Genomic DNA, 57,671 nt, shown 5'->3' on the forward strand with positions numbered 1-57,671 from the left:
TTCCTGTTGAGCTTTGCTCAAAACAGGACGGCCATTTTAGCGAGTTAAAGTTTAGTGTCAATCACTTTTTTCAAACTTTCTTCAAGCGTTTCCGCTTGGCTAATTTGGCTTGCTAACCTCGACTTCGTTTCTTTCGAAGCGTTGCCGTGTCAGCGAGGTGGCATTATAGAGATTGCGATCACATTGGCAAGCCCTTTTTCACGTTTTTTTTGATTTTTTTATCGTTTGGGTGTTTTTTATTCTAAAAGGCGAGTTTTCACTACTATTCTACCTCCATATCCCCAGTAATCGCCCCTAATAAGGAGAAAAGATGAGCTCAATTAGAAGCTACAAAGGTATAAAGCCCCAACTTGGTGAGCGTGTTTACGTTGACTCAACCTCAGTGTTAGTCGGAGATATCCGTATTGGGGACGATTCTAGCATTTGGCCATTAGTAGCGGCACGAGGCGATGTGAACCACATTCACATTGGTGATCGAACTAATATTCAAGATGGCAGTGTTTTGCATGTCACCCATAAGAACTCTGAAAACCCAAACGGCTATCCACTTATTATTGGCAATGACGTTACGATTGGCCACAAAGTGATGCTTCACGGTTGTGAGATCCACGATCGTGTTTTGGTTGGTATGGGAGCTATTGTTTTAGATGCTGTTGTAATTGAGTCAGAGGTGATGATTGGAGCGGGCAGTTTAGTGCCGCCAGGAAAGAGATTAGAAAGCGGCTATCTTTATGTCGGTAGCCCAGTAAAACAAGCTCGCCCTCTATCAGAGATAGAACGAGCTTTTTTGCAAAAGTCTGCCAATAACTATGTTCAAAACAAAAACGACTACTTACATGAAGTAGAGGACTTGAACTAAAGGTCTGTTAACCAATGATGATATGGCCTTCTTCATTGAAGGCTTCATCTTCTATTAACTCTTCTGCTATTTCTTCCAGATCAAATCGGTAGTCAATAAAAGCAGAGAGCACGACCTGCTCCGTATCTAACTCTGAGCCAGATAACTTTTCTAACTTTTGTTTCGTCACAAAGCATTCTATTAGCGCGCCTGATTGTTGCGCCGCAAAATTTACTGATTGTGATACTTCATCCCATGATTGCATGTCTGGGAATAAAATGGATTGATTCATCGCTTATTGACCTTCAAGGTTCTTTCTTAATTCACGCAAAATCTGTTTGGCTCCTGGACGAAGACCGCGCCATAACATAAAACTCTCAGCAGCTTGGCCAACTAACATACCTAAACCATCATAAGCATATGCCGCACCGTGTTGCTTAGCCCATTGGTTAAATGTGGTATCACCTTTGCCATACATCATGTCGTAGCTTGTACTATTGGTGGCGAATACCGAGGAAGAGATTGCAGGTAACTCACTACTCAATGATGCAGACGTAGAGTTGATTATGACATCGAACTCTTCAGCAATGGTATTCATCTCTTTTGCTGTAATAGGGCCATACGCAGAAAACAATTCTGCCAATTCTTCGGCTTTGGAAAATGTACGATTAGTTATCGTTAGAGATATTGGTTTTTGATCGAGCAATGGTTTAATCACTCCTCGAGCGGCACCACCAGCTCCTATGATCAGGATGCGTGCGCCTTCTAAAACGACTTGATGTTGCAACAAGTCCTGCACTAAGCCTGCACCATCAGTGTTATCACCAATGATTTCACCATCATCAAGCTTCTTAAGTGTATTCACTGCTCCAGCAAGCTGAGCACGCTCGGTCAAACGGCTAGCAAATTGATAGGCATCTTCTTTAAAAGGCAAGGTCACGTTACAGCCTTTGCCGCCGTCAGCAAAAAATGCTTTCGCCGCCTCGATAAATCCACCCACAGGCGCACACTCTGCGGTGTATGTTAGGGACTGATTAGTTTGACGAGCAAAGAGTGTATGGATAAATGGCGACTTGCTGTGCCCGATAGGGTTACCAAACACGGCGTAACGATCGATTTGCAGGGTCATTTCCTTACCTTTATTCCTTACTTAGATATAGAGAGAACAGGGCCATCTGATTACAGATGACCCTATCACTATCTATCTATATAGAAAAGGAGATTCCGTGCTTACCATTCGCGTGGTTTCAGGTATCGATCGTAAAGTTCGGCTTCAGGCGTTCCTGCTTCTGGTTCGTAGCGGTACTCCCATCGCGCTAACGGCGGCATCGACATCAGAATCGACTCGGTACGCCCACCACTTTGTAAACCGAATAAAGTGCCACGGTCGTACACTAAGTTGAACTCAACATAACGACCACGACGGTAAAGTTGGAATTCACGCTCGCGCTCGCCATATTCGATGTCTTTACGACGAGACACGATCGGCAAGTAAGCTTGGCAATAGCCTTCACCCACCGCTTTGATGTAATCGAAACACTTATCAAACTCCCAGTGGTTCAAATCATCAAAGAACAAACCACCGACACCACGAGTTTCGTTTCGATGTGGCAAGAAGAAGTACTTATCACACCACGCTTTGTGTTCTGCATATACTTCTTTACCAAATGGGGCACAGATTGCCTTAGCTGTATCGTGCCATGACTGACAATCTTCTTCGAAAGGATAGAAAGGAGTCAGGTCGAAACCACCACCAAACCACCAAATTGGTTCTTCGCCCTCTTTCTCAGCGATAAAGAAACGCACATTAGCATGAGAAGTTGGGACGTAAGGGTTTTTGGGATGGATAACCAAAGAGACCCCCATCGCTTCAAAACGGCGACCCGCTAGCTCCGGACGATGTGCCGTCGCAGATGCTGGCATTTCTTTCCCTTCTACATGCGAGAAGTTCACCCCACCTTGCTCGAAAACAAGGCCATCACGCATAACACGTGAGCGCCCACCGCCACCAAGACGTTCGCCCGGTTCACGATGCCATGCATCCTCGACAAAGACGGCCTCTCCATCTTCTTGTTCTAACTGCTGACAAATGGAGTCCTGAAGTGACATCAGGAACTGCTTTACGGCGTGCTTATCGATTGCTGACATACGTTATTACCTATTACGTGATACCGGTTGATGGCTGGCAAGCAGGGTTAGCCCTGTCTTAATATTTGTGAAGTCTTGGCGTCACGAATCTCGCTGGGTTTATCACGACCGCTGGTTTCACCACGAAGAATGGCCACCAACTTGTCACCCAATTGCTCTTCGACTTCTTCCGTGGTCATACACGGTGGCAAGCCGGAAAGATTCGCGCTGGTAGAGGTTAACGGCTTTCCGAATGCATTACACATCTTTTGAACCAAAGGATGATCAGTCACACGAACTGCAATTGAATCAAACTGCCCTGAAACCCAGTTGGAGACTTTATCGCTCGCAGGCATGATCCAAGTGTATGGACCAGGCCAAGTTGCATGAACGGTCGCTAATTGTGCTTGAGTCAGTTGAGATTCATCAATATACGGCAAGAGCTGCTCATAACTTGCGGCGATCAGAATCAACCCTTTTTCCACCGGACGCTGCTTGAGCTCCAGCAGTTTTTGAATTGCTTCTGGGTTATCTGGATCGCATCCGACACCAAAAACCCCTTCTGTTGGGTAGGCAATCACTTCGCCTTGTTGTAGTGCGTTGAGCACTTGTTCAAAGTTATCCACCGATTACTTCCTGATTGTCTGACTGTATTATTTTCACTAAGTGTACAAATATTCATTCTCAGACACTAAAGCAATTTTTTTATAAAATGTATCAATAGCGTCAACAACAAGACGCAAACGTTTGCTTGAGATAAAAATCCCCGTATAATGCGCACAAATTTATCAGCTCACCTAATTTTGCAGCTTGAAGGAGTTTGAGATGAAAGTCGGTATCATCATGGGTTCTAAATCCGATTGGCCAACCATGAAACTAGCAGCGGACATGCTAGACCAATTTGGCGTACCTTACGAAACAAAAGTCGTGTCAGCACACCGAACTCCTCAATTACTGGCGGACTACGCCAGCAGCGCAAAAGAACGCGGCATCAAAGTTATCATCGCAGGCGCAGGTGGTGCAGCCCACCTACCAGGTATGGCTGCTGCGTTTACTAGTTTGCCAGTGCTTGGTGTTCCCGTTCAGTCTCGCGCACTAAAAGGCATGGACTCTCTGCTATCTATTGTACAAATGCCAAAAGGCATTGCCGTCGGTACGTTAGCGATTGGCGAAGCGGGCGCAGCAAACGCCGGTATCCTAGCGGCGCAAATACTAGGCACTCATGACGAAAACATCATGGCGAAGGTAGAAGCATTCCGTAATGAGCAAACGGAAACAGTACTCGCAAATCCAAACCCTGCAGAGGATTAATCAGATGCATGTACTGGTTCTTGGTGCGGGTCAGTTGGCTCGCATGATGTCTCTGGCTGGTGCGCCACTGAATATTCAAATTTCAGCTTACGATGTCAGCAGCGGTGATGTCGTTCACCCTTTAACTCAACAGGTACTTGGCCATGGCTTGGAAAATGCGATTACGCAAGTTGATGTGATTACTGCCGAGTTCGAGCATATTCCACATGACGTGCTCAAGGTTTGCGAAGCGAGCGGCAAGTTCCTACCAAGTACGCAAGCCATCAAAGCAGGTGGTGATCGCCGTATTGAAAAAGCACTGCTTGATGATGCTAGCGTGCGCAACGCGAAATACTACGTGATTGAAACTCGTGAAGACTTTGAGCGCGCAATTGAACACGTTGGTATGCCAATGGTTCTGAAAAGTGCATTGGGTGGTTACGATGGTAAAGGTCAATGGCGCTTAAAAGACGCTTCTCAAGTCGACGACATTTGGACTGAGATGGCAGAGTGCATCGCGGCAACACCTACTCAAGCGATTGTTGCTGAAGAGTTTGTTCCTTTTAACCGCGAAGTATCACTTGTAGGTGCTCGCGGTAAAGATGGCAGCGTTGAAGTGTACCCTCTAGCAGAAAACGTTCACATCAATGGCGTACTGAGCTTATCCACCGCAATTGATGCGCCAGAACTGCAAGCCCAAGCCAAGCAGATGCTCACGGCCGTCGCAGATAGCCTAGATTACGTTGGTGTATTGGCGCTCGAATTCTTTGATGTCGATGGCACACTGTTAGTGAATGAGATTGCCCCACGAGTGCACAACTCCGGTCACTGGACACAGCAAGGTGCAGAAACCTGTCAGTTCGAGAACCACCTGCGCGCCGTATGCGGCTTGCCGTTAGGCAGCACCAAACTGATTCGCGAAACCTCGATGGTGAATATTCTTGGTGAAGATACGTTGCCAGAAGCGCTTCTCGCCATGGATGGTTGTCACATCCATTGGTACGGCAAAGAGAAGCGTGAAGGGCGAAAAATGGGTCACATCAACGTATGTGGTGACTACCCAGGAGAATTGCACCGTAGGTTGTGCGCTCTCGCGGATGCCTTAGATCCAATGGCATTCCCAGCCGTACACGAGTTTGCGAAACAAGCATAACTCTAAAATCTAGCCCCAAAAACCACAAAGGGTCGCACGATGCGACCCTTTTTAATTCCTTTGATGTATTTACCCTTGCTGAGTGTGCTGGCACTTACGGTTGGCACATTGCAATTTCACACCTCTGGCGAGTTTCTTCTCCACCAACAGAGTAAAACCACATTCTTCGCACCTCCCCTTTACCGGAGGGAGATTCACTGCAAATTTACATTTAGGGTAGTTATCACATGCGTAGAAAGTTTTACCAAAACGCGTCTTACGTTCAACTAAATGACCTTTACCGCATTCAGGACACGCGTGGTGCTCTTGCGACTGCTTTTCTGGCTCTGGTTGATTAATCGACTCAATATGATGGCACGCCGGATAGTTACTGCAACCAACAAACATCCCATAACGCCCTTGGCGTAATACCAACTCGTTACCACAATCTGGACAAGGAACGCCAAGCTCTTTGACGATGTGTCCATCATTGTTGTGCAGGGCTTTGATGTAATCACAGCTTGGGTAGTGGCTACAGCCAAGAAAGGGACCGTGTTTGCCATGTTTGAGGATCAATTCACTGCCACATTTAGGACACGGCTCGTGTTCCAATGCGTGTTCATGGACAGAGAAAAGGGTGTTGTCTATTTTACTACTCATACTTACCGTTTCGTGAAAAACACACCAAAAGACAAGCTCGCGTTCTTACTAGCTAAACTCGAACTTGCCTAGATTGGGTTAGTGAATAATCCCTTGTTCCTTGGTGTACAACAGCTCTTCCATTAGCGTGTAAGCGTTTTCGTTGCCAGGCACATTAAACAACACCATCAAAATGATCCATTTGAGGTCTTCAAGCTCAAACTCACTCGTTTCTAGACCCATCACTCGGTCAATCACCATTTCGCGAGTTTCTGTGGTTAACACATTGATTTGCTCGAGAAACAATAAAAACCCTCGGCATTCCAAATCTAAACGCTGCATCTCTTTCGCTGTGTAGATACGAGTTGATGACGAAGCCATGCAAGTCGAGATTGCAGAAGAGGTGTCACTTTGCTGCAATGCGGCAAGCTCTTCTAACCAGACAAGGGCTTTGTAGATATCTTTTTGTTGGAAGCCTGCACGGAGCAGCTCTTCTTCCAACTCGTCTTGTTCGACCTGTAACTCTGCATCGCTATGGATGTAGGTTTCGAATAGATACATCAGTATATCCATCATCATAGCTAGCCCCTCCCCTTTCGAATATAGCCACCTGAAACCGCAACGACATGCCCAGAGAGTTCTAACTCTAAGAGCTGCATCATGACTTCCTGGACAGGTATATTGGTCCTGTTTGCAAGAATATCAACCGGTGTAGCTTCTCTTCCTACGTTAGCTAACAGCTGAGGAAATGGCAATTCTTCTTCATCATTTAACGTAGAAAATAAATCGGTACTCTGATTAATAGACCAATCAAGCAAAGACTGTATTTCATCTAAGACATCTTTCGTCTTTTCTACGAGGCAAGCACCATGACGTATCAACTGGTTGCCACCGCTGGCATTAGGGGCATTTATCGAAGCTGGCAGCGCAAACACTTCTCGACCTTGCTCAAGCGCGTAACGAGCAGTAATTAACGAGCCACTCCTTTCCGCCGCTTCCACAACTAACACACCTAGCGATAATCCGCTAATAATGCGGTTTCGACGCGGGAAGTTTTCCGGGCGCGGCTTGGCGTTGGGACGAAATTCAGACACCAAAGCCCCATGTTCAATAACACGTTGCGCTAAACCACGATGACGTGCCGGATAAATATTTTCTAAGCCAGATCCCAGCACCGCAATCGTCTTACCTTTTGCTTGCAACGCACCATCATGCGCATGGCCATCAATGCCTAAAGCGAGACCACTGGTGACAATAAAGTCGTGCTGAACAAATTCGGCGGCAAAGTGGCGTGCATGCTGTAAGCCATCAATACTCGCATTTCGGCTGCCAACCATTGCTATTTGTGGCTGCGAAAGACAAGTAGAACTTCCTTGCACAAAAAGCAGAGGTGGCGGCGCAACGATTTGTTTGAGTTGAGGTGGATAAAGCGGGTCAGTCAGTGTCAGGATATGATGATTTGTAGAAGCCTCAAGCCAACTTAAACAGGCTTCAACTTCTTTATCTGTTGAAGCCCAAGCTTGAATTTGCTTAGTTGTTAACCCAAGTTGTTGTAGCTGTTCGGGAGAGAAGTTTACGATGTTACGCGGCGTGTCTCTTGCCAGTAGCTTATTCATTTTGACCCCGCCAATGCCTGGTAAACAACTCAGTTTTAACCAGGCAGCGAGATCATCGTTATTTCGTCGATTCATCGATGGTTAATTCGTTCGCCAACGGTGACACCACCGAAACATCTTGGTTAATGGGTTTCGTACTGTTAGTGATCAGTGCCAAGCTAAAGTACTGATACGGACGAATCACAAGCAATTCGCCAACTTTACTCTGTGGCAGAGTAATTTTCTTATCAAGCACGCCAAACTCTTTCTTGAACTCATCGCCGTCTTTGTAAACTGGGTGCGCGTCTTCTTTTAAATCAAACACACTGCCTTGTTTCAGATTGTCTGACGTGCCTTTATCAATCACCACGACTTGGTTAGTTGAACTAAAGCGAATACCTTCGATATTGCCCAACAACTTTGCAGAGCTGCCTCGTGGCGACGGCAGCGGGTAGAACGTTGTTGTGAAGTCAGTGTTCTCAACCGATTGATTTGGCAATGCGATATCGTTACGCAGGATTTCTTGCAATTGAGACGTGATCTTCAAACCAGAATAATCGCTCGAAGCTTCAACGAGTTCGCCTTTGGCAATCAAACGCAGCGCAGTGATCTCTTTAGACACATCGTCACGCGAAAAGGTTTCTACCGGTCGGTAAATAGCCCAGCCTGTAGCGGTCTGCTTGCCATCGATGTAAAGCACATCTTCTGCCGTCAGATACTTACTGCCTTTGCTGCTACCCATCACTTTTGCTGCACTGTTCAACGCATCTTTATCTAGCAACCGATCCGATTTGAGGTACGGCATCACCAAACCTTCCGCGACCGTTGGTACTGCTTTCTTTTCCGTGATGCGTGCTTTCGGGCTAAGCTTCTTAACTGGTTTTAGGCTCAATACGGGCTGACCGTTAATCCACACCAAAGACAGCTTGTCACCGGGATAAATTAAATGAGGGTTGTCGATTTCCGGGTTTACTTGCCATAAACGAGGCCACAACCACGGGCTATCCAAGTACATGGCCGAAATATCCCATAGCGTATCGCCCTTCACGACTACATATGTTTGTGGCGCATCATCTTTAACAGTCAGTGGTTTCGCATCCACATTTGCTACAGCGTTGAAAGAGAAAAGTAACGGCAACGTAACACTGGCAACGTTGCGGAAAATTCGATTCATGACCCTCGTCCTTGGTCTATTAAGCAGGAACCAGAATGGAAATTGGTGCAAGGATGCTGTCATTTAGGCTATAAAATGTCTAGAATTGAGCCAACAAGGTTTGTGCTGTTTCGGCACAGTTCAATATTTCGAGTGAATATGTCTGTATTACAAGTATTAACATTCCCGGATGATCGCCTGCGCACAGTCGCAAAGCCTGTTGAAGCGGTGACGCCTGAGATTCAAAAAATCGTCGATGACATGATTGAAACCATGTACGACGAAGAAGGTATTGGCCTTGCTGCAACGCAGGTTGATATCCACAAACGTATCGTAGTGATTGATATTTCAGAAACTCGTGATGAGCCGATGGTGCTAATCAACCCTGAGATTCTGGAAAAGCGTGGCGAAGATGGCATCGAAGAAGGCTGCCTGTCGGTACCAGGTGCACGCGCACTTGTGCCTCGCGCTGCAGAAGTTACCGTTAAAGCACTGGATCGTGATGGCAAAGAGTTCACCTTTGAAGCCGACGACCTGCTAGCGATTTGTGTTCAACACGAGCTTGATCACTTACAAGGTAAGCTATTCGTGGATTACCTATCTCCACTGAAACGCAAACGCATTCAGGACAAGCTAGCAAAAATCAAACGCTTTAACGAGAAGCAGCAAAACGCTTAATCTCGACCCATACCAATTAGAAGGAAGTCTACCTTGAGTCAGTCTTTACGTATTGTCTTTGCAGGTACTCCGGATTTCGCCGCCCGTCACTTGGCGGCGTTGTTGTCTTCGGAGCATGAAGTCATCGCGGTTTATACAAACCCAGATCGTCCAGCGGGTCGTGGCAAGAAATTGGCTGCGCCACCGGTAAAACAACTGGCGCTAGAACACAACATCCCGGTTTACCAACCTGAAAGCTTTAAGTCCGACGAAGCGAAACAAGAACTTGCCGATCTGAACGCCGATCTCATGGTTGTCGTGGCGTACGGTATGCTACTGCCACAAGCGGTTCTTGATACCCCTAAGCTGGGTTGTATCAACGTACATGGTTCTATCCTACCTCGTTGGCGTGGTGCGGCTCCAATCCAACGCTCTATTTGGGCGGGCGATGCAGAAACTGGCGTGACCATCATGCAGATGGACATCGGTCTCGACACTGGTGATATGCTGAAGATTGCAACTCTGCCAATCGAAGCAACAGATACCAGCGCTTCAATGTACGAAAAATTGGCTGAGCTTGGTCCAGAAGCCCTGATTGACTGCCTAGCAGACATTGCTGCGGGTAAAGCTGTGCCAGTGAAGCAAGACGATGAACTCGCGAACTATGCGAAAAAGCTCAGCAAAGAAGAAGCACGCATCAATTGGAACGACGATGCGGCTCACATTGAGCGCTGCGTTCGTGCCTTTAACCCATGGCCAATGAGCCACTTTGAGGCGGCAGAAAACAGCATCAAAGTATGGCAAAGCCGTGTGGCAGAGCAAACCAGTGACAAGCCAGCCGGCACCATCGTGCAAGCAGATAAAACCGGTATCTATGTTGCGACAGGCAACGGCGTACTGGTGCTAGAGCAACTGCAAGTTCCTGGCAAAAAAGCCATGTCAGTTCAGGATATTCTGAACTCACGTGCAGCTTGGTTTGAAGTCGGCACTCTGCTGGTTTAAGCCATACTAGGGGTAATCATCCCCAATAATACGAACTTTTAGAGGGCAGAGATGCCCTCCTTTACTTTAAGGTACTCATCATGAATGTTCGCGCTGCGGCTGCTAACGTCCTGTATCTTGTCGTCGACAAGGGCCACTCACTTTCAAGCGCTCTTCCAGCGGCTCAACAAACGGTACGACCTCGTGACCACGCTCTGCTACAAGAGATCTGTTACGGTGCGCTACGTTACCTACCTCGCCTAGAAATGATCGCAAACCAGTTGATGGATAAGCCGCTCAAAGGCAAACAACGTGTATTCCATCACCTAATTCTGGTTGGCATTTACCAACTGAGCTTCATGCGTATTCCTGCGCACGCAGCAGTCGGTGAAACGGTTGAAGGCACTAAAGAGCTGAAAGGTCCTCGTCTGCGTGGTTTGATTAACGCTGTATTGCGTAACTACCAACGCAACCAAGAAGAACTCGACCAAATGGCTGTCAGCAACAACGCTGGCAAGTACGGTCACCCAAGCTGGTTACTAAAACTGCTGCAAGAGGCCTACCCACAGCAATGGGAAAGCATTGTTGAAGCGAATAACCAAAAGCACCAATGTGGCTGCGTGTGAACCATCAACACCACACTCGTGATGAATACCTTGCGCTGCTCAAAAATGAAAACATTGATAGCACGCCACACACAGAAGCAATGGACGCCATAAAATTGGCCGCACCATGTGACGTGATGAAGCTACCTGGCTTTGATAAAGGTTGGGTTTCGGTACAAGATGCGGCAGCGCAGCTCTCGATCAACTATCTAAAACCACAAGACGGCGAGCTGATTTTAGATTGCTGTGCTGCGCCAGGTGGCAAGACGGCGCACATTCTAGAGCGCACGTCGGGCAGTGAAGTGGTCGCGATTGACTGCGACGACACACGCTTGAAACGTGTGCATGAAAACCTGAAGCGTCTCAACCTTCAGGCAAAAGTGGTTTGCGGTGATGCGCGTAATCCACAAGAATGGTGGCAAGGCGAGCAATTTGATCGCATTTTGCTGGATGCCCCATGTTCTGCGACTGGCGTGATTCGTCGTCACCCAGACATCAAATGGCTACGTCGTGCAGACGACATCGCCGCATTAGCAGAGCTACAAAGTGAAATTTTTGATGCCATGTGGACGCAACTGAAACCCGGCGGCACAATGGTTTACGCGACTTGTTCAATCACACCGCAAGAAAACGTGGAGCAAGTAAAAGCGTTTTTAGCACGTACCGCGGATGCGCAACTGCTGGATTCTGATCCCGACCAGCCTGGTCGTCAAATTCTACCAGGCGAAGAAGACATGGATGGTTTCTACTACGCAGTGCTAACTAAAACACACGCGTAACAGCATGCTAAATAGGGCGATTGGAGTGATTTCAATCGCCTTTTTCAGATAACGAGAAAAGAGTATGAAGATCATTATTCTTGGTGCAGGTCAGGTTGGCGGCACACTGGCAGAAAACCTAGTGGGTGAAAACAACGACATCACCATCGTCGATAACAATGCCGATCGACTGCGTGAATTGCAGGACAAATACGACCTGCGTGTGGTCAATGGCCATGCGAGCCACCCCGACGTGCTGCACGAAGCTGGTGCGCAAGACGCCGATATGCTCGTCGCAGTAACCAACACTGATGAAACCAACATGGCCGCCTGTCAGGTCGCGTTCACTCTATTCAACACCCCAAACCGCGTTGCACGTATTCGCTCTCCAGAATACTTGGCAGAAAAAGAAGCCCTGTTTAAATCTGGCGCTATTCCTGTTGATCACCTTATCGCCCCAGAAGAACTCGTTACGAGCTACATCGAACGCCTGATCCAATACCCGGGCGCGCTGCAAGTGGTGAGCTTTGCTGAACAGAAAGTCAGCCTAGTGGCGGTGAAAGCCTACTATGGTGGCCCGCTGGTGGGTAATGCGCTGTCTGCTTTGCGTGAGCACATGCCGCACATCGATACCCGTGTGGCAGCTATTTTCCGCCAGGGTCGCCCGATTCGCCCACAAGGCACCACGATTATTGAAGCCGACGATGAAGTGTTCTTCGTTGCAGCAAGTAATCATATTCGCTCAGTGATGAGTGAGCTTCAGCGCCTAGAAAAACCGTACCGCCGCATCATGATTGTTGGCGGGGGTAACATCGGTGCCAGTCTCGCAAAGCGCTTAGAACAAAACTACAGCGTGAAGCTGATTGAACGTAACTACCAACGTGCAGAAAAACTGTCAGAAGAGCTAGAAAACACCATCGTGTTCTGCGGCGACGCGGCAGACCAAGAGCTTCTCTCGGAAGAGAACATCGACCAAGTCGACGTCTTCATCGCGCTGACCAACGAAGATGAAACCAACATCATGTCTGCGATGTTGGCAAAACGCATGGGCGCGAAAAAAGTAATGGTGCTGATCCAACGTGGCGCTTATGTAGATCTGGTACAAGGCGGCGTAATTGATGTGGCGATCTCACCACAACAAGCGACCATTTCCGCCTTGCTGACGCACGTTCGTCGCGCTGATATCGTGAACGTATCCTCACTTCGCCGCGGCGCTGCGGAAGCAATTGAAGCCGTCGCTCACGGTGATGAAAGTACATCCAAAGTGGTTGGACGTGCGATTGGAGATATTAAGCTCCCACCTGGGACCACCATTGGTGCTATCGTTCGTGGCGAAGAAGTCCTTATTGCCCACGACCGTACGGTCATCGAGCAGGATGACCATGTGGTGATGTTCCTGGTCAACAAAAAATACGTATCAGACGTCGAAGCGCTATTCCAGCCGAGTCCATTCTTCCTCTAGGATTTTCCTATGGTCAACTTACGTCCCGTACTGTTTGTTATCGGGCTGGTTTTATCCAAACTGGCCCTGTTTATGTACGTGCCGACTTTGGTCGCTTTCTTTACCGGTACGGGGGATTCCTCGATTTCGCCCAAGCCGTTGTGATCACGCACCTTGCCGCCTTCATTTGCCTAACGATCGGTCGAACCGCCAAGTTCAAACTCAGCGTACGCGATATGTTCCTCATCACCAGTTTGGTTTGGACCATCGCCAGTGCGTTTGCCGCCTTGCCGTTTGTGTTTATCAACCACATCAGCTTCACTGACGCCTACTTCGAAACGATGTCGGGTATCACCACGACGGGCTCAACGGTGCTCAGTGGCCTGGACAACATGGCGCCGAGCATCTTGCTGTGGCGCTCTATTTTGCAGTGGCTTGGGGGGATTGGTTTTATCGTAATGGCGGTGGCGGTGCTACCTATGCTCAATGTCGGTGGTATGAAGCTATTCCAAACCGAATCATCCGATTGGTCGGATAAAAGTAGCCCGAGAGCAAAAACGGTCGCCAAAAACATCGTAGCGGTTTATTTGATGCTTACTGGCTTATGCATTGTGGGCTACTTGGTCACCGGCATGAACCTGTTTGAAGCGATCAATCACGCCTTTACCACGCTATCAACGGGCGGATACTCTACATCCGACGGGTCGATGAACCACTTCTCTAATGGCGCACACTGGGTGGCCACTACCTTTATGTTCTTAGGTGGCTTGCCATTTTTGCTCTTCATCGCCGCGTTACGTAAACGCCGTATTGATGTGTTAGTTAACGACGCTCAAGTTCGAGGATTCGCGTACCTGTTCGTGTTCTCAAGCTTAGTGATTTCAGCCTGGTTAGTGATTCGAGACGGATACACCATTTTGGATGCGCTACGAGTGTCGATGTTTAATATCGTCTCTGTCGTCACCACAACCGGCTTTGGCTTAGAGGACTTCACCGCGTGGGGCGCATTACCCACAACTCTTTTTGCCTTCTTAATGATGGCGGGGGCATGCTCAGGATCAACGTCTGGTGGGATCAAAATCTTCCGTTTCCAAATCGCAATGACACTGCTGAACAAACAGATGATGAAATTGATTCACCCTTCAGGTGTGTTTGTACAGCGCTACAATCAACGCCCAGTGAATGATGACATTGTTCGCTCGGTGGTCGCGTTTGGCTTGATGTTCTTTATCACCATCATCTTTATCGCGGGTTGCTTGAGTGCGCTGGGTTTAGACCCCATCACTAGCATCTCTGGTGCCATCACTGCGGTAGCCAACGTCGGCCCGGGTATGGGAAGCATGATTGGACCGACGGGTAACTTCGCGCCTTTGCCAGATACCGCCAAGTGGCTTCTGAGCTTTGGCATGTTGATGGGCCGCTTGGAAATTCTGACTATTCTTGTACTGTTCTTCCCTGCGTTTTGGCGCCGTTAAGCAGACACAAATAAAAGGTATAACAATGAAAACATGGATCACTCTGGCGCCCCTACTTGCCGCCTCATCCACATACGCCGCTGAAGTCATCACTTTAGCCGATGGTCGAGAAGTGAAGTTAAACGATGACTTTACTTGGGAATACGTCATGAAAAAACCTGCGCAGCAAGCAACAGAGACACAAGCGACAATAGGCGCGGTTGAAACGATCGCAGCTCCCGCAATTGCGACAATTCCAGTTGTGACGAAAACTGTTGGCACTACCGTGGTGGTAAACGCCAAAAAGCCAACCATGCAGCTGTCTGACTCTGGTGTCGACGTACTGATTGGCTCCGCGAGCTATCAAGATGGTGAGCTCGTACTGCCAACGTCCATTACCAATCAAAGCTCACAATCGGTGATTCAAGTTGAAGTGGAAGTTCTGGTATTTGATATGTCTGGAAAGCAGCTGACCAAGGAAAACGTGACGGTTTGGCAATCCATCAAGCGAATGGCGGATACTTACCTGCGACCAAAGCGGGCAGAACAGGGTAAAAGCATCAAACTGGCAGTGCCGCAGTCTCAGCAATACCAGTTTTCAGCCAAAGTGTTAGAAGTGAAAACTCGTTAATGTGATAACACATGTTTTGTCGAGTTTATCTCTATCCGTTAGATAGGCTCGACAAAATAATAAATCGCGAAGAAATGGCACACACAACCCGCCAAAACGAAGCCATGCCAAATCGCATGATTGAATGGAATACGCTTCGCAACGTAGAAAATCACCCCCAGTGAATACACTATCCCACCAGCTGCGAGTAATGTCAGTCCGCCAATATCCAAGTTGATCGCCAACTGATAAATCACAATCAACGACAGCCAGCCCATGACCAAATACGTCATTAAGGAAAGCTTTTTAAATCGGTAAACAAACGCTACTTTCATAATGATGCCGAGTAGAGCAATGGTCCAGATGACAATCATCAAACCAAACGCGAGCGGCGTACGTAAACTCACCAACAAAAAAGGCGTATAACTGCCAGCAATGAGCAGATAAATGGCGCAGTGATCGAAAGTTTTTAGCCAGCGTTTGGCATTGGGGTGCGGAATTGCGTGATACAGCGTCGAAGCCAAAAATAGCACGATAATACTCGCACCATAGACAGCCATACTGGCCAGCGTCAGCGTATCAGCTTGCTGGTCTATGGCTTTGATTAGCAGCAGTATCAAGCCAACAATACCAAAAATCATCCCAATGCCATGAGTGATGGTATTAGCCAGTTCTTCGCGTTGACTGTATTGAGGTTTCTGCAGTTCAGACATCAATGCGCCTATACTAGAGTTTGAAATTTGCTCTAGTATGGCACATTAGGCTTACACGTGTAAGCTTAAATTAAGACTCATGAACGGCCGTGGTTTGATCGAGATAATTAAGTACAAGTTCACCCACTTGATCAAGCTTAGTCGTGGCTGGAATGGTCAACTCTCGTTTGAGTTTTCCGCTACCCAGTAAGCTTGCGAGCATGCCACCCTCGCCCTTGCGTGTGCGGTCAACTTCAAACCATAATTTGAGTTCTTGCTCGCTACGATGAGCGACAAATTCTAACTCACGCCACACACCATGGTATGGCCCGTCAGTCGGCACCATCTCAAATTCTTGCACAAATGGTAGGTCGAACCCTTTTACTTCCTCACACTCCACTTGGCGAATACGCAAACCTTGCGCTTCAAATGCGGATAACACCGCATCCATTAGTGGATCAGGTCGAACGGTGAGGATGTCTTTATCGGTCGGGTCTAAAGCAGCAGCAACGTCCAAGCCGGTTTCGAGCCACACTTTGGTGTCACCAATGGTGACAGGCGTATTCCAAGGCACATCGAGCTGAACATCGAAGGTACGCTCTTCGCCGGAATGGATGGTAAACGCATAAGGGAGGCTCCACTTAGCAAGCACATGAGTCTGAGGTACTCGGCGCATGCTGTGTCCTTCTCGCGCACCACGGTCATCAGGAGCTTCCGCGATATAGCGACAACACAGTTTTAAATCGATGTTGTCGATCGCTTGTTCAGTGGCACCACCATAAACGTGGATAGACACATCCACACTTTGACCAGGATATAGCACGTCTTGATTTAGGATTGAGTCGACCTTAGCGCTCCCAATCCCAAAACTGGCAAGTGTCTTCTTCAAAAATGACATAGGCACCTCCTTCGTCGAGATCTCATACTACTACTGCTGATCGAGGGATCAAACAAAAATTGCCTCGATCATCGCGACAAAATGACAAAATCTAAACAATTCAATTGCTCAACTATCGACCAATTATTACAAGGATGCTAATCTTATACGTGATATGCATGCATATCGGTATTCCTGATTCATTAACTGGATTGGCGAGAGCCAGAAGAGTGATTCTTCAATCTTGTTGGAGCCTAGCTCATAATGATTCAGGCCATTACATCGGCAATGGATATGCCTGACAGTTAGGTAAATTAATGCGCCCAACAACAGTCAGGTTCGCACACACTAATACTAGTGCAATGCGCCGCCGCAGTGGCTTTACTACTGCACCAAAGGCAAAGCAAGTTGCGCCAGCAATGACATTGGTTGAGAAGACAGCAATGATGTCGAGTGTTCCGGCCAAAGTTATCAAAGCAGCTTAATCAAAAGCGCGGCGCCAGCTGCGCTTTTTTCTTTGCACGCGACTCAAACCACCTCAACGACTTAGAACAAAACACAGTGAAATAGATAGTTTTTCCTATTTGGTCTTCGTAAAGCAATTTGGTACCTTTACAGCTAATTACACCTATAAATTCTGTGGAGAAAGAAATGAAGTGTCATCGCATTGAAGAGCTGCTTGAGCTACTAGAGCCTGAATGGCATAAAGACCAAGAAATGAACCTAATACAGTTCATCGTGAAGCTAGCGAAAGAAGCAGGCTACGAAGGCAAGCTAGAAGATCTGACCGACGACGTGCTGATCTACCACCTTAAAATGCGTAACAGCAGCAAAGACGAAATGATCCCAGGTCTTAAGAAAGACCAAGAAGATGATTTTAAAACTGCGATTCTGCGCGCTCGTGGCATCATCAAATAACCGGTTCAACAGCCCAGTATTCTTTAAGCGACTCCCTCAAATGAGTCGCTTTTTTATAACTAAAATTTTTAGTCCCACAGTTGGTTATAACTGTTCAGCCAATTATCAGGTTAACTGTACTGACTTTTGTTGTTAAACGTTGACTGCGTTAAAGAAAAGGAATTGTTATTGATTGTATAATCGCCGTTCATCAGTATTTACTAAAATAATTATGTCCGGTCATGATTTATGATAAGGACGAAGTAGCAATGTCATCGAGCGACATCAATAGAAATGACGCCGTACATTATAAAAGCCTAAGAAGGATGAGTGCATGAGTCAGGATAAGATCGATATCAAAGATGTGACTCCTAAAACCTACAACCCTAAGACTCATAAAGGGAATGGGGATCGGTTCAACCCAAGTAATCGCATCTATGTACGCGAAAGCAAAGGGACTTACCAGAAACTGCGTCGTTACGGTGGTTGGTTCTTACTGCTTCTCTTCGCTTTGATACCGTGGATTCCTTACGGTGAACGTCAAGCGATCTTGCTCGATATTGGCAACCAGCAGTTCAACTTTTTCGGTACCACGTTGTATCCGCAAGATCTTACCCTACTCGCCTTGCTATTTGTGATCGCGGCGTTTGGGTTGTTCTTTATTACCACCTTCTTAGGTCGAGTTTGGTGTGGCTATCTCTGCCCACAAACCGTCTGGACCTTCATGTATATCTGGTTTGAAGAGAAGCTAGAAGGCAGCGCCAATAAGCGTCGTAAGCAGGACTCCAATAAGCTGACGGCAAATTTAGCGATGCGCAAAACCGTCAAACATATCGCTTGGTTTGCCATTGCGCTCGCCACTGGTTTTACTTTTGTTGGCTACTTCGTACCAATGAAGCAATTGGTTATCGACTTTTTCACCTTTAACGCCAACTTCTGGCCCGTCTTTTGGATCATGTTCTTTGCCATTTGTACTTATGGTAATGCTGGTTGGATGCGTTCCATCATGTGTATCCACATGTGTCCTTATGCGCGCTTCCAGTCTGCCATGTTTGATAAAGACACCTTCATCGTTGGCTATGATGCCAAACGTGGTGAAAAACGTGGTCCACGTCCGCGCAAAGCCGATCCAAAGCAACTTGGTTTGGGTGATTGTATTGATTGTGATTTGTGTGTACAGGTGTGCCCAACAGGTATCGATATTCGTGACGGCTTACAATATGAATGTATTAACTGTGGTGCCTGTATTGATGCGTGTGACAACACCATGGATCGCATGGGTTACGAAAAAGGCCTAATCAGCTACACCACAGAGCATCGCTTATCGGGTAAGAGTACCAAAGTCATGCGTCCGAAGCTGCTGGGCTATGGAGCTGTGCTACTGGTCATGATTGGTCTGTTCTTTGCCCAAATCGCAGCGGTAGACCCAGCAGGCATGAGTGTTATTCGCGACCGTAACCAACTGTTCCGCGTTAATAGCTCGGGCGAAGTAGAAAACACCTACACCCTCAAAGTGATCAACAAAACCCAGCAAGTGCAAGAGTACTCGTTGGATGTTGAAGGGCTATCCGATGTAAGCTGGTACGGTAAGCAGACAATTCAGGTACAGCCAGGTGAAGTATTGAACTTACCAATGAGCCTTGGCGCCGATCCTGACAAGCTAAACTCTGCGATTACGACAATTCAGTTTATACTCACCGATAAGAGCAACGAATTCACCATTGAAGTGGAAAGCCGCTTTATAAAAAAACTATAGCGTCTACTTCAGTGACTAATGGAAAAAGGCTCAGCAATGAGCCTTTTTGTTTATATGTCCCAAAGTATGTTTAACTTTGACGCCCTTACCCCAGATTTTATGTGGTACGCGTTAGAAAGCATCGGCGTTCGCGCAGAATCAGGCTTTCTTCCCCTCAATAGCTACGAAAACCGTGTTTATCAATTCACTGACGAAGAGCGTCGTCGTTATGTCGTCAAGTTCTACCGCCCTGAACGTTGGAGCAACGAACAGATCCAAGAGGAGCACGACTTCACTTTAGAACTGATTGGCAACGAAATCCCCATCGCACCACCTGTGCGCATCAACGGTGAAACCCTTCATCACTATCAAGGCTATGCATTTGCGCTGTTTGAGAGCGTAGGTGGTCGCCAGTACGAGGTTGACAACTTAGATCAGCTCGAAGGTGTAGGGCGTTTCCTTGGCCGAATCCATAAAGTCGGCAGCCGCCAAGCCTTCCAACATCGCCCAACGATTGGCTTGCAAGAATACCTGTATCAACCAAGAGAGATTCTGCAAAACGCCAACATGATTCCAATGCACTTGGAGAACAGCTTCTTCAATGACTTGGATATGCTGATCAAATCGATTGAAAGCCACTGGCAAGAAAGTTTCAATATCATTCGTTTGCATGGCGATTGCCACCCAGGCAATATTTTGTGGCGAGATGGCCCTATGTTTGTTGATTTGGATGACGCTCGTAACGGCCCTGCTGTGCAGGACTTATGGATGCTACTGAACGGTGAACGCCAAGACAAACTTATGCAGCTGGATATTGTTTTAGAAGCTTATCAAGAGTTTTGCGACTTTAACCCCGCAGAATTGAAACTAATTGAGCCACTTCGCGGTCTACGAATGGTGCACTATATGGCATGGCTAGCAAAACGTTGGCATGACCCTGCGTTTCCTCTCGCTTTTCCATGGTTTAATGAGCCAAAATACTGGGAAGGTCAGGTCCTTGCATTTAAAGAGCAGATCGCCGCTTTAGAAGAAGCACCGCTGTCTTTAATGCCTCAATGGTAAGTCAGGCCACAAATTCAAAAATGGAGATATTTCGATGAAAAAACTGTTCGCACTGTTTTCTATGCTGATGCTAAGCCTGTCGGCACATGCAGCGCAATTCAAAGAAGGTGAACATTACAAAGTATTGGATCTTGAGGCATCAAAAAAACCTCTTGTGACGGAGTTTTTCTCTTTCTACTGCCCGCACTGTAATAGCTTTGAACCTGTTATCCAGCAACTGAAAAAGCAGTTGCCAGAAGGCACTAAACTACTAAAAAACCACGTTTCTTTCATGGGTGGCAACATGGGCCCATCAATGAGCAAAGCCTACGCGACCATGGTTGCACTAAAAGTGGAAGACAAAATGGTGCCAGTGATGTTTAACCGCATCCACAATCTAAAGAAGGCGCCACGTAACGATGAAGAGCTTCGCCAAATCTTCCTTGATGAAGGTGTAGACGCGAAGAAATTCGACTCTGCATTCAAAGGCTTTGCGGTTGATTCCATGGTTCGCCGTATGGACAAGCAATTTGAAAACAGCGGTCTAACCGGCGTTCCTGCGGTTATCGTTAACAACAAATACCTAGTTCAAGCACAAAGCATCAAGACAATGGATGAGTACTTCTCTCTGGTGAACTACTTGCTGACACTAAAATAAGCGCATCGATATCAATCAAAAGGGAGCTCATCGCTCCCCTTTTGTTTATTTGTAAATCTCTTGTAGCAACCGATCTTTTTCTTGCCACACATCACCCAACCATTGCTGAAATTGTCGCTTATAGGGCTTATCGTTAAAGTAATCACCAAGCACTCGTTCATCGACGGGCAACACATTCACACGCACAACAACTTTGCCCATTCGGCCCATTAATAAATCCTTGAATGGCTTATTTGTATTTTCTGGGTACGCCAGCGTCACATCGATAATGTTCTCGAACTGCTCCCCCATTGCCGCTAACGTGTATGCGATCCCGCCCGATTTTGGTTGCAGCAAATATTGGTAGCTCGTCTTGCTCTTACGCTGTTTTTCTTCGGTAAATCGAGTGCCTTCGACATAATTAACCACTGTGGTTGGTGCATGTTTGAACTTGGCGCACGAGCGACGTGTCGTCTCTAAATCTTGACCTCGTTTGTGCGGGTTGCGGATCAGATACTCTCGCGAATAACGACGCATAAATGGCATGTCGAGCGCCCAACACGCCATCCCAATGAAAGGCACATACAACAGTTGTTGTTTGAGGAAAAACTTCGGCATAGGAATGCGGTCTTTAAACACGCAGCAAAGCACCACAATATCGGTCCAACTGAGATGATTACTGATCAACAGATACCACCCGTCTTTTTTCAGCGCCTCACCGCCCTGAACATCCCAGTCAACACGGTTAGAAACCGCCAGAATGCCCGCATTAACGGTAGCCCATAACCACATCACCTTGTTGGCACAAGCGGTCGCTTTCGCTTTTAGCTCCACGCTTGGAAGCACTACTTTAAACACAGCGATAATACAAATTGCGAGTGAACACAGCGCAGAATTGAGAATCACAAAAGAAGCGTTAAAAAAAATAACAAATATGCCAACATGATAGTCAAACAACAGTGATAATGTGTGAAGAATAAAACAGCGTGTAATTATACTGCGCCTTTGCCACATTGGAATATGCGTGGGAATGGTCAGATTTGTTACCTCAACCAATATTTGCACCACTCATTCGACAATAAGGAGATAACGAATGAAACCAAGGCTAATTCTCTTGCCTTTGGCCTTTGTCGTCAGTTCTGCTCAGGCTCAACTCGCTGAAACCGCAGGTTTTGGCGGTGAAATTTCGCTGAATGCCGGATTTGTATCATCAGAATCCAACTTCAATACGGAAAATACTAACACCATCGATTCTCTCGATAAGCGCGCCGATAGTGACAGTTCCGTTATCGCTGCGCCGCTAGGAAGCATTACTTACACTTTTGGTAACCGACTCAATCACCAAGTGTACGCGGGTACCACACGTTCCGATGTCGCGGTTGGTACACTCGCTTTTCAGTTGGGCTATCAACACGAGTTGCCATCCGGCACCGTGCTCGATATTTCCTATCTACCGACCGTGCTCAAAAGCGAAACTTGGCGTAACCCATATCAAGTCGGAATCGCCCGTCAAGAAACGGATGTGGACGGCAATGCCTATCGCTTTCAAATCAAGGGATTGATTGATAAAAACTTCAACCTTGATCTCGCTTATGCTGATAAAGACATTGAGCAAGAAGAAGTAACGGACCGTTCACTCGCTCGCGATGCGAGCCTTTACTACGTTAAAGGTGACTATCGGATTTCACTTAATCAAACATCCATGTTGCAACCGGCGTTTACCTACATTAATCAAGATGCCGACGGTAAGGCGGAATCATTTGATTCGTACGGGTTTGACATCAGTTGGTTTAAATTTATCAACCGCCATCGGTTGGCCCTCACCGCAGGTTATGCATGGAAAGACTATCAAGCCGCTAGCCAAACTTTTGCTAAAACACGAAATGACGACACCGTCAGCCTATTTGCAGCCTATGAATATCAAAACGTATTTGACTGGCAAAACTGGTCGTTCATCTCTTTAGCTGGCTACAGCCAAACGGACTCAAATATCACGTTCTATGATGAGAAAGAGTACCTGTTGTCTCTTGGTCTCAACTACACCTTCTAACGTCCTTCATCGCAACAAGGCACTTACAACACTTGTTGCGGTGATATTTACACGTCTCTATACCGCTTGCGCCGTGAGTTGTTTCAGTAAGCGATCCATCGCTCGATACCCAAGCGCCTCGGCTAAGTGCGCTCGTTCAATCTGCTCCACCCCATCAAGATCGGCGATCGTTCGTGCTACTTTGATAATGCGATGATACGCGCGAATCGAAAGCCCCAAACGATGTAAAGCGGTTTCAAGAAACTCCGCATCACTTTTGTGTAAGGGGCAAAACGCCTCGATTTCTCGACTGCCTAACAGTGCATTTACCTTACCGCTGCGGTTCAACATATTGGTACGCGCATGATTCACACGTTCTTTAACGATAGCGGTCGGCTCACCGCGATCACCACCTTCTGCTAATGTCCCTTTGGGCAAAGCTGGGATTTCTAAAGACATATCAAAGCGATCTAACAGTGGTCCGGATAATCGACCAAGGTAACGCAAAATGGCTTGTGGATTGGTGCGGGCTTGATTGCCTTCGTAATATCCTGTCGGACTTGGGTTCAGTGCACCAACTAATTGGAAGCGAGCCGGAAAACGTGTTTTACCTTGCGCCCGAGAGATAATGATCTCACCAGATTCGAGCGGTTCGCGTAACGAGTCCAGCACCTTTCGGTCAAATTCGGGCATTTCGTCGAGAAACAACAAGCCGTTGTGGGCTAAAGAGATCTCCCGGGTCTGGGTACCGAGCCACCGCCAACTAATGCCGCCATTGAACTTGAATGATGCGGCGAACGAAACGGACGCGACTTCCAATTATGCTCATTAATTTCACTTTGTGTCAGCGATGCCACCGAAGCGGTTTCCATTGCTTCTTCGTCACTCATTTCCGGTAATAAGTCACACAAACGCGAAGCCAACATGGTTTTCCCGGTACCTGGCGGGCCAAGGAAAAGTAAGTTGTGGTTTCCAGCGGCAGCAATCTCCAGTGCGCGCTTGCCTTGTTGTTGGCCAATAATATCTTGTAAGTCTCGACCATGTTTTTCGACTATTTTGCGCTTAGGCGTTTGAAAAAGATTCAGCCGATGTTGGCCACAAAGCTCGGCACATACTTCCAGTAGAGATTGAGCCGATTTATGTTGTTCTTTCCCCACCAGCGCCGCTTGATCGCCATTCACATGTGGGACCACTAAATGACGCAGAATCTTACTGGCTTCCAGCGCAGCAGGCAGCACACCTTTTACCGGTCTCAGACCACCAGATAGCGCTAACTCACCCACAAATTCGTAGTTTTTAAGCTTATCTGTCGCGATTTGCTCCGAAGCGGCCAAAATTCCCAATGCAATAGGAAGATCAAAACGCCCTCCCTCCTTGGGTAGATCTGCCGGAGCCAAGTTCACGGTGATCCGCTTAGCTGGAAACTGAAAATTAGAATTAATGATCGCGCTACGAACGCGATCTTTGGACTCTTTTACCGTCGTCTCTGGTAGCCCTACCAAGGTAAACCCGGGCATACCATTGCTAATATGAACTTCTACACTAACCGATGGCGCTTGCACCCCGACGCTTGCTCGACTATGAATGATTGCCAGCCCCATACGTTCCTCAATTTATTGAACACTCTGTAAACAAATGTTTTATCTAGTTGGTTATGTTATATACCGCGTCCCAATTGAGAGTTAATGTGAAAAAAGAATGACTTTTTGCTTGTCATGCAGCGGAATTGTGTGATACCACTAATGACGCAAACAATTTCGTAGAACATTACACAACATTTTTTAACGAAAAAAGAACGACAGACAGATGAACCTTTTCGCTCATATCAACGCACTGCTAGCCCTGATTATCGTGGTCATTATTGGCACCGCGCGGGGTATTGTGGGCGAAAGGTAACCACAAATTACAAAAAACCCCCGCACTGAAAAGTCCGGGGGTTTTTTTACAACTACAAGTTGTCATCTGTCTAACCCTCGGACAGTTTAACGGGAAGAATGGGAGTGCACATGAAGTGCAATAAATATGGCAATCGCTACGAGCCACAACGTAGCAAAGGAGGTTTACGATGACTGGTGCACAACTTGTCGTAGCCGCTTTAAGACAGCAAGGCATCGAAACCGTTTTTGGCTACCCTGGCGGGGCCATCATGCCAATCTACGATGCTTTGTATGACGGAGGGGTGGAACACATCCTATGCCGTCATGAGCAAGGGGCCGCCATGGCCGCCATTGGTATGGCTCGTTCCACTCAAGACGTTGCTGTATGCATGGCAACTTCCGGCCCAGGGGCCACTAACCTTGTTACCGGCCTTGCCGACGCTTTCCTTGACTCCGTACCTCTAGTTGCCATCACAGGCCAGGTTGCTAGCTCTCATATCGGTACCGATGCATTCCAAGAAATGGATGTGATCGGAATGTCCCTAGCCTGTACTAAGCACAGCTATCTCGTGACCGAAATTGAAGACCTAGCGCCAACGCTAGCCGAAGCGTTTGAAGTGGCCAAAACGGGTCGTCCGGGTCCAGTCATTGTCGATATCGCCAAAGACGTTCAACTGGCTCAAACCCCAACAGATCTACTGCCTCCATACGTAGCGCCTGCAATCGAAGATGTCAGCGCTGAAGATATCAAACGTGCACAAGATGTACTGGCAGCATCAACTCGCCCAGTGTTGTATGTTGGTGGTGGCGTGCAACTCGCGAAAGCAACCGATGCAGTACGCGAGTTCCTTCGCTTAAACCCAATGCCAGCAGTTAGCACACTAAAAGGCCTCGGTACCATTGAACGCCATGACCCTCACTATCTTGGTATGTTGGGCATGCACGGCACCAAAGCCGCTAACCTAGTGGTTCAAGAAGCCGATCTATTGATCGTGGTTGGCGCGCGCTTTGATGACCGTGTGACGGGTAAGCTCGACACGTTTGCACCAAATGCGAAAGTGATTCACATCGACATTGATGCTGCGGAGATTCATAAACTGCGCCACGCCAACGCACCATTGCGTGGCGACATCAACACCATTCTTCCTCAGCTAGAGCTGACTCAAGATATCTCACCGTGGGTACATCACAGTGAAAGTCTGCGCAGCGGCTTTAAGTGGCGTTACGACCACCCGGGCGAGTTAATCTACGCACCGCTATTGCTTAAACAACTGTCAGACATGATGCCAGACAGCTCAATTGTCTCGACTGATGTAGGTCAGCACCAGATGTGGGCAGCGCAACATATCCAGCCACGCGAACCACAAAATTTCATCACTTCTGCTGGCCTTGGCACCATGGGCTTTGGCTTGCCAGCAGCGATGGGTGCAGCAGTCGCACGTCCTGATGATCAGTCTATCCTTATTACAGGTGACGGTTCATTTATGATGAACGTGCAGGAATTGGGCACGCTGAAGCGTCGTCAGATTCCAGTGAAGATTGTCCTTCTTAATAACCAACGTCTTGGCATGGTTCGCCAATGGCAATCGCTGTTTTTCGACGGTCGCCACAGTGAAACCATTCTTGATGACAACCCAGATTTCGTGATGCTAGCAAAAGCGTTCGATATCCCGGGCAAGACCATCACCAAGAAAGAAGAAGTGGAGCCAGCGCTGAAAGAGATGCTAGCGAGTGAAACTTCTTACATGCTTCACGTTTTGATTGATGAAGAAGAAAACGTGTGGCCATTGGTGCCACCTGGCGCATCAAACAGTGATATGTTGGAAAATACATAGGAGACAATCGCATGGACAGATATTTACTCGACATCAAAGCCGATGACAAACCGGTACTGTTGGAGCGCGTTCTACGTGTGATTCGTCACCGAGGCTTCGTGATCAAACAAGTCGCTGCTACGCAAAACCATGAAAGTAAAGTAGCCAGCGTCGAGATCATCGTCGACAGCGATCGACCAATCTCGTTTTTGATCAATCAAATAGAGAAGTTGTGGGACGTTCGTAAGGTTGAGGTGCTAAAAATCCGCAACGATGAACTGCCAAATCACAACTTACAACAACACGTAAGTGCATAAGGAAGGCAACAAATGGCAACGAAAACTGCAGATTTCATTTGGTTTAATGGTGAGATGGTTCCATGGGCAGAGGCGAACGTTCACGTTCTAACTCACGCAATGCATTATGGTACATCCGTGTTTGAAGGCGTGCGCTGTTATAACACACCAAAAGGCCCAATTGTCTTCCGTCACCGTGAGCATGCACAACGTTTAAAAGATTCCGCCAAGATTTACCGTTTCCCGATCCCTTTTTCTGTAGAAGAAATCATGGAAGCGACCCGCGAAACACTGCGCCAAAACAAACTCGATAGCGCCTACATTCGCCCATTGGGTTTTGTGGGTAATGTCGGTTTGGGCGTGTGTCCACCAGTTGGCACTGAAATGGATCTAATCATTGCGGCATTCCCTTGGGGCTCTTACTTAGGCGAAGAAGCGCTAGAAAAAGGCGTGGATGCGATGATTTCAAGCTGGAACCGCGCGGCACCAAACACCATCCCGACAGCAGCTAAGGCCGGCGGTAACTACCTATCTTCACTACTGGTTGGTGGTGAAGCCCGTCGTCACGGATACGACGAAGGTATCGCACTGAGCGTTGATGGTTACCTATCAGAAGGGGCTGGCGAAAACATCTTCGTTATCAAAGATGGCGTGATCACCACACCACCAGCAACCAGCGCGATTCTTCCGGGCATCACGCGTGATTCGATCATGACGATTGCACGCGATAAAGGCTACGAAGTACGTGAAGCCAACATTGCTCGTGAAGCCCTTTACCTTGCCGATGAAGTCTTCATGACAGGTACTGCGGCTGAAATTGTGCCAGTGGCAACCATCGACAAAATTGAAGTGGGCACAGGTAAACGCGGCCCAATCACTAAAGAACTACAAGCAGCCTACTTTGGCCTATTTGACGGCACCACGGAAGATAAGTGGGGCTGGTTAGACTATGTGTACCCAGAACAGAAGTAAGAAGGATTTAAGAAATGCCAAAATATAGATCAGCAACCACAACACATGGTCGTAACATGGCGGGTGCACGAGCACTATGGCGTGCAACGGGTGTGAAAGAAGAAGACTTCGGTAAACCAATCATCGCCGTGGTGAACTCGTTTACTCAATTTGTTCCGGGTCACGTACATCTTAAAGACATGGGTCAGCTTGTAGCGCGTGAAATCGAAAAAGCCGGCGGCATCGCAAAAGAATTCAACACCATCGCGGTTGATGATGGTATCGCAATGGGTCACGGCGGCATGCTGTATTCACTGCCATCGCGTGAGCTGATTGCAGACTCAGTAGAGTACATGGTGAATGCGCATTGTGCTGATGCCATGGTATGTATCTCTAACTGTGACAAAATCACTCCGGGAATGTTGATGGCATCGATGCGTCTTAACATCCCTGTTATCTTTGTTTCTGGTGGTCCAATGGAAGCGGGTAAAACCAAGCTTTCTGATCAGATCATCAAACTAGACCTTGTTGATGCAATGATCCAAGGCGCGGATCCAAAAGTATCTGATGAGCAAAGTGAGCAGATCGAACGTAGCGCATGTCCAACCTGTGGATCGTGTTCAGGCATGTTCACGGCAAACTCAATGAACTGTCTAACGGAAGCACTGGGCCTTTCTCAACCAGGTAACGGTTCTATGCTGGCAACGCACGCTGACCGTGAACAGCTGTTCCTTAATGCGGGCAGACGCATTGTTGAACTGACTCGCCGTTACTACGAGCAAGATGACGAATCAGCACTACCTCGCAACATTGCTACGTTTGATGCGTTCGAAAACGCGATGGCACTGGATATTGCAATGGGTGGCTCGACCAACACCATTTTGCACCTACTGGCAGCGGCACAAGAAGGCGAAGTGGATTTCGATATGGAAGATATCGATCGCCTGTCTCGCCAAGTACCGCACCTATGTAAAGTGGCACCATCTACTCAGAAATATCATATGGAAGACGTACACCGCGCTGGTGGCGTAATGGCGATTCTTGGTGAATTGGATCGTGCTGGTCTACTGCACAATGATGCTCGCACCGTACTGGGTCTTTCAATGAAAGAGCAGTTGGCAAAATACGACATCATCCAAACGGAAGACGAAGAAGTACTTAAGTTCTACCGTGCCGGTCCGGCTGGTATTCGTACCACCCAAGCATTCTCGCAAGATTGTCGTTGGGATCGCCTTGATGACGACCGTGCAGAAGGTTGTATTCGCGCGAAAGACAACGCCTTCAGCCAAGAAGGTGGCCTAGCCGTTCTATCAGGCAACATCGCATTAGATGGTTGTATCGTTAAGACAGCTGGTGTTGATGAAAGCATTCATAAGTTCACTGGCCCAGCCGTGGTATTTGAAAGCCAAGAAGACGCCGTAGAAGGCATCTTAGGCGGCAAAGTAAAAGCAGGCGACGTGGTTGTTATCCGTTACGAAGGCCCTAAAGGTGGTCCGGGCATGCAAGAAATGCTTTACCCAACCACTTATCTAAAATCGATGGGCCTTGGCAAAGAGTGTGCACTTCTGACTGACGGCCGTTTCTCTGGCGGCACATCAGGTCTGTCAATCGGTCACGCCTCTCCTGAAGCCGCTAACGGCGGTGCTATTGGACTGGTGAAACCGGGCGATATGATCGCGATTGATATTCCGAACCGTTCAATTTCACTCGAAGTGTCTGAACAAGAACTTGCAGATCGCCGTGCAAAACAAGATAAACTTGGCTGGAAACCTGTTGATCGTCAAAGAGAAGTTTCCTTTGCACTTAAAGCGTACGCGAGCATGGCCACCAGTGCTGACAAGGGTGCAGTACGAGACAAGTCGAAGCTAGAGGGCTAGCAATGATGGAATCTCAACCCGAAAAGAAAGTAAATCAAACTGGCGCAGACTATCTGCGCCAAATCCTCCGCGCTCCGGTGTATGAAGTCGCAACAGTAACACCACTGCAAGAAATGCCACGATTGTCTGCACGTATTGGTAACAATGTGCAAATCAAGCGCGAAGATCGCCAACCCGTGCACTCATTTAAATTGCGCGGTGCGTACAATATGGTGGCAAGCCTAACTGAAGCACAAAAAGCCGCTGGTGTCATCGCAGCATCGGCAGGTAATCACGCTCAAGGCATGGCACTGTCTGGCACCAAGCTGGGAATCAAAACCACTATCGTGATGCCAAAGACCACGCCGGATATCAAAGTCGACGCCGTACGCAGCTTTGGTGGCAATGTGGTGCTGCACGGCAGCAACTTTGATGAAGCAAAAGCAGAAGCCGAACGTTTGTCAGAGCAATATGGCTATACTTTTGTGCCCCCTTTGATCACCCACTGGTGATCGCAGGTCAAGGCACCATCGGTATGGAAATGCTGCAGCAAAATGGTCACCTTGATTACATCTTTGTTCCTGTCGGTGGCGGCGGTTTGGCCGCTGGTGTTGCGGTACTCGTGAAGCAGTTAATGCCAGAAATCAAAGTCATTGCCGTAGAGCCGGAAGACTCATCTTGTCTAAAAGCCGCGCTGGATGCTGGTGAACCTGTCGTACTAGACCAAGTCAGCATGTTTGCCGATGGCGTCGCAGTAAAACGCATTGGTGAAGAGACTTTCCGTCTGTGCAAAAAGTACATTGATGGCCACATTGCGGTGTCTAGTGATGAAATCTGCGCAGCAGTAAAAGACATCTTTGAAGATACCCGAGCGATTGCTGAGCCTTCGGGTGCGCTCGCTCTGGCGGGGCTGAAAAAGTTTGCTGAACAGAACAAGCTGAAAGACAAAAACCTAGGCACGGTACTGTCTGGCGCAAACACCAACTTCCACGGGTTACGCTATGTGTCAGAACGTTGCGAGCTAGGTGAAAAACGTGAAGGTTTATTGGCAGTGACGATCCCTGAACGCCAAGGAGCGTTCTTTGAGTTCTGTAACTTGATTGGCGGCCGTGCAGTTACGGAGTTTAACTATCGTTATAACGATGACGAACTCGCTAATATCTTTGTCGGTGTCCGTCTGCAAGGTGGTCAAGAAGAGTTGGAAAACATCATTCACGATCTACGTGAAGGTGGCTATCCGGTGGTTGACCTTTCTGACGATGAAATGGCGAAGCTACACGTTCGCTACATGATCGGCGGGAAGCCATCGAAGCAACTCAAAGAGCGACTCTACAGCTTTGAATTTCCAGAGTACCCAGGTGCCTTGCTGAAATTCTTAAGCACTCTTGGTACCCATTGGAATATTAGCTTGTTCAACTACCGTAACCACGGCGCAGACTACGGACGCGTTTTATGTGGTTTCGAGTTAGATGAAGGAGATTTAGCTCAGTTTTCGGCACATTTGCGCGAACTTGGCTATCAATGCAAAGACGAAACAGACAACCCGTCTTACAAGTTCTTCCTGTCATAAAACGCCACGCTCCAAACATATCAAATAAAACACCTCGCTATTGCGAGGTGTTTTTTATGACTGTAGCCAATCTTGATGTAGCTGATTAGGCGATCCTAGGTAATCCACCATCCATTGGATCAATTTATGATTATCATCTTTGCGCCAGACCAAGCAACAATGACTGAGCGGCTTATCATCTGGCATCACCTTCTCCACCAGCACACCATCATTGATCAGTGGCGTTGCAATATGACGTGGCATATAACCCACGCCAACTCCATTTTTCAAACATTCAATTGCACTGTACCAGTTGGGTAGTAACAATCGGCGTTGTTGAGGGTAATGGCCAGTATGGCGCTTTGGCAGCACGTTCGAAGTATCATCAAGGCAGATCGCCGGAAATTGACTCACAAACTCTTCAGTAAGCACTTGTTGGCGAACACAGGGATGAGCGGGAGACATCACAAATGCCCAATCCAATACGCCCATGTCTTTGACTTCAAAATCTCCACCAACGGGAACCGCAGACGTGGCTCCAACGACAATATCGGCTCGCCCTTGTGCTATAGCTTCCCAAGAACCATTGAAGACCTCCATATTGATCTGCAATTCAGCAAATTCAAACTCGCGATAAAAATCTTCCACCAAAGGTTTGAGCTTCTCTAACTTCACCACGTTATCTAAGGTCAGTTTTAACGTGCTCTTCCATCCTTGAGCGGCTCGGCGTGTTTGTGCTTTCACCTCTTCCATTTGACGCAGCAAAGAGCGAGCCTCAGCCATAAAAAGTTCACCTGCTGGAGTTAACTCCACTTTCCTCGGTAAGCGTCGAAACAGCACCACATCTAAATCTTGCTCGACCTGCCTTACTCCATAGCTAATGGCTGAAGGGACTTTATGCAGCACCTCAGCCGCAGCGGTGAAACTGCCTAAACGAGCAACCGTATCCAGCATTTCCAGAGATGCTTTAGAGAACATGATTTAACCTTTCAAAAAATTTGATTGATAACCAACAATTTTAGCGTTTTATTTTATCAAAATCGAAAAATAGAATAATAAGGTAAATAAATCAGGGTTGGCGCCAACTGATGTTGATTAAAAAATGATTAAATAATTTGACTGGTTGAATCATGAAAATATCAAAACTACAGCTCATTTATCTGGCAGCATTATCGATGCTTGGCTTCGTTGCTACCGATATGTATCTGCCAGCATTCAAAGCGATGGAAATCGACTTTGCAACAGGCCCTGAGCAAATAGCGCTCTCTTTAACGGTATTCCTAGTTGGTATGGCGGTTGGCCAGCTAATGTGGGGATTGGCATCCGATAAATTTGGCCACCGCAATACACTCGCGGCCGGGTTAGTGCTGTTTACTATCGCGTCATTCGGTTTGGCTTTCTGTGACCAAGTATGGCAACTACTGACACTGCGCTTTATCCAAGCTATCGGTGTATGTGCACCAGCAGTGATCTGGCAAGCCATGGTCATTAAACGCTACTCAAGCAGCAGTCAGCAAATTTTCGCAACGATCATGCCGTTAGTCGCGCTATCACCAGCGCTAGCACCTCAATTAGGGGTAGTGTTGGCAGATAACTTCGGCTGGCACAGTATCTTTATTACGCTAACACTAGTTGGTGTCTTCTTGGTCTTTGCGACAATGGCCCAAAAAGACGAGAAAGCAGAAATTAAACAAACCAGTATGTCTGCCGACATCAAAGCGCTGCTGAGTTCTAAAAAATATCTTGGCAACGTGTTTATGTTTGCGACGGCTTCGGCTGCATTCTTTGCTTACCTAACTGGTATGCCAGAAATCATGGCGCAACTAGGCTATGAAGCAAAAGATATTGGTTTGAGCTTTATCCCACAAACTATCGCGTTTATGGCTGGTGGTTACTTGGGTAAAGTCGGCGTTCGTAAATTTGGTGATGAAAAAGTTCTACGTCAATTGATTGGCCTATTTAGTGTCGCGGCAATAATGATATTCATTGCCTCACAATGGGAACTGTCTTCTATCTGGCCAATTCTAGCGCCTTTCTGTTTAATTGCGGTAGCCAATGGTGCGCTATACCCAATCGTAGTAAACCGCGCGTTGGCAAGTGCTAAGCAAAGCCCTGCAACAGCTGCAGGCCTGCAAAACAGCTTACAAATTACTGTGAGCAGTCTATCAAGCGCATTAGTTGCTGCAATGGCAAGCCAAGCTCAAATGGTAACGGGCGTTGCAATCATCATCTGTATGGGTGGTCTTTGGATGGGTTACATATTATCTAACCGTGAATTGTCTCAGCACTTCACGACTCCAGACAATGCTCGTGTAGTGAGTGAAGACGAACTTTAATTGTTCAGATAATAAAAAAGAGCCGCGTAATGCGGCTCTTTTTGTTTATAAGCTTTTCAACCCCCACTTCTTGGCAGTCAGCTTGAAAAAGCCTTGGGTCTTTTTCAGCTCAACCCAATGGTTGATGTAATTAATCCATACTTGATCGTCTTGCGGCAACAGCATCGCAATTGGTGTCGGTTTACGCGGAGCGGTCACTGGTACTATCGCCAGTTGTTTAAACTTGTCCACCAACGTCGCTGCTTCCACATTGGACGTCACCGATACATCGGCCCTGCGAGCTAGTAATTCTTGGAAGTCGCGCGCTGGCGCTTCAATCACAATGTGTTGAGCCAGCGGGAAAAACTCTTTCACCATTTTTTCTTGCACCGTTCCTAGTGTCGCCGCGACTTTCACATCAGGCGTATTAAAATCTGCCCAATCAGAGAATTTGGCGAGATCTTTCTTTTGCACAACGGGTACAAAGGCAAGGTAGAAATACGGTTGGCTGTATCCAGCGACTTTCGCGCGCGACATATTCAGGGACGCGCTGCCAGTAATATCGTATTTGTTGGCGGTAATGCCATTGACTAGCGTCTTCCAATCCGTGGCTACATACTCTACTTTTACACCGAGATCTTTAGCAAGCTCTGTCGTTACGTCGATATCAAAGCCACGATAACTGTTGGTTGCAGGGTCTTTCATCGTCATCGGATTCCAATCTCCCGTCGTTCCAACACGGAGAACACCACTGTCTAAAATGGATTGAAGACGGCTTTCAGCATGAGCAATTTGAGTTGCAGCAAGTAAACACATTCCTAGCGCTAGTAAAATCTTTTTCATTTTTATTCCCTTAAAAATAATGACCTTATGCGGTTTAATGATTAACCTTTATTAAAGCTCTATTGATAACATAGCAGCAACAATGGAAGTTTTTTAGTTAATTCAGGGAGTAAATGTGACCTTTCGAACTCTATGGCTGATTTCGCTGCTGTTGCTCACAGGTTGCTCAGATTATCAATGGGGCTGGTATGTGCTCGATCCCTCCACGGAGCAAGGACTCACCAATCTGAAGTTTTTAATCGCCGGATTTAGTGACACCATCCAAGTATCACTCCTCAGTATGTTATTTGCGATAACCTTAGGTTTAATCATCGCCCTACCGGCTCTGTCGAACTCTCCCTACTTGAAGTGGATCAACCGCATTTATGTCGAGGTAGTCCGTTCAGTGCCTGTTTTAGTCTTACTACTTTGGGTGTATTACGGCATGCCAACGCTGTTGGATGTCTCACTCAATCACTTTTGGGCGGGTGTTATTGCCCTGACCATTGCTGAGAGTGCGTTTATGGCGGAGGTGTTTCGCGGCGGAATCCAAGCCATCAGTCGTGGCCAGCATGAAGCGGCTGAATCTTTGGGCTTAAGCTATTGGCAAAAGATGCGCTTGGTAATTCTTCCCCAAGCGTTTCGACAAATTCTCCCACCATTGGGAAATCAATTTGTGTATATCCTGAAGATGAGTTCTTTGGTTAGTGTGATTGGTTTGAGCGATCTCACTCGCCGTGCCAATGAGCTGGTGGTGAATGAGTACTTACCCCTAGAGATTTATACCGTCCTCGTTTTGGAGTACTTGTTGCTCATTCTATTCGTATCCCAAGCCGTTCGTTGGCTCGAAAAACGCATCGCCATTCCCAGTTACTAACGATGAAGCCTTTAGCTAGAAACAACAAAGCCGCTCTTGTTGAGCGGCTTTGACAATATATCTACAGAGTGCAGGTACTGCTTATTTCTGTTTTACAGGGCGTTGCCAGCCATTAATTTTGCGCTCTTTGACGCGAGTAATCACTAACTCGCCTTCTTCAACATCTTTTGTCAGCGTCGTGCCTGCACCGATGGTTGCGCCATCAGCGATAGTGACGGGAGCCACCAGCTGGCTATCAGAACCAACAAATACATCATTACCGATGATGGTCTTAAACTTGTTCGCACCATCGTAGTTACAAGTGATAGTGCCGGCACCGATGTTCGTACGTTGACCTATTTCAGCATCACCAAGGTAAGTTAGATGGTTCGCTTTTGAGCCTTCTCCGATACGCGCATTTTTCACTTCTACGAAGTTACCCACATGGGAATCGTTACGCATCTCAGCACCAGGACGAAGGCGAGTAAATGGACCAACGGTACATTCTTCACCAACCGTTGCACCTTCAATTACACTGTAAGGGCGAACGATGGTGTTGTCGTCGATTTCGCAATCCTTCAGTACACAGCCAGCACCGATAACCACGTTATCACCGAGTGATACTTTACCTTCGATGATAACATTCACGTCAATTTCACAGTCCATACCGCACTGCAACTCACCACGCAAATCAAAGCGTGCTGGGTCGCGTAGCATCACACCTTGCTCTAGTAGCTTCTGAGCTTGCATTGATTGGAAAGCACGCTCTAAACGAGCAAGCTGTGCGCGGTCGTTGACCCCTTCCACCTCAATGGCATTGACTGGGTGTACTGCTTCAACGGCGCGACCTTCATCGTGTGCGGCTGCAATAACGTCAGTTAGGTAGTACTCGCCTTGCGCGTTGTTATTGTTTAAGCCAGACAACCAACGCTTGAGATCCCCACCAGTCGCAACCATGACACCCGTGTTGATCTCTTTAATTTGTTTTTGTTCTTCCGTTGCGTCTTTTTGCTCAACGATCGCAACAACAGGACCATTTTTACGAATAATACGACCATAACCTGTTGGGTTATCAAGCATCACTGTAAGCAGTGCAATACCACCAGTTGGTTGAGCATCCAACAAGTTCTCGATGGTTTCGGCTGAGATTAATGGCACATCACCATAAAGCACGAGGATTTTCTCATCGTCTTCAAAGCGAGGAGATGCTTGGTCAACCGCATGGCCAGTTCCCAACTGATCCGCTTGCAGCACCCAGTTTACTGGTTCTTCAGCAAGAGTGGTTTGCATTTGATCACCACCGTGACCAAATACTAAGTGAATATTTTGTGCACCAAGACCAGTACATGTATCAATCACATGTTTTGCCATTGGCTTCCCTGCCAAAGTGTGTAGCACTTTAGGCATGTTCGAATGCATACGGGTACCTTTACCCGCAGCAAGAATCACAGCACTGAATTTCATTGAGAACCTATTGACGTTTTATGTTAATTGGCCGTTATTTTAAACAGCTCTTTTAAAATAGTTAATGGAGTAAGGTAAATTTCCAACTAAAATTAATCAAAAAGGCGACCATTTGGCCGCCTTTTGTCATGCAACGTTGCTAATTGAGCTTAGCGACGCTTTTTTGTCAGCTCGATAACTCGTAGCTGAGCAATGGCTTTAGCCAGTTCACTGGCCGCTTGTGCGAAGTCCATGTCACCATGCTGATTCTGGATTTGCTCCTCAGCGCGGCGCTTGGCTTCTTCTGCCTTCGCTGCGTCTAGCTCTTCACCACGGATAGCTGTATCAGCCAGTACAGTCGCTGTACCAGGCTGAATCTCTACCATACCACCAGAAACATAAATGATTTCTTCGTGGCCGTGCTGTTTCACAATACGCACCATACCAGGCTTGATAGCGGTCAGCAGCGGTGTGTGACCATGGAAAATACCAAGTTCACCTTCGCTACCGGTCACCTGAAACGTTTCAACACGACCAGAGAAGATTTTCTTCTCAGCGCTTACTACGTCTAGGTGAAAGGTTATTGCTGCCATATCGCCTCCTAGTTAGCCTTATAGCTTCTTCGCATTCTCAATAGCATCGTCGATGCTACCGCAGTACATGAATGCCTGCTCAGGAATGTCGTCGTATTCACCAGCTAGTAGACCTTTAAAGCCACGTAGAGTCTCTTTTAGAGGTACGTAAATACCAGGGTCACCTGTAAATACTTCTGCTACGTGGTAAGGCTGAGTTAGGAAACGCTCAATCTTACGTGCACGAGATACAACTTGCTTATCTTCTTCAGATAGCTCGTCCATACCTAGGATAGCAATGATGTCTTTCAGCTCTTTGTAGCGCTGAAGTGTCTGCTGAACGCCACGAGCAACTTCGTAGTGATCTTGACCAACTACTAGTGGATCAAGCATACGAGATGTTGAATCTAGTGGGTCGATCGCAGGGTATAGACCCATTGCAGCGATGTTACGGTTAAGTACAACCGTTGCATCCAAGTGCGCGAACGTGGTTGCTGGAGACGGGTCAGTCAAGTCATCCGCAGGTACGTATACCGCCTGTACAGACGTGATAGAACCTGATTTCGTTGACGTGATACGCTCCTGAAGTACACCCATCTCTTCTGCAAGAGTTGGCTGGTAACCTACCGCAGAAGGCATACGACCTAGCAGTGCCGATACCTCTGTACCTGCAAGTGTGTAACGGTAGATGTTATCAATGAACAGTAGTACGTCACGACCTTCGTCACGGAAACGTTCTGCCATTGTTAGACCAGTCAGTGCAACACGTAGACGGTTACCTGGTGGCTCGTTCATCTGACCGTAAACCATCGCTACTTTCGATTCTTCAGGCTTCTCAACGTTTACAACGCCCGCTTCCTGCATCTCGTAGTAGAAATCGTTACCTTCACGAGTACGCTCACCAACACCCGCAAATACGGATAGACCTGAGTGCTGTAGTGCGATGTTGTTGATAAGTTCCATCATGTTAACGGTCTTACCTACACCTGCACCACCGAATAGACCGATTTTACCACCCTTAGCGAATGGACAAATTAGGTCGATTACTTTAACGCCCGTTTCTAGAAGTGCGATCTCGTTTGATTGTTCTTCGTAGCTTGGTGCGCTGCGGTGGATAGAGTAAACCTCTTCCGCGCCCACTTCACCACGCTCATCAATCGCGTCACCTAGGACGTTCATGATACGACCTAGAGTTTTAGTACCGACTGGTACTGAAATTGGAGCGCCAGTGTTAACCACTTCAACTCCACGACGTAAACCATCAGAGCTACCCATTACGATACAACGAACTACGCCACCGCCTAGCTGTTGTTGAACTTCAAGAACTAGACGCTCTTTTGAGTCCGTTACGTTTAGAGCGTCATATACACTAGGTACATTGCTCTGTGGGAACTCTACGTCGACTACCGCACCGATGATCTGTACGATCTTACCTGTAGCCATCGTTAATCCTCTAAACTATTTCGTTTTACCTAAGCTTAAACCGCAGCAGCACCACCAACGATTTCCGATAGTTCTTGTGTGATCGCAGCCTGACGGGCTTTGTTGTACACAAGTTCCAAATCGTCAATCAAGTTGGTTGCGTTATCCGTTGCAGCCTTCATCGCAATCATTCGAGCCGCTTGTTCACAAGCAAGGTTCTCAACCACACCTTGGTATACCTGAGACTCTACGTAACGCACTAGTAGCGTATCCAGTAGAGGTTTTGGCTCAGGCTCATAGATGTAGTCCCATGAGTGCTCACGCTGCATCTCTTCGCTGTCCGATTTAGGCAAAGGTAGCAATTGATCGATCGTTGGTTGCTGAACCATAGTATTCACAAACTTGTTGAATACTACGTATAGACGGTCCAGTTCACCTTCATCGTATTTCTTCAGCATTACGCCAACAGAACCGATTAGGTCTTCTAAGCTTGGGTTATCACCCAGGCCAGAAACCTGTGCCGCAACTTTTGCGCCACCATGTTTAAAGAAAGCTGTTGCTTTTGAGCCAACAACGGCAAGCTCAATCTCAGCACCTTTCTCTCTCCATGCTTGCATGTCTGTAACGGCTTTTTTGAACACGTTAATGTTCAAACCACCACACAGACCACGGTCTGTCGAAACGATGATGTAACCAACACGTTTAGCTTCACGCTCTTCTAGGTACGGATGACGGTACTCTAGGTTTGCGTTAGCCACATGACCGATCACTTTACGCATTGTTTCAGCGTATGGACGAGAAGCTTCCATTGCATCTTGAGAACGACGCATTTTTGAAGCTGCTACCATTTCCATCGCTTTCGTAATTTTCTGCGTGCTTTTAACACTACCGATTTTATTACGTATCTCTTTTGCGCCGGCCATCGTTACTCTCCGTTAGTTGGTGGCAGAAACTGCCACCGACCTAATTACCAAGTTTGGGTTGCTTTGAAGTCGTCAGTCAGTTTCTTCAACTGAGCTTCGATTTCATCGTTGTAAGCGCCAGACTTGTCGATCTCAGCTGCTAGTTCAGCGTATTGACCGCGAGCGTACGATAGTAGAGCCGCCTCGAAATCTAGAACTTTGTTAAGTTCTACATCATCAAGGTAACCGCGCTCTGCCGCGAAGATAGTTAGAGCTTGGTCAAATACAGACATTGGAGCGTACTGCTTCTGCTTCATTAGTTCTGTTACTTTTTGACCATGGTCTAGCTGTTTCTTCGTTGCTTCATCAAGGTCAGAAGAGAACTGAGCAAATGCTGCTAGTTCGCGGTATGCAGCTAGTGCTGTACGGATACCACCTGATAGTTTCTTGATGATTTTCGTCTGAGCTGAACCACCTACACGAGATACTGAGATACCTGGGTCAACCGCTGGACGAACACCGGCGTTGAATAGCTCAGTTTGTAGGAAGATCTGACCATCGGTAATCGAGATTACGTTAGTCGGTACGAATGCTGAAACGTCACCTGCTTGAGTTTCGATGATAGGAAGAGCAGTCAATGAACCAGTCTTACCTTTCACTTCACCGTTAGTGAAACGTTCTACGTACTCTTCGTTTACACGAGCTGCACGCTCTAGTAGACGCGAGTGTAAGTAGAATACGTCACCTGGGAATGCCTCACGGCCTGGTGGACGTTTAAGTAGTAGAGAGATCTGACGGTAAGCTACCGCTTGCTTAGATAGGTCATCGTAAACAATCAGTGCGTCTTCACCGCGATCGCGGAAGTATTCACCCATCGCACAACCTGCGTATGGCGCTAGGTATTGCAGCGCTGCAGATTCAGAAGCTGATGCAACTACAACGATAGTGTTTTGTAGTGCGCCGTGCTCTTCTAGTTTGCGAACTACGTTAGCGATAGTCGATGCTTTCTGACCAATTGCTACGTAGATAGAGAAAATACCAGAGTCTTTCTGGTTGATGATCGCGTCGATCGCCAGTGCTGTTTTACCAATCTGACGGTCACCGATGATAAGCTCACGCTGACCACGACCGATTGGGATCATTGAGTCAACTGACTTATAACCAGTTTGCACAGGTTGGTCTACCGATTTACGGTCGATTACACCTGGTGCGATCACTTCTACAGGCGAAGTCATTTTCGCTTCGATTGGACCTTTACCATCGATAGGCTCACCCAGCGTGTTTACTACGCGGCCTAGTAGTTCTGGACCAACTGGCACTTCAAGAATGCGGCCAGTACCTGTAACTTTCATGCCTTCCTTAAGGTCAGCATATGGGCCCATTACAACCGCACCAACCGAGTCACGCTCAAGGTTAAGTGCCAGTGCATAACGGCCACCCGGTAATTCAATCATTTCACCTTGCATCACGTCCGCTAGGCCGTGGATGCGGATGATACCATCGCTTACCGATACGATAGTACCCTCGTTGCGAGCTTCACTAACAACTTCGAAAGATTCGATGCGTTGTTTGATTAGATCGCTAATTTCCGTGGAATTAAGTTGCATGCTCCAATCCCCATTAAGACTGCAATGCATCGCTCAGGCGGTTCAAACGACCACGCGCTGAGTCATCGATGACTAGGTCTCCGGCTCGAATAATAACCCCACCAAGTAGGGTCTCATCTACACTGCAATTCAGCTTCACTTTGCGTTCAAGACGCTTTTCAAGTTTGCTGCCAATGTTTGCAAGTTGCTCATCAGAAAGTTCTGTAGCTGAAATGACTTCAACATCGATTTCTTTCTCATGCTCTTTCTTCAGAGTGTAAAACTCTGTGCAAACATCAGGAAGGGCCGCTAAACGACCATTCTCAGCCATCACCTTCAAAAGGTTTTGACCGTGCGTATCAACTTGTTCGCCGCAAACTGCAACAAAAATCTCTGCCATTTTATCAGCAGAAACCGAACCGGTTAGAAGTTCGTTCATTTGTTCGTTTTTGGCCACTTCAGCAGCAAAAGATAACATTTGGCCCCATTGGTCCAACTGGTCTTTCTCTAAAGCAAAGTCGAAGGCTGCTTTAGCATAGGGGCGTGCGATAGTAGTCAAATCAGACATATGCGCCCCCAGACTTAAAGTTTTGCAGTAATGTTGTCGAGAATATCTTTTTGCGCATCTTTATCGATAGAACGCTCAAGGATTTTCTCAGCACCAGCTACAGCCAGAGTAGCAACTTGTTTGCGCAGGTCATCGCGCGCACGATTGCGTTCAGCTTCAAGTTCTGCTTCTGCTTGCGCTAGGATTTTCTGGCGTTCTGCCTGAGCTTCCTCGCGAGCTTCATCAAGAATTTGAGACTTGCGCTTGTTCGCTTGTTCGATGATCTCAGTTGCTGTGCGCTTCGCTTCTTTCAATTGATCAGAAGCGTTGGCTTGTGCTAGATCCAAGTCTTTCGCAGCACGTTCTGCTGCTTGAAGGCCATCAGCAATTTTCTTCTGACGCTCTTCGATCGCTTTCATCAATGGTGGCCATACATACTTCATGCAGAACCACACAAATAGTGCAAACGAGATTGCTTGACCTAGCAGAGTTGCGTTTATGTTCACAACAGCTACCCCTCTATTTGGACTTAGTGTTAATCAGTGACAAGCGCTAATCGCTCGTCCCGAGTTAAAGGTGATTAACCTAGTTGACCAACGAATGGGTTTGCGAAAGTGAATAGTAGCGCGATTACGATACCGATCATTGGAACCGCATCAAGTAGACCCGCGATGATGAACATCTTAACTTGTAGCATAGGAGCCATTTCTGGTTGACGTGCAGCACCTTCTAGGAATTTACCACCTAGCAGTGCGAAACCAATCGCTGTACCAAGAGAAGCAAGACCGACGATAATACCTACGGCGATTGCAGAAAAGCTCAGTAAAGTTTCCATTACTATCTCCAATTTATAGTTGTTGGCTTAGTGCCCAAATAAAAAGCTTTAAAAAAATTAATGATCAGGATCTTCGTGTGCCATTGACAGGTAAACAATTGTCAACATCATGAATACGAAGGCTTGAATCGTAATAACCAAGATATGGAAGATTGCCCACGGTAGTGAACCCATCCATTGTAAGTACCATGGTAGCATTGCCGCACAAAGAATGAATACAACCTCACCCGCGAACATGTTACCGAATAGACGCATACCAAGTGATAGAGGTTTCGCCAATAGCGATACCACTTCAATCAGTAGGTTAAACGGAATCATAAGTGGGTGATTGAATGGATGTAGTGCAAGTTCTTTTGCGAATCCACCTAGACCTTTCACTTTGATGCTGTAGTAAATCATCAATGCAAAAACGCCTAGAGCCATAGCCATGGTGATATTCACATCAGCAGACGGTACAACCTTAAGGTAAGGGATACCTAGCCAATGTTCTGCTGGGTACGGTAAGAAGTCGATAGGAACTAAGTCCATCACGTTCATCAAAAATACCCAACAAAAGATAGTCAGTGCTAAAGGCGCGATCAGTGGGTTGCGTCCATGGAACGTGTCTTTGACGTTATCGGCGACAAATTCAACGATCATTTCTACAGCACACTGAAGCTTACCCGGTACACCCGCTGTTGTTCTCTTCGCTACTTTGTAAAAAATTCCGAGGAAGATTAAACCAGTAAACCAAGAAAAAAACAGGCTATCGATATGTACGTTCCAGAAACTTGTCTCCGACCCTACTAAACCCAACTTATACAGCGATAGGTTAGAAAGGTGGTGGGCAATGTAACCGGACGATGTTAGCGCTTCACCTGGCGCAGCCATAACTCATCCTATTTTTTGTTGTTAATGAATAGCACTGGTGCACAGATATTAATACCTAGTACCAGCAAATAGGTTAGTTTGAGGGGAACAAGTTCCACCTGCATATACATGTAGGCAACATAGAACAGTGCAACCGTGATGAGAATTTTCAGTACTTCACCCGTATAGAAGGAAGCCGCGATGCGCTTGGCAGCGCGAGCCCCACTAAACATGAAAGCACACAGCGCGAATACTGCATTGGCAACAACAAAAATGCCTCCGCCAATCAGCGCTGAAAATCCCCAGTCAGGATTTATGGCTACCGCCATTCCTGCTGCCACAAAAATAACCGCGCCAGACTGGATCATTAACAATTGCCTTGCGAGCTCTCGTCCTGGTCTAGCTAACGCAGCTACCATGTATTCGTACCTCTAGTAATATCCACTTCGCACTAAACTCTCTGTGCTGGGAAATTGGCGAAAATTATACGTTCAGTTCAACGTAAAGCAATTCGATTGCATCAAAAACTTACAGTTTTGTTTACAAAACGACAACTTTCGCACAAAATTCGATTAATTAGATTAATTGACCTAAATCAATTATCTCATCTAGGCCTCAAGCTTGGCAATTAGTTGGTCCAATTTGTGAGGCTCATCAATACTTATCGTCAATTTCGCTTTTCCGTTTGCAGAACGGGTCAGAGAAACTTTTGCATCAAGCAGCTGACTCAATTTATGCGACATTTGCTCAGCTTCGGTATCTTCTTGTTGCCCTTTTTGCTCATTTTGTGGGGCTAAGCACTTTTTTACTAACTGTTCGGTTTGGCGAACAGTCATTTGCTTTTTCGCGACTTGTTGAGCAACCTCAACCTGCTTCTCACCCTGCAAGGCCAATAGCGCTCGCGCATGACCCATTTCTAGCAATTTATCCGCAACCAAGCTTTTCACATCGGACTCAAGCTGGTTTAAACGTAACAAGTTACTGACTGTCGTTCTCGACTTACCAATCACTTCTGCGACTTGTTGATGCGTAAGCGTAAATTCGTCTTGTAAGCGCTCAAGCGCTTGCGCTTCTTCAATCACATTCAAGTCTTCACGTTGAATGTTCTCAATCAACGCCATGGCAATCGCCGCGCGATCTTCGACCTTCTTCACCAAACACGGCACACGTTTTAAACCAGCCTGCCTTGCCGCACGCCAGCGGCGCTCACCAGCGATGATCTCAAACTGGCCGCTTTCAACCTGGCGAACCACAATTGGCTGAATAATGCCTTGTGACTGAATCGAAGCCGCTAATTCTTCTAGCGCTTCAGGCGCCATATCTTTACGCGGTTGGTATACGCCCGGTTGCAATTGACCAATCGCTAAGTCGGTTAACTCACCGTCTGCCGATAATTCTTGGCTATGCGATGCAATATGCTGTTTTTCACGAGCAAACGAACTGGTCGACAATAACGCATCCAGTCCTTTTCCGAGACCACGCTTAGACATGGGATTGAATTCCTTAGGTTAGAGTTAAACTGGGATTTCTTCGCGGCGGAGCATTTCGCCCGCTAGAGCAAGATACGCTTTGGCACCTGCAGAGTACTTATCGTAGTACATCGCTGGTTTACCGTGACTTGGCGCTTCGGCCAAACGCACATTACGCGGAATGACGGTACGGTAAACTTTATTGCCAAAGTGTTTTTTAAGTTGATCGGACACTTCATTCGATAGGCGGTTGCGCGGGTCGTACATAGTACGCAGTAAACCTTCGATTTTGAGGTTTTCATTAACCACAGCCGCTAACTTGCTGATTGTGTCCATAAGAGCAGTTAAACCTTCTAACGCAAAGTATTCACATTGCATCGGCACCAGCACAGAATCAGCTGCCGCCATCGCATTGATTGTAAGAAGGTTTAGAGAAGGAGGACAATCAATAAAGATGAAATCATAGTTATCGCGAACTGACGACAATGCATTTTTTAAACGCACTTCGCGAGCGAACACTTCCATCAATTTGATCTCTGCCGCGGTTACGTCACCGTTCGCCGCGATCAAATCATACTTCCCTGTGGTTTGGGTACATACCACTTGATCGAACGGTGTATCTTCGACCAAAAGATCGTATGCGGTGGCATCGACCATATACTTATCCACGCCACTGGCCATCGTAGCATTGCCTTGCGGGTCGAGATCGATCACCAAAACCTTGCGCTTTGTTGCCGCCATCGAAGCCGCTAAGTTAATGCACGTTGTTGTTTTGCCGACCCCACCTTTCTGGTTGGCGATTGCTACAATTTTACCCACGATTACCTCGCTAATTTTCCTTGCGCGATAAGATTACTAGATGACGATCACCTTCCAACTCAGGAACAGCTAAAGATATGATCTCTGTCACACTGCACCATTCAGGAAGCTGATCCATTTCATCTTTAGGGTGCTGTCCTTTCAGCGCTAGAAACACCCCATGCTCTTGTTTCGGCAAATGGTGGCACCATTCCACCATGTCTATCATTGAAGCAAAAGCTCGACTCAAAACGCCATCAAATTTTTCTTCAGGTTGGAATTCTTCGACGCGACTTTGAATTGGTGTCACGTTTTTCAGCCCTAATGTGTGCACGACCTGCTTGATAAAACGGATGCGTTTGCCAAGACTGTCGAGCAAGAAGAAGGTCTTCTCAGGGTTCATGATTGCCAAAGGTATGCCCGGTAAGCCCGGACCAGTACCAACATCAATAAAGCGCTCACCGGGCAGGTGTGTGCTCACCACGATGCTATCAAGAATATGTTTCACTAACATATCAAGCGGATCGCGCACCGACGTTAAGTTGTACGCTTTGTTCCACTTGTCGAGCAGTTCGACGTAACCGACCAATTGCTCTCTTTGTTGCTCTGACACTTCTAAATCGGTTTTCGCGATCAGTGAATCCAGCTTTGTTCGCAATGCGCTCATTATTCTTCCTCACCTTTCTTCAGCAAACCATGCTTTTTCAAGTGAACAAGTAGAATAGAAATTGCAGCAGGCGTAATACCAGAAATGCGCGATGCAATACCGATGCTCTCTGGTTTGGCTTCACTCAGTTTAGCAACGACTTCGTTTGATAAACCTTTTACATCGCGGTAATCCAAATCAGCAGGTAACTTGGTATTTTCGTGACGTAGTGATTTTTCGATCTCTTCCTGCTGACGCTTGATGTAACCATCGTATTTTACTTGAATTTCAACTTGCTCCGCCGCTTGCTGATCTTCAAGTGCAGGAGCAAACGCTTCAAGTTGCGTCAGTTGCGAATAAGTGATCTCTGGACGACGCAGAAGATCCTCACCACTCGCTTCACGTGCCATTGGGGTTTTCAGCAGCTTGTTCAGCTCATCCACGCCTTCTGATTTCGGATTCATCCACGTTGATTTCAAACGCTGACGTTCCGTTTCCATGTTATTGATTTTCTCGTTAAAGCGAGCCCAACGAACATCGTCAATCAAGCCTAACTCGCGTGCTTTTTCCGTTAAACGTAAATCGGCGTTATCTTCACGTAGCAACAAGCGGTATTCCGCACGAGAAGTGAACATGCGGTACGGTTCTTTGGTACCCATGGTCGATAAATCATCAATCAATACGCCCATGTAAGCTTGGTCACGACGTGGGCTCCAGCCTTCTTTGTCTTGGCTGTACAAGCTTGCGTTTAGACCAGCCATCAAGCCTTGCGCTGCGGCTTCTTCGTAACCAGTCGTACCATTAATCTGACCAGCAAAGAACAGACCATGAATAAACTTGGTTTCGTACGTTTGCTTCAAATCACGTGGATCGAAGAAATCGTATTCAATCGCATAACCAGGACGAACGATATGCGCATTTTCAAAGCCTTTCATTGAGCGAACGATTTGTACTTGCACATCAAATGGCAAGCTAGTCGAGATACCGTTAGGGTATAGCTCGTGCGTCGTTAAACCTTCTGGCTCAATGAAGATTTGGTGGCTATTTTTATCCGCAAAACGCATCACTTTGTCTTCAATCGACGGGCAGTAACGCGGACCAATGCCTTCAATCACACCCGCGTACATCGGACTGCGATCCAAGTTGCTACGGATCACATCGTGCGTTTGCTCATTGGTGTGCGTAATAAAACATGGGATCTGACGCGGGTGTTGTTCGCGTTTACCCATGAATGAAAATACAGGGGTAGGGTTATCACCGTGCTGAGCTTCAAGCACTGAAAAATCAACGGTGCGAGCATCAATGCGCGGTGGGGTACCCGTTTTTAAACGATCCACACGAAATGGCAGTTCACGTAATCGATCCGCTAATGCGATCGACGGTGGATCCCCTGCACGTCCGCCTGAAGAGCTCTCCATGCCAATGTGGATCTTACCACCAAGGAACGTACCTACCGTTAGTACGACGGCTTTCGCATGGAAGCGAAGTCCCATTTGAGTCACCACGCCAACCGCGCGGTCTTGCTCAACAATCAGATCATCCACTGACTGCTGGAACAGTGTTAAGTTAGGTGCATTTTCTAATGCGTTACGGACGTACGCTTTGTACAGAGCACGATCCGCTTGAGCTCGAGTCGCTCGAACTGCAGGACCTTTGGAGGCATTTAGTGTACGGAATTGAATACCTGCATGGTCGATGGCTTCAGCCATCAAACCGCCCATAGCATCCACTTCTTTTACTAAGTGACCTTTACCAATACCACCAATCGCCGGGTTACAAGACATCTGGCCTAATGTATCGATGTTATGGGTAAGGAGAAGCGTTTTTTGTCCTGTGCGTGCAGATGCGAGCGCGGCTTCCGTTCCTGCGTGTCCGCCACCGACAACAATGACGTCAAAGTTTTCGTGATAAAGCATGAACTGACCTCAGGTATTCAAAGGGATTTAATGGACAGATAAAGGAGCAGTATTTTACCTGCTTTATGCCACAGAGAAAAACGTTTTCTCGTTTTATCCGTTTTAAGCTTCAAGATAAATATATATAAGATCTATATATATGATCTTTTATTAGATCTACTATTAGGATCGACCATTTCTGTGGATAACCTAAAAATGATCAACAAGATCATGGATCTTCTTTGGATCATATCTTGTGATCATGATTGGATCAGATCGAGGATTACCTGGGATCAAAAGTGGTAGTTATGCACAGGGGGTAAAATTGATCAAAGTTGTTATTGGGATAACTAAAGGAAAATCACTGGATCTTATCGTAGTTATCCACAGCTCGTTTGGTTGGTTTTTGAGCAGTTAAACAAAATAATTTGACGGGAGTTATTCACATTGGGGAAAACAGAGCCGAATTTCGACTCTGTTGAAGGGAAAGCGGGGAGCTTAAAAGCGTTCGATATTCTCTTTTAACCATGCCTCAGCGGCGTCTTCGGGTACTGCATGGCTCAGTACATCAATCTTAAGACAATCAGCGAGCGGTGTGGCACCAATGTCCTCTAGTAAATCATAAGCGTGTTGACCAGCGGCGCAGAACGTATCATAGCTTGAATCACCAATCGCAATCACTGCGAACTTTACGTCGGTCATTTTCGGCGGGGTATTTTGTAATGCCGCGATAAAAGGTTGAATATTGTCAGGGTACTCACCAGCCCCATGGGTTGAGGTGATCACCAACCACGTTCCTTGATTTTCGATCTCATCGAGGGACGGTTGGTTGTGGATCGTTGTTTCAAATCCATTCTCGTTGAGTAGATCACTCAGGTGATCCCCTACGTATTCTGCGCCACCTAGCGTGCTGCCTGTAATAATGTGGATCATACTTCTTCCTTATTGAATGCGACGGCTAAAGCTCATGGATGGCTTGCCGTACAAAAAGAAACGCGGTGTGAGTTAAGCTCAGCACCGCGCGTTCGATTATTTACTTCCCGATACAGAATGAAGAGAAGATTCGGCCCAGTAAGTCGTCAGAACTGAACTCGCCGGTAATCTCGTTGAGATGCTGCTGGGTGATGCGCAGCTCTTCTGCCAGTATCTCGCCAGCCATATAGCCTTCAAGCTGTTCCTGGCCTATTTGAAGGTGCTGTGCGGCGCGTTCCAACGCATCGAGGTGACGGCGACGAGCCATAAAGCCACCCTCACTGTTGCCAGAGAAGCCCATGCATTCTTTGAGGTGTTCACGCAGAGCTTCAACTCCTGCACCAGTTTTCGCTGACAAGCGGATGAGGGTAGGGTTATTGACGTGGCAGATCCCCATTTCTTCACCCGTTTGATCCGCTTTGTTTCGGATCACGGTTATGCCGATATTGTCAGGTAGGCGATCTACAAAGTCTGGCCAGATATCTTTCGGATCGGTGGCATCGGTTGTGGTGCCATCCACCATGAACAAGACGCGGTCTGCTTGAGCGATTTCATCCCACGCGCGCTCGATACCGATTTTCTCGACTTCGTCGGAGGCATCACGCAGACCTGCTGTATCAATGATGTGCAGTGGCATACCATCAATGTGGATATGCTCACGCAGGACGTCACGCGTGGTACCTGCGATGTCGGTTACGATTGCAGACTCTTTGCCTGATAGCGCGTTCAGTAGGCTTGATTTGCCCGCATTTGGACGACCAGCAATCACGACTTTCATCCCTTCACGCATGATTGCGCCTTGGTTGGCTTCTTTGCGCACCGCATCTAGGTTGTCGATGATGGCTTGTAGGTCACCAGCCACTTTGCCGTCGGCCAGAAAGTCGATCTCTTCTTCTGGGAAGTCGATGGCTGCCTCAACATAGATACGCAAATGAATCAGCGACTCAACTAAGGTATTAATGCGCCCTGAAAAGGCGCCCTGTAAGGATTGCAGCGCCGATTTTGCTGCTTCTTCAGAACTTGCATCAATGAGGTCTGCAATTGCTTCTGCTTGAGCGAGGTCGAGTTTATCGTTCAGGAACGCGCGTTCAGAGAACTCACCAGGGCGAGCTGCTCGAATACCATTAATACCTAGAATGCGTTTTATCAGCATATCCATCACGACGGGGCCGCCATGGCCTTGCAGCTCAAGTACGTCTTCACCTGTAAATGAGTGCGGGTTAGGGAAGTACAGAGCGATGCCCTGATCAAGCACAGTGCCATCTTCTGACTTAAACGGCAGGTACTCTGCATAGCGAGGCTTTAGTGTCTTACCCGTGACTTCTAACGCCACTTGGTTGGCTTTAGGGCCTGATACTCGAATAATACCGACACCGCCACGACCAGGCGCGGTCGCTTGAGCGACAATCGTATCTGTAGTCATAATTTTGCCTTTTGAGCTGGGCTCAAATTGAGCCATAACTTTAGTTAGCTGAATTGTAATCAGCCAAAAACAAAAAGGCGACCTTTTGGCCGCCTTTCTCAATCATTTCCTAAAAGGTTACTTGCTGTGTAAGCCTTTTTTCTCTAACCCTTTGTAGATCAGAGTTTGCTGGATAAGCGTTACGATGTTCGACACCAACCAGTACAGAACGAGACCTGATGGGAAGAACAAGAAGAAGAAGGTAAACATAACCGGCATAAAGGTCATGATCTTCTGCTGCATTGGATCCGTTACCGTTGTCGGGCTCATCTTCTGGATTAGGAACATAGACGCACCCATCAATAGCGGCAGGATGTAGTAAGGGTCCTGCGCTGACAAATCGTGAATCCAACCAAAGAATGGTGAGTGACGAAGCTCTACCGATTCCATTAGCGCCCAGTATAGTGCGATGAAGATAGGCATCTGTAGGATAAGAGGTAAACAGCCACCTAGTGGGTTCACTTTCTCTTTCTTGTACAGTTCCATCATTTCTTGGCTCATACGTTGGCGGTCATCACCGATGCGCTCACGCATAGCTTGCAGCTTAGGCTGAAGCATACGCATTTTCGCCATAGACGTGTATTGCGCTTTTGTTAGTGGGTACATAGCACCACGAACGATGAAGGTCAGACAGATGATTGCCACACCCCAGTTGCCAACAAAGCTCTGGATGAATGAAAGCAACATGTGAAGAGGCTTCGCAATGAACCATAACCAGCCGTAGTCCACTACAAGGTCTAGGTTAGGTGCCACTTCTGCCATTTCATCTTGCAGTTTTGGACCAACCCAAAGTGTTGCTTCAAACTTAGCCTGATCGCCTGTTGCGATAGTTTTGTTCGGCATACGAACGCCGATGTCGCCTAGGTTGCCAATTACACGAGTGTATAGGTTGGTACCTGGTTCGTTACGTGGGATCCAAGCTGCGGCAAAGTAGTGCTGAATCATTGCTGCCCAACCTTGGCCATCGGCTAGGTTTAGAGACAGGTTGCGATCCTGCATATCATCAAAGCTGTACTTCTTGTAACGCGTATCTTCTGTTGAGTATGCGCCACCACGGTAAGTAGGCATTGTGATGCTACCACCATCGTCCATTAGGTTTTGACGTAGGTGAGCGTACATACCAAATGTTGCGTTATTGCCTGAGTTGTTCACTACATCGTATTCAACATTAAGCGCGTAGCTGCCGCGTTTAAAGATGTAAGTTTTGGTGTATTCGATGCCGTTTGCAGTGAATGTCATCGGAACACGAAGTTCATCTTGACCGTCAGCTAGAGTGAAGCTGTCTGCACTTACGTTGTAGTGAGGGCGATTTGTGCTGCTCAAGTCGATACCTTGAGGACCCACTAGACCGCTTTGAGCGATAAATTGGTGACCTTGAGCGTCTTTAAGCAGAACAAAGGAATCTGATGAATCTAACTCAGCAGAGTATTCGTTAAGGTTGGCATGTACCACATCGCCACCAACGGTGTCGATCGACAGAGTTAAAACATCAGTCGTTACTGTGATAGTTTTTGCAGAAGCTTGCTGTTGGCCAGGAACTGGGTCAAGTTCATCAGCAAAAGATGGTGCAGGTAGAGTGCTGCTTGATTGAGCCTGTTCAACTGCTTGAGGTTCTGGATTCTTTGCAACTTGCCATTGTTGAAACAGCAAAAAAGAAACCAGGGCCAAACCGATGAGCAGGATATTACGTTGAGAATCCATCGTTAGTTATCTCTGTCTTGTTTTTGGACTGGTGGAACGGGGTCATACCCCCTTCATTCAAAGGGTGGCATTTTAATAGACGTTTGCCTGATAACCAACATCCTTTTACAAAACCGTGAGCTCTCAAAGCTTCTAGCGCGTAAGTGGAACAGGTTGGTGTGAACCGGCAACGAGGACCAATCAAAGGGCTGATAAACCAGCGATACAGATAAACGAGCCCAATGGCTATCCACGTGAAGGGCGAGACAGGCGTTGCCATAGCTTATCAAACAACTTAAAAATTTCCTCATTGCTTAAATCTTGCGCGCTTTTCTTCGCAATCACAACAAAATCTTTGTTTGGAAGCTGATGTTGATTGTTACGAAAGCTTTCACGAGCCAAACGCTTAAATCGGTTACGACCGACAGCCGTTTTGATTTGCTTTTTTGGAACCGCTAAACCTAATCGTGGGTGAGAAAGTTTGTTCTTGCGAGCAATGATGGTGAAATGAGGCGAGCCAGCTCGATGAGCTTGCTGGAAGACGTTTTGATAATGCTCGGGAGTTAACAAACGTAACTCCCGATTAAACGCGTACGTGTTCAAAATAAACTAGCGATTATTTTGATAGGCGCGCACGGCCTTTTGCACGACGTGCGTTGATAACTTTACGACCGTTCTTAGTTGCCATGCGAGCACGGAAGCCGTGAGTACGCTTGCGCTTTAGAACTGTAGGTTGAAAAGTGCGTTTCATGATAATTACCTTTACTGATCAGTAGTTTTAGGTTCTTGTTAAACCCGGCGTGGGTATTTGCTTTCTTATATAAAGAAGCTCTTTATATAGAGAAGGACAACCGACGCCTCTCAACAAAGAGGCGGAATTGTAATCACACTCACATAATGTGTCAATGACTCAATGAGTACGAAATTCCGGCCGGGCGATTATACGTAGTGTGAGTAAAATCTCAAGGATCAATCGATCCTGATGCTTGATCGTTACTCTATTCCTACTTGGTTAAGGAATTTTTTCAAACGAGGATCTTGTGGATTATCGAAGATATCCTGTGGAGAACCTTGCTCAACGATATTGCCTTCCGCCATGAAGATCACTCTATCAGCGACTTCTTTCGCGAATTGCATCTCGTGCGTCACCACCAGCATGGTTTGATGCTGATTAGCTAACTTCTTCATTAATGAGAGAACTTCACCGACCCATTCAGGATCCAGCGCAGAAGTTGGTTCGTCAAACAACAGCAGTTCTGGTTGCAGCGCCATCGCTCGGCCGATACCCACACGTTGTTGTTGGCCGCCAGACAGTGCCGCTGGATAACTATCGCCTTTATCCCCAAGGCCAATGTCATCCAGAATTTGTTGCGCTCGTTTGAGAGCATCGGCTTTTTCCAACCTCGAACGGTCACTAGACCTTCGGCAATGTTCTGGCGCGCATTCATGTGGGCAAACAGGGCATAGTTTTGGAACACAAAGCCAGTTCGACGACGCAGCGCTAATACTTCGGCTTTAGTGTGTTTTTGAGTATCAACGGAGATGTCATCTATCGTGATACGACCTTCATCTGCTTGTTCTAGAAAGTTCACCGTACGCAGCAAGGTTGATTTACCCGTACCACTTGAGCCGATAATCACGATGATCTCACCTTGCTTAATATCGAGGTCGATGCCTTTCAGCACTTCAGTCTCACCAAAACGTTTGTGAATATTTTCTAACTTAATCATCGTACGTACGCCTTATTCAGTTTTGCTTCTGCCCAGATTTGTACGCGAGTCAGAATCACCACCACGCCCCAGTAAATAAGAGCGACCGCAAGGAAAGCTTCAAAGAAACGGAAACTTGATGAGGCTTCCATCTGTGCTTTCGCCATGATTTCGGCCACACCAAGCGTGAAAGCGAGAGACGTTGACTTGATCATATCGATGAAATAGTTCATCAATGAAGGCAGTGCGACACGCGTTGCTTGAGGTAAAATCACTCGGCGCATTGCTTGGGATTTCGTCATACCGACCGATAAGCTCGCTTCCATTTGGCTGCGATCAATACCAATAATGGCGGCACGAATACTTTCCGCCATATAAGCGGCAAAGTGCAGCGTTAAACCGATCACCGCTGCTGAGAAGGCATCAATACCCACCATCAATGGGAAGATTTGTGGTAAGCCATAATAAAGCAGGAAAAGCTGAACTAAGAGTGGGGTGCCACGGAAGAAGCTGATGTACAGTTGGCTTAATTGATCCAGAACTGGCAGTTTAAATACGCGAATATTGGCTAAAATGACGGATAAAATCAGTGAAAACACCAATCCCCACGTCGCCATTTCCATGGTAGTGCCAAGATATTTCAGCAATATCGGCAGCAGTTCCAACATGTAATTAAAGTCAAATCCCATACGGCTTACCTAAAGGCTAGAGAAAAGAAAAGGTGGAAAACAAGTTCCACCTTTACGTAAGTTTATTTTAGTCCGAGAGTGATACCACTTTGCGGCCTAAAGTACAAAGAGTTCTTATTTCGTGATGTCAGCGCCAAACCACTTCACGGAAATTTTCTCTACTGTACCATCTGCGCGCATCTCAGCCAGTGCTTTGTTTACTTCTTCTTGCAGCTTACGACCTTTCTCGTTGTCCACGAAAGGCCATGCGTTTTGAATGGTCTCAAACGGTTCGCCCGCCAATTCCAGAGGAAGACCGGTTTTCTTAATCAGCTCTAACGCAGAAAGACGATCCATTACAAATGCATCTGCACGACCGAGTGCCACATCATGTTCGATACCAGTGTCGTACGTTTTGATGTTGATCTTGCCATCTTTGTCGTACTGACGAAGCAGTTGCTCGAAGTTAGATCCTAGGTTCACAGCAACGGTTTTACCCGCGAGATCGTCAACACCTTTGATGCTGTCGTTGCCTTTACGCACGGTAATTTGTGCGCCATCTACAACGTAAGGGTCTGCGAATAGGTATTTGGCTTTACGCTCATCAGTCATGGTGATTTGGTTGGAGATCGTATCGATGCGACCGGTTTCTAGCAGACCAAATAAACCAGAGAAGTTGGCTGTTACGTATTCGATTTTGTAATCGTTGCGTTTGCCGATTTCATCCCACATGTCGACTTCAAAGCCTTGTAGCTTATCTTGCTTTACAAAAGTAAACGGGAAGTAGCGACCTGACATACCAACTTTGACTTCAGTAGCGGCTTGTACGGTTGCTGCCGACAGTGCAATGGCTGCAACGGCAACCTTAATCCAGTTTTTCATAATACATCTCCATAATTTTATGGTTGGAAATACTACTGTTAGTTAGCTCAATTAAATAAATAACCAAGAGCAATAACCTAGACCTGTGAGTTATTAGATAATAGAAGAAGAATGTTAAATGTGACGAAGATGCGAACTGAACCAGGGGAAATGATCGACAAAATCAGCATTGGGAATAAAATAATACACAGACTTATCACCAATCACTCGATCTTGTGAATTTTGCCCAATTGTGGATCGTTGTGTGGGCAAATTTGGGGCAAGGTGTGTTGATCTCATCAAGTTTGCAGAAATAATTGTGAATAACTTGGATCTTATTCACTGGATCGTCGATCAATCGCTGGCGATCTTGGTTATCAACAGGTAAAATTGCCAGTCTTTTCCGATAATTCAATTACTCAGTGGGGGCACCGTGTCATCTTCGCTTTGGCTGCAATGCTTGCAGCAGCTTCAAGAAGAGCTACCAGCTACAGAATTCAGCATGTGGGTTCGTCCGCTACAAGCGGAGCTCAATGACAATACTCTCACTCTATTCGCGCCAAACCGCTTTGTGTTGGACTGGGTGCGTGATAAGTATCTGAACAATATTACTCGCTTACTGCAGGAATACTGCGGTGGCGATATTCCTAACTTACGCTTTGAAGTGGGGAGCCGACCTGTCTCTGCTCCAAAACCAGCGCCGACACGTACGCCTGCAGATGTGGCTGCCGAGTCATCTGCACCTGCACAATTACAAGCGCGTAAGCCAGTACACAAAACCTGGGATGACGACGCTCAGGCGATTGCGGCTATCAATCACCGCTCAAACATGAACCCAAAACACAAGTTCGACAACTTTGTTGAAGGTAAGTCGAACCAACTGGGTTTGGCTGCGGCGCGTCAGGTATCGGATAATCCTGGAGCTGCTTACAACCCGCTGTTCCTATACGGCGGCACGGGCTTGGGTAAAACGCACTTGTTGCATGCGGTGGGCAACGCGATTGTGGATAACAACCCGAACGCAAAAGTGGTCTACATGCACTCAGAACGTTTTGTGCAAGACATGGTAAAAGCGTTGCAAAACAATGCGATTGAAGAATTCAAACGCTACTACCGCAGCGTGGATGCACTCCTTATCGATGACATCCAATTCTTTGCTAATAAAGAACGTTCGCAAGAAGAATTCTTCCATACCTTCAACGCACTATTGGAAGGTAACCAGCAGATCATCTTAACGTCTGACCGTTATCCTAAAGAGATTAATGGCGTTGAAGATCGTCTTAAATCTCGCTTTGGTTGGGGTCTTACTGTTGCGATCGAGCCGCCTGAGCTTGAAACGCGTGTGGCGATCTTGATGAAAAAAGCCGAAGATCACCAAATCCACCTTGCTGATGAAGTGGCATTCTTCATTGCCAAGCGTCTGCGTTCGAACGTCCGTGAGCTAGAAGGTGCACTGAACCGCGTTATCGCTAACGCGAACTTTACTGGCCGCCCAATTACGATTGATTTTGTTCGTGAAGCGCTGCGCGATCTGCTTGCTCTACAAGAGAAGCTGGTGACGATCGATAACATTCAAAAGACCGTGGCGGAATACTACAAGATTAAAGTGGCGGACTTGCTGTCTAAACGTCGCTCTCGTTCTGTAGCGCGTCCTCGTCAGCTGGCCATGGCGTTAGCAAAAGAGTTAACCAACCACAGCTTGCCAGAAATCGGTGATGCATTTGGTGGTCGCGATCATACGACCGTACTTCATGCGTGTCGCAAGATTGAGCAGCTGCGTGAAGAGAGCCACGATATTAAAGAAGATTACTCTAACTTGATTCGCACCCTG

At 47.1% G+C, this 57,671-nt stretch carries 53 protein-coding genes and 7 pseudogenes (1 of these 60 running past the window's edge); 23 read left to right on the plus strand and 37 right to left on the minus strand.

What is annotated here, in order from left to right:
* The first annotated feature begins 310 nt into the window (after nt 1-310).
* Nucleotides 311-859 (plus strand): gamma carbonic anhydrase family protein, encoded by a 549-nt coding sequence (locus P4S59_RS00005; RefSeq protein WP_337167839.1) that lies wholly within the window; start codon nt 311-313, stop codon nt 857-859.
* Between the two features lie 7 nt (nt 860-866).
* On the opposite strand, the gene P4S59_RS00010 is transcribed toward P4S59_RS00005, so the two are convergent.
* The 4 genes from P4S59_RS00010 to P4S59_RS00025 form a co-directional block, all read right to left on the minus strand.
* On the minus strand, nt 867-1,130 hold the full coding sequence (locus P4S59_RS00010) for a DUF1488 domain-containing protein (protein WP_337167840.1): 264 nt from the start codon (nt 1,128-1,130) through the stop codon (nt 867-869).
* A 3-nt stretch (nt 1,131-1,133) separates the two neighbouring features.
* Entirely contained in the window at nt 1,134-1,967 is an 834-nt protein-coding gene (gene aroE, locus P4S59_RS00015; protein WP_337167841.1) for a shikimate dehydrogenase, read from the minus strand.
* A 101-nt stretch (nt 1,968-2,068) separates the two neighbouring features.
* Entirely contained in the window at nt 2,069-2,986 is a 918-nt protein-coding gene (hemF, locus tag P4S59_RS00020) for an oxygen-dependent coproporphyrinogen oxidase (protein WP_337167842.1), read from the minus strand.
* Between the two features lie 47 nt (nt 2,987-3,033).
* Nucleotides 3,034-3,591, minus strand: a complete 558-nt coding sequence (locus P4S59_RS00025) for an L-threonylcarbamoyladenylate synthase (RefSeq protein WP_161442168.1) — start codon at nt 3,589-3,591, stop codon at nt 3,034-3,036.
* A gap of 199 nt (nt 3,592-3,790) precedes the next feature.
* Here P4S59_RS00025 and purE point away from each other — a divergent pair, with 199 nt between their 5' ends.
* Entirely contained in the window at nt 3,791-4,276 is a 486-nt protein-coding gene (gene purE / locus P4S59_RS00030) for a 5-(carboxyamino)imidazole ribonucleotide mutase (RefSeq protein WP_134648207.1), read from the plus strand.
* Between the two features lie 4 nt (nt 4,277-4,280).
* Nucleotides 4,281-5,408 (plus strand): 5-(carboxyamino)imidazole ribonucleotide synthase, encoded by a 1,128-nt coding sequence (locus tag P4S59_RS00035; protein WP_104971081.1) that lies wholly within the window; start codon nt 4,281-4,283, stop codon nt 5,406-5,408.
* Between the two features lie 69 nt (nt 5,409-5,477).
* Here P4S59_RS00035 and P4S59_RS00040 read toward each other — a convergent pair whose 3' ends face one another.
* From P4S59_RS00040 to P4S59_RS00055, 4 genes are all read right to left on the minus strand, one after another.
* On the minus strand, nt 5,478-6,047 hold the full coding sequence (locus P4S59_RS00040) for a DNA topoisomerase family protein (protein WP_337167843.1): 570 nt from the start codon (nt 6,045-6,047) through the stop codon (nt 5,478-5,480).
* 78 nt (nt 6,048-6,125) lie between these two features.
* Nucleotides 6,126-6,605 (minus strand): DUF494 family protein, encoded by a 480-nt coding sequence (locus P4S59_RS00045; protein WP_337167844.1) that lies wholly within the window; start codon nt 6,603-6,605, stop codon nt 6,126-6,128.
* 2 nt (nt 6,606-6,607) lie between these two features.
* Entirely contained in the window at nt 6,608-7,717 is a 1,110-nt protein-coding gene (gene dprA, locus P4S59_RS00050; RefSeq protein ID WP_337167845.1) for a DNA-processing protein DprA, read from the minus strand.
* Nucleotides 7,701-8,795 (minus strand): LysM peptidoglycan-binding domain-containing protein, encoded by a 1,095-nt coding sequence (locus P4S59_RS00055; RefSeq protein WP_337167846.1) that lies wholly within the window; start codon nt 8,793-8,795, stop codon nt 7,701-7,703. Before P4S59_RS00055 ends, dprA begins: the two co-directional genes overlap by 17 nt.
* Nucleotides 8,796-8,933: 138 nt before the next feature.
* Between P4S59_RS00055 and def the strand changes: the two genes are divergently transcribed.
* The 6 genes and pseudogenes from def to P4S59_RS00085 all read left to right on the plus strand — a co-directional run bounded on the left by def (nt 8,934) and on the right by P4S59_RS00085 (nt 15,301).
* Nucleotides 8,934-9,452, plus strand: coding sequence for a peptide deformylase (gene def, locus P4S59_RS00060; RefSeq protein WP_005379068.1), 519 nt, complete (start codon nt 8,934-8,936; stop codon nt 9,450-9,452).
* A 33-nt stretch (nt 9,453-9,485) separates the two neighbouring features.
* The gene (gene fmt, locus P4S59_RS00065; protein ID WP_005461453.1) at nt 9,486-10,433 is read left to right on the plus strand and encodes a methionyl-tRNA formyltransferase; all 948 of its coding nucleotides are present in this window, start codon (nt 9,486-9,488) and stop codon (nt 10,431-10,433) included.
* Between the two features lie 80 nt (nt 10,434-10,513).
* Nucleotides 10,514-11,796: pseudogene (gene rsmB, locus P4S59_RS00070) on the plus strand (16S rRNA (cytosine(967)-C(5))-methyltransferase RsmB).
* A gap of 64 nt (nt 11,797-11,860) precedes the next feature.
* Nucleotides 11,861-13,237: a Trk system potassium transporter TrkA gene (trkA, locus tag P4S59_RS00075; protein ID WP_005394041.1), complete on the plus strand. Its 1,377-nt coding sequence runs from the start codon at nt 11,861-11,863 to the stop codon at nt 13,235-13,237.
* 9 nt (nt 13,238-13,246) lie between these two features.
* Nucleotides 13,247-14,691, plus strand: a pseudogene (locus P4S59_RS00080) (TrkH family potassium uptake protein).
* A gap of 25 nt (nt 14,692-14,716) precedes the next feature.
* Complete coding sequence (locus tag P4S59_RS00085) at nt 14,717-15,301, plus strand: DUF3157 family protein (RefSeq protein ID WP_337167847.1); 585 nt, start codon at nt 14,717-14,719, stop codon at nt 15,299-15,301.
* Between the two features lie 38 nt (nt 15,302-15,339).
* On the opposite strand, the gene trhA is transcribed toward P4S59_RS00085, so the two are convergent.
* Both trhA and P4S59_RS00095 read right to left on the minus strand, forming a co-directional pair.
* Complete coding sequence (gene trhA / locus P4S59_RS00090; protein ID WP_005394044.1) at nt 15,340-15,993, minus strand: PAQR family membrane homeostasis protein TrhA; 654 nt, start codon at nt 15,991-15,993, stop codon at nt 15,340-15,342.
* 70 nt (nt 15,994-16,063) lie between these two features.
* Nucleotides 16,064-16,870 carry a sporulation protein gene (locus tag P4S59_RS00095; RefSeq protein ID WP_337167848.1) on the minus strand — a complete coding sequence of 269 codons (807 nt, stop codon included), beginning with the start codon at nt 16,868-16,870 and terminating at the stop codon, nt 16,064-16,066.
* Between the two features lie 296 nt (nt 16,871-17,166).
* Here P4S59_RS00095 and P4S59_RS00100 point away from each other — a divergent pair, with 296 nt between their 5' ends.
* From P4S59_RS00100 to P4S59_RS00120, 5 genes are all read left to right on the plus strand, one after another.
* Nucleotides 17,167-17,334: a hypothetical protein gene (locus P4S59_RS00100; RefSeq protein ID WP_005379043.1), complete on the plus strand. Its 168-nt coding sequence runs from the start codon at nt 17,167-17,169 to the stop codon at nt 17,332-17,334.
* 166 nt (nt 17,335-17,500) lie between these two features.
* Nucleotides 17,501-17,767, plus strand: a complete 267-nt coding sequence (locus tag P4S59_RS00105; RefSeq protein ID WP_005394048.1) for a YihD family protein — start codon at nt 17,501-17,503, stop codon at nt 17,765-17,767.
* A gap of 313 nt (nt 17,768-18,080) precedes the next feature.
* Nucleotides 18,081-19,502 (plus strand): cytochrome c oxidase accessory protein CcoG, encoded by a 1,422-nt coding sequence (gene ccoG / locus P4S59_RS00110; RefSeq protein WP_085344705.1) that lies wholly within the window; start codon nt 18,081-18,083, stop codon nt 19,500-19,502.
* Nucleotides 19,503-19,556: 54 nt separating this feature from the next.
* A complete protein-coding gene (locus P4S59_RS00115; protein ID WP_167427052.1) occupies nt 19,557-20,543 on the plus strand; it encodes a serine/threonine protein kinase in 987 nt (328 codons plus the stop codon).
* Between the two features lie 34 nt (nt 20,544-20,577).
* Nucleotides 20,578-21,180, plus strand: a complete 603-nt coding sequence (locus P4S59_RS00120; protein ID WP_005379036.1) for a thiol:disulfide interchange protein DsbA/DsbL — start codon at nt 20,578-20,580, stop codon at nt 21,178-21,180.
* A gap of 45 nt (nt 21,181-21,225) precedes the next feature.
* On the opposite strand, the pseudogene P4S59_RS00125 reads toward P4S59_RS00120, so the two are convergent.
* Nucleotides 21,226-22,103 (minus strand): annotated as a pseudogene (locus P4S59_RS00125) (acyltransferase).
* Between the two features lie 149 nt (nt 22,104-22,252).
* Here P4S59_RS00125 and P4S59_RS00130 point away from each other — a divergent pair.
* Nucleotides 22,253-23,209 carry a DUF2860 domain-containing protein gene (locus tag P4S59_RS00130; protein ID WP_337167849.1) on the plus strand — a complete coding sequence of 319 codons (957 nt, stop codon included), beginning with the start codon at nt 22,253-22,255 and terminating at the stop codon, nt 23,207-23,209.
* 57 nt (nt 23,210-23,266) lie between these two features.
* Here P4S59_RS00130 and P4S59_RS00135 read toward each other — a convergent pair.
* Nucleotides 23,267-24,789 (minus strand): annotated as a pseudogene (locus P4S59_RS00135) (YifB family Mg chelatase-like AAA ATPase).
* Between the two features lie 464 nt (nt 24,790-25,253).
* Here P4S59_RS00135 and ilvG point away from each other — a divergent pair.
* The 5 genes and pseudogenes from ilvG (at nt 25,254) to ilvA (ending at nt 31,552) form a co-directional block, all read left to right on the plus strand.
* Nucleotides 25,254-26,900: an acetolactate synthase 2 catalytic subunit gene (ilvG, locus tag P4S59_RS00140; RefSeq protein WP_005394061.1), complete on the plus strand. Its 1,647-nt coding sequence runs from the start codon at nt 25,254-25,256 to the stop codon at nt 26,898-26,900.
* A gap of 11 nt (nt 26,901-26,911) precedes the next feature.
* Entirely contained in the window at nt 26,912-27,196 is a 285-nt protein-coding gene (ilvM, locus tag P4S59_RS00145; protein WP_005378958.1) for an acetolactate synthase 2 small subunit, read from the plus strand.
* Between the two features lie 12 nt (nt 27,197-27,208).
* Nucleotides 27,209-28,147, plus strand: a complete 939-nt coding sequence (gene ilvE, locus P4S59_RS00150; protein WP_005378953.1) for a branched-chain-amino-acid transaminase — start codon at nt 27,209-27,211, stop codon at nt 28,145-28,147.
* Nucleotides 28,148-28,161: 14 nt separating this feature from the next.
* Nucleotides 28,162-30,003 (plus strand): dihydroxy-acid dehydratase, encoded by a 1,842-nt coding sequence (gene ilvD, locus P4S59_RS00155; protein ID WP_337167850.1) that lies wholly within the window; start codon nt 28,162-28,164, stop codon nt 30,001-30,003.
* 113 nt (nt 30,004-30,116) lie between these two features.
* Nucleotides 30,117-31,552, plus strand: a pseudogene (gene ilvA / locus P4S59_RS00160) (threonine ammonia-lyase, biosynthetic).
* Between the two features lie 54 nt (nt 31,553-31,606).
* Here ilvA and punR read toward each other — a convergent pair.
* Nucleotides 31,607-32,509 (minus strand): DNA-binding transcriptional activator PunR, encoded by a 903-nt coding sequence (gene punR, locus P4S59_RS00165; protein WP_005394068.1) that lies wholly within the window; start codon nt 32,507-32,509, stop codon nt 31,607-31,609.
* A 152-nt stretch (nt 32,510-32,661) separates the two neighbouring features.
* Between punR and punC the strand changes: the two genes are divergently transcribed.
* Nucleotides 32,662-33,867, plus strand: a complete 1,206-nt coding sequence (gene punC, locus P4S59_RS00170; protein ID WP_031780373.1) for a purine nucleoside transporter PunC — start codon at nt 32,662-32,664, stop codon at nt 33,865-33,867.
* A gap of 45 nt (nt 33,868-33,912) precedes the next feature.
* Here the strand turns inward: punC and P4S59_RS00175 are convergent, their stop codons facing one another.
* Nucleotides 33,913-34,689, minus strand: a complete 777-nt coding sequence (locus P4S59_RS00175) for a transporter substrate-binding domain-containing protein (RefSeq protein ID WP_005394073.1) — start codon at nt 34,687-34,689, stop codon at nt 33,913-33,915.
* Between the two features lie 115 nt (nt 34,690-34,804).
* On the opposite strand from P4S59_RS00175, the gene P4S59_RS00180 reads away from it, so the two are divergent.
* Nucleotides 34,805-35,545 (plus strand): amino acid ABC transporter permease, encoded by a 741-nt coding sequence (locus tag P4S59_RS00180; protein WP_301574119.1) that lies wholly within the window; start codon nt 34,805-34,807, stop codon nt 35,543-35,545.
* An 81-nt stretch (nt 35,546-35,626) separates the two neighbouring features.
* On the opposite strand, the gene glmU is transcribed toward P4S59_RS00180, so the two are convergent.
* The 23 genes and pseudogenes from glmU to P4S59_RS00295 all read right to left on the minus strand — a co-directional run bounded on the left by glmU (nt 35,627) and on the right by P4S59_RS00295 (nt 55,861).
* Nucleotides 35,627-36,988, minus strand: coding sequence for a bifunctional UDP-N-acetylglucosamine diphosphorylase/glucosamine-1-phosphate N-acetyltransferase GlmU (gene glmU / locus P4S59_RS00185; RefSeq protein ID WP_005394079.1), 1,362 nt, complete (start codon nt 36,986-36,988; stop codon nt 35,627-35,629).
* Nucleotides 36,989-37,137: 149 nt separating this feature from the next.
* Nucleotides 37,138-37,560: a F0F1 ATP synthase subunit epsilon gene (locus tag P4S59_RS00190; RefSeq protein WP_005378937.1), complete on the minus strand. Its 423-nt coding sequence runs from the start codon at nt 37,558-37,560 to the stop codon at nt 37,138-37,140.
* Nucleotides 37,561-37,578: 18 nt separating this feature from the next.
* Entirely contained in the window at nt 37,579-38,982 is a 1,404-nt protein-coding gene (gene atpD, locus P4S59_RS00195; protein ID WP_005383849.1) for a F0F1 ATP synthase subunit beta, read from the minus strand.
* Nucleotides 38,983-39,017: 35 nt separating this feature from the next.
* A complete protein-coding gene (atpG, locus tag P4S59_RS00200; protein WP_005394082.1) occupies nt 39,018-39,884 on the minus strand; it encodes a F0F1 ATP synthase subunit gamma in 867 nt (288 codons plus the stop codon).
* A 44-nt stretch (nt 39,885-39,928) separates the two neighbouring features.
* On the minus strand, nt 39,929-41,470 hold the full coding sequence (gene atpA / locus P4S59_RS00205; protein WP_005394084.1) for a F0F1 ATP synthase subunit alpha: 1,542 nt from the start codon (nt 41,468-41,470) through the stop codon (nt 39,929-39,931).
* A gap of 13 nt (nt 41,471-41,483) precedes the next feature.
* Nucleotides 41,484-42,017: a F0F1 ATP synthase subunit delta gene (gene atpH, locus P4S59_RS00210; RefSeq protein ID WP_005394085.1), complete on the minus strand. Its 534-nt coding sequence runs from the start codon at nt 42,015-42,017 to the stop codon at nt 41,484-41,486.
* A gap of 14 nt (nt 42,018-42,031) precedes the next feature.
* Nucleotides 42,032-42,502, minus strand: a complete 471-nt coding sequence (gene atpF, locus P4S59_RS00215) for a F0F1 ATP synthase subunit B (RefSeq protein ID WP_031780375.1) — start codon at nt 42,500-42,502, stop codon at nt 42,032-42,034.
* 74 nt (nt 42,503-42,576) lie between these two features.
* On the minus strand, nt 42,577-42,831 hold the full coding sequence (gene atpE / locus P4S59_RS00220; RefSeq protein ID WP_002540812.1) for a F0F1 ATP synthase subunit C: 255 nt from the start codon (nt 42,829-42,831) through the stop codon (nt 42,577-42,579).
* 57 nt (nt 42,832-42,888) lie between these two features.
* The gene (gene atpB / locus P4S59_RS00225; protein ID WP_005378922.1) at nt 42,889-43,701 is read right to left on the minus strand and encodes a F0F1 ATP synthase subunit A; all 813 of its coding nucleotides are present in this window, start codon (nt 43,699-43,701) and stop codon (nt 42,889-42,891) included.
* Between the two features lie 8 nt (nt 43,702-43,709).
* Nucleotides 43,710-44,099 (minus strand): F0F1 ATP synthase subunit I, encoded by a 390-nt coding sequence (locus P4S59_RS00230; RefSeq protein WP_005378921.1) that lies wholly within the window; start codon nt 44,097-44,099, stop codon nt 43,710-43,712.
* A 189-nt stretch (nt 44,100-44,288) separates the two neighbouring features.
* Nucleotides 44,289-45,170 (minus strand): ParB/RepB/Spo0J family partition protein, encoded by an 882-nt coding sequence (locus P4S59_RS00235; protein ID WP_046874588.1) that lies wholly within the window; start codon nt 45,168-45,170, stop codon nt 44,289-44,291.
* A 24-nt stretch (nt 45,171-45,194) separates the two neighbouring features.
* The gene (locus P4S59_RS00240) at nt 45,195-45,968 is read right to left on the minus strand and encodes a ParA family protein (RefSeq protein ID WP_005383838.1); all 774 of its coding nucleotides are present in this window, start codon (nt 45,966-45,968) and stop codon (nt 45,195-45,197) included.
* Between the two features lie 10 nt (nt 45,969-45,978).
* The gene (rsmG, locus tag P4S59_RS00245; RefSeq protein WP_134648229.1) at nt 45,979-46,614 is read right to left on the minus strand and encodes a 16S rRNA (guanine(527)-N(7))-methyltransferase RsmG; all 636 of its coding nucleotides are present in this window, start codon (nt 46,612-46,614) and stop codon (nt 45,979-45,981) included.
* Nucleotides 46,614-48,509: a tRNA uridine-5-carboxymethylaminomethyl(34) synthesis enzyme MnmG gene (gene mnmG, locus P4S59_RS00250; protein ID WP_005394094.1), complete on the minus strand. Its 1,896-nt coding sequence runs from the start codon at nt 48,507-48,509 to the stop codon at nt 46,614-46,616. The genes rsmG and mnmG overlap by 1 nt, the downstream gene beginning before the upstream one ends.
* Before the next feature lie 477 nt (nt 48,510-48,986).
* Entirely contained in the window at nt 48,987-49,421 is a 435-nt protein-coding gene (gene mioC, locus P4S59_RS00255) for an FMN-binding protein MioC (protein WP_005394096.1), read from the minus strand.
* Between the two features lie 100 nt (nt 49,422-49,521).
* Nucleotides 49,522-50,883, minus strand: a complete 1,362-nt coding sequence (gene mnmE, locus P4S59_RS00260) for a tRNA uridine-5-carboxymethylaminomethyl(34) synthesis GTPase MnmE (RefSeq protein WP_104969982.1) — start codon at nt 50,881-50,883, stop codon at nt 49,522-49,524.
* Nucleotides 50,884-51,000: 117 nt separating this feature from the next.
* On the minus strand, nt 51,001-52,623 hold the full coding sequence (yidC, locus tag P4S59_RS00265; RefSeq protein ID WP_005394100.1) for a membrane protein insertase YidC: 1,623 nt from the start codon (nt 52,621-52,623) through the stop codon (nt 51,001-51,003).
* A gap of 2 nt (nt 52,624-52,625) precedes the next feature.
* Nucleotides 52,626-52,882 (minus strand): annotated as a pseudogene (gene yidD, locus P4S59_RS00270) (membrane protein insertion efficiency factor YidD).
* Complete coding sequence (gene rnpA, locus P4S59_RS00275) at nt 52,849-53,172, minus strand: ribonuclease P protein component (RefSeq protein WP_012841263.1); 324 nt, start codon at nt 53,170-53,172, stop codon at nt 52,849-52,851. The pseudogene yidD and the gene rnpA overlap by 34 nt, the downstream one beginning before the upstream one ends.
* Before the next feature lie 46 nt (nt 53,173-53,218).
* Nucleotides 53,219-53,353, minus strand: a complete 135-nt coding sequence (gene rpmH, locus P4S59_RS00280) for a 50S ribosomal protein L34 (RefSeq protein WP_005378825.1) — start codon at nt 53,351-53,353, stop codon at nt 53,219-53,221.
* A 242-nt stretch (nt 53,354-53,595) separates the two neighbouring features.
* Nucleotides 53,596-54,332 (minus strand): annotated as a pseudogene (locus P4S59_RS00285) (amino acid ABC transporter ATP-binding protein).
* Nucleotides 54,329-55,000: an amino acid ABC transporter permease gene (locus P4S59_RS00290; RefSeq protein ID WP_337167851.1), complete on the minus strand. Its 672-nt coding sequence runs from the start codon at nt 54,998-55,000 to the stop codon at nt 54,329-54,331. The pseudogene P4S59_RS00285 and the gene P4S59_RS00290 overlap by 4 nt, the downstream one beginning before the upstream one ends.
* A 114-nt stretch (nt 55,001-55,114) precedes the next feature.
* On the minus strand, nt 55,115-55,861 hold the full coding sequence (locus tag P4S59_RS00295) for an amino acid ABC transporter substrate-binding protein (RefSeq protein WP_005378831.1): 747 nt from the start codon (nt 55,859-55,861) through the stop codon (nt 55,115-55,117).
* 412 nt (nt 55,862-56,273) lie between these two features.
* On the opposite strand from P4S59_RS00295, the gene dnaA reads away from it, so the two are divergent.
* Nucleotides 56,274-57,671 carry the 5' portion of a chromosomal replication initiator protein DnaA gene (gene dnaA, locus P4S59_RS00300; protein WP_005378835.1) on the plus strand. It continues 9 nt past the right edge of the window, so the window shows 1,398 of its 1,407 coding nt (coding positions 1-1,398); the start codon lies at nt 56,274-56,276; its stop codon lies off the right edge, out of view.

It is taken from the genome of Vibrio sp. M60_M70, from assembly GCF_037162085.1.
Taxonomy (GTDB): Bacteria; Pseudomonadota; Gammaproteobacteria; order Enterobacterales; family Vibrionaceae; genus Vibrio; species Vibrio diabolicus.

Excerpts from the sequence above, each read along its gene's own strand:
- P4S59_RS00005 (WP_337167839.1), top strand. The coding sequence starts at position 311 with ATGAGCTCAATTAGAAGCTACAAAGGTATAAAGCCCCAACTTGGTGAG.
- P4S59_RS00010 (WP_337167840.1), bottom strand. The coding sequence starts at position 1,130 with ATGAATCAATCCATTTTATTCCCAGACATGCAATCATGGGATGAAGTA.
- aroE (WP_337167841.1), bottom strand. The coding sequence starts at position 1,967 with ATGACCCTGCAAATCGATCGTTACGCCGTGTTTGGTAACCCTATCGGG.
- hemF (WP_337167842.1), bottom strand. The coding sequence starts at position 2,986 with ATGTCAGCAATCGATAAGCACGCCGTAAAGCAGTTCCTGATGTCACTT.
- purE (WP_134648207.1), top strand. The coding sequence starts at position 3,791 with ATGAAAGTCGGTATCATCATGGGTTCTAAATCCGATTGGCCAACCATG.
- P4S59_RS00035 (WP_104971081.1), top strand. The coding sequence starts at position 4,281 with ATGCATGTACTGGTTCTTGGTGCGGGTCAGTTGGCTCGCATGATGTCT.
- P4S59_RS00040 (WP_337167843.1), bottom strand. The coding sequence starts at position 6,047 with ATGAGTAGTAAAATAGACAACACCCTTTTCTCTGTCCATGAACACGCA.
- P4S59_RS00045 (WP_337167844.1), bottom strand. The coding sequence starts at position 6,605 with ATGATGATGGATATACTGATGTATCTATTCGAAACCTACATCCATAGC.
- dprA (WP_337167845.1), bottom strand. The coding sequence starts at position 7,717 with ATGAATCGACGAAATAACGATGATCTCGCTGCCTGGTTAAAACTGAGT.
- P4S59_RS00055 (WP_337167846.1), bottom strand. The coding sequence starts at position 8,795 with ATGAATCGAATTTTCCGCAACGTTGCCAGTGTTACGTTGCCGTTACTT.
- def (WP_005379068.1), top strand. The coding sequence starts at position 8,934 with ATGTCTGTATTACAAGTATTAACATTCCCGGATGATCGCCTGCGCACA.
- trkA (WP_005394041.1), top strand. The coding sequence starts at position 11,861 with ATGAAGATCATTATTCTTGGTGCAGGTCAGGTTGGCGGCACACTGGCA.
- P4S59_RS00085 (WP_337167847.1), top strand. The coding sequence starts at position 14,717 with ATGAAAACATGGATCACTCTGGCGCCCCTACTTGCCGCCTCATCCACA.
- trhA (WP_005394044.1), bottom strand. The coding sequence starts at position 15,993 with ATGTCTGAACTGCAGAAACCTCAATACAGTCAACGCGAAGAACTGGCT.
- P4S59_RS00095 (WP_337167848.1), bottom strand. The coding sequence starts at position 16,870 with ATGTCATTTTTGAAGAAGACACTTGCCAGTTTTGGGATTGGGAGCGCT.
- P4S59_RS00100 (WP_005379043.1), top strand. The coding sequence starts at position 17,167 with ATGCGCCCAACAACAGTCAGGTTCGCACACACTAATACTAGTGCAATG.
- P4S59_RS00105 (WP_005394048.1), top strand. The coding sequence starts at position 17,501 with ATGAAGTGTCATCGCATTGAAGAGCTGCTTGAGCTACTAGAGCCTGAA.
- ccoG (WP_085344705.1), top strand. The coding sequence starts at position 18,081 with ATGAGTCAGGATAAGATCGATATCAAAGATGTGACTCCTAAAACCTAC.
- P4S59_RS00115 (WP_167427052.1), top strand. The coding sequence starts at position 19,557 with ATGTCCCAAAGTATGTTTAACTTTGACGCCCTTACCCCAGATTTTATG.
- P4S59_RS00120 (WP_005379036.1), top strand. The coding sequence starts at position 20,578 with ATGAAAAAACTGTTCGCACTGTTTTCTATGCTGATGCTAAGCCTGTCG.
- P4S59_RS00130 (WP_337167849.1), top strand. The coding sequence starts at position 22,253 with ATGAAACCAAGGCTAATTCTCTTGCCTTTGGCCTTTGTCGTCAGTTCT.
- ilvG (WP_005394061.1), top strand. The coding sequence starts at position 25,254 with ATGACTGGTGCACAACTTGTCGTAGCCGCTTTAAGACAGCAAGGCATC.
- ilvM (WP_005378958.1), top strand. The coding sequence starts at position 26,912 with ATGGACAGATATTTACTCGACATCAAAGCCGATGACAAACCGGTACTG.
- ilvE (WP_005378953.1), top strand. The coding sequence starts at position 27,209 with ATGGCAACGAAAACTGCAGATTTCATTTGGTTTAATGGTGAGATGGTT.
- ilvD (WP_337167850.1), top strand. The coding sequence starts at position 28,162 with ATGCCAAAATATAGATCAGCAACCACAACACATGGTCGTAACATGGCG.
- punR (WP_005394068.1), bottom strand. The coding sequence starts at position 32,509 with ATGTTCTCTAAAGCATCTCTGGAAATGCTGGATACGGTTGCTCGTTTA.
- punC (WP_031780373.1), top strand. The coding sequence starts at position 32,662 with ATGAAAATATCAAAACTACAGCTCATTTATCTGGCAGCATTATCGATG.
- P4S59_RS00175 (WP_005394073.1), bottom strand. The coding sequence starts at position 34,689 with ATGAAAAAGATTTTACTAGCGCTAGGAATGTGTTTACTTGCTGCAACT.
- glmU (WP_005394079.1), bottom strand. The coding sequence starts at position 36,988 with ATGAAATTCAGTGCTGTGATTCTTGCTGCGGGTAAAGGTACCCGTATG.
- P4S59_RS00190 (WP_005378937.1), bottom strand. The coding sequence starts at position 37,560 with ATGGCAGCAATAACCTTTCACCTAGACGTAGTAAGCGCTGAGAAGAAA.
- atpD (WP_005383849.1), bottom strand. The coding sequence starts at position 38,982 with ATGGCTACAGGTAAGATCGTACAGATCATCGGTGCGGTAGTCGACGTA.
- atpG (WP_005394082.1), bottom strand. The coding sequence starts at position 39,884 with ATGGCCGGCGCAAAAGAGATACGTAATAAAATCGGTAGTGTTAAAAGC.
- atpA (WP_005394084.1), bottom strand. The coding sequence starts at position 41,470 with ATGCAACTTAATTCCACGGAAATTAGCGATCTAATCAAACAACGCATC.
- atpH (WP_005394085.1), bottom strand. The coding sequence starts at position 42,017 with ATGTCTGATTTGACTACTATCGCACGCCCCTATGCTAAAGCAGCCTTC.
- atpE (WP_002540812.1), bottom strand. The coding sequence starts at position 42,831 with ATGGAAACTTTACTGAGCTTTTCTGCAATCGCCGTAGGTATTATCGTC.
- atpB (WP_005378922.1), bottom strand. The coding sequence starts at position 43,701 with ATGGCTGCGCCAGGTGAAGCGCTAACATCGTCCGGTTACATTGCCCAC.
- P4S59_RS00230 (WP_005378921.1), bottom strand. The coding sequence starts at position 44,099 with ATGGTAGCTGCGTTAGCTAGACCAGGACGAGAGCTCGCAAGGCAATTG.
- P4S59_RS00235 (WP_046874588.1), bottom strand. The coding sequence starts at position 45,170 with ATGTCTAAGCGTGGTCTCGGAAAAGGACTGGATGCGTTATTGTCGACC.
- rsmG (WP_134648229.1), bottom strand. The coding sequence starts at position 46,614 with ATGAGCGCATTGCGAACAAAGCTGGATTCACTGATCGCGAAAACCGAT.
- mnmG (WP_005394094.1), bottom strand. The coding sequence starts at position 48,509 with ATGCTTTATCACGAAAACTTTGACGTCATTGTTGTCGGTGGCGGACAC.
- mioC (WP_005394096.1), bottom strand. The coding sequence starts at position 49,421 with ATGATCCACATTATTACAGGCAGCACGCTAGGTGGCGCAGAATACGTA.
- mnmE (WP_104969982.1), bottom strand. The coding sequence starts at position 50,883 with ATGACTACAGATACGATTGTCGCTCAAGCGACCGCGCCTGGTCGTGGC.
- yidC (WP_005394100.1), bottom strand. The coding sequence starts at position 52,623 with ATGGATTCTCAACGTAATATCCTGCTCATCGGTTTGGCCCTGGTTTCT.
- rpmH (WP_005378825.1), bottom strand. The coding sequence starts at position 53,353 with ATGAAACGCACTTTTCAACCTACAGTTCTAAAGCGCAAGCGTACTCAC.
- P4S59_RS00290 (WP_337167851.1), bottom strand. The coding sequence starts at position 55,000 with ATGGGATTTGACTTTAATTACATGTTGGAACTGCTGCCGATATTGCTG.
- P4S59_RS00295 (WP_005378831.1), bottom strand. The coding sequence starts at position 55,861 with ATGAAAAACTGGATTAAGGTTGCCGTTGCAGCCATTGCACTGTCGGCA.